Origin of the sequence: Psychrobacter aquimaris, from assembly GCF_016107525.1 — a bacterium.
Taxonomy (GTDB): Bacteria; Pseudomonadota; Gammaproteobacteria; order Pseudomonadales; family Moraxellaceae; genus Psychrobacter; species Psychrobacter aquimaris.
On record NZ_JABASR010000018.1, the window covers coordinates 1 to 47822 of the forward strand.

42 protein-coding genes and 3 pseudogenes are annotated in these 47822 nt (G+C 41.7%); 22 read left to right on the forward strand and 23 right to left on the reverse strand.

What is annotated here, in order from left to right:
• Positions 1 to 231: pseudogene (locus tag JFC10_RS13690) on the forward strand (CHAP domain-containing protein); the annotation flags it as partial.
• A gap of 148 nt (positions 232 to 379) precedes the next feature.
• On the opposite strand, the gene cadR reads toward JFC10_RS13690, so the two are convergent.
• Positions 380 to 790: a Cd(II)/Pb(II)-responsive transcriptional regulator gene (gene cadR, locus JFC10_RS13695; RefSeq protein WP_060492340.1), complete on the reverse strand. Its 411-nt coding sequence runs from the start codon at positions 788 to 790 to the stop codon at positions 380 to 382.
• A gap of 142 nt (positions 791 to 932) precedes the next feature.
• Between cadR and JFC10_RS13700 the strand changes: the two genes are divergently transcribed.
• The 10 genes and pseudogenes from JFC10_RS13700 to JFC10_RS13745 all read left to right on the forward strand — a co-directional run bounded on the left by JFC10_RS13700 (position 933) and on the right by JFC10_RS13745 (position 13628).
• Entirely contained in the window at positions 933 to 3149 is a 2217-nt protein-coding gene (locus tag JFC10_RS13700) for a heavy metal translocating P-type ATPase (RefSeq protein ID WP_198333361.1), read from the forward strand.
• Between the two features lie 121 nt (positions 3150 to 3270).
• Positions 3271 to 5319 carry a heme lyase CcmF/NrfE family subunit gene (locus tag JFC10_RS13705; protein WP_058368779.1) on the forward strand — a complete coding sequence of 683 codons (2049 nt, stop codon included), beginning with the start codon at positions 3271 to 3273 and terminating at the stop codon, positions 5317 to 5319.
• Positions 5320 to 5982, forward strand: a complete 663-nt coding sequence (locus tag JFC10_RS13710; RefSeq protein ID WP_082638013.1) for a DsbE family thiol:disulfide interchange protein — start codon at positions 5320 to 5322, stop codon at positions 5980 to 5982.
• A gap of 83 nt (positions 5983 to 6065) precedes the next feature.
• Positions 6066 to 6548, forward strand: coding sequence for a cytochrome c-type biogenesis protein (locus tag JFC10_RS13715; protein WP_020443538.1), 483 nt, complete (start codon positions 6066 to 6068; stop codon positions 6546 to 6548).
• Positions 6545 to 7825: a c-type cytochrome biogenesis protein CcmI gene (gene ccmI, locus JFC10_RS13720; protein WP_045448072.1), complete on the forward strand. Its 1281-nt coding sequence runs from the start codon at positions 6545 to 6547 to the stop codon at positions 7823 to 7825. The genes JFC10_RS13715 and ccmI overlap by 4 nt, the downstream gene beginning before the upstream one ends.
• A gap of 141 nt (positions 7826 to 7966) precedes the next feature.
• The gene (gene lspA, locus JFC10_RS13725) at positions 7967 to 8674 is read left to right on the forward strand and encodes a signal peptidase II (protein WP_045448075.1); all 708 of its coding nucleotides are present in this window, start codon (positions 7967 to 7969) and stop codon (positions 8672 to 8674) included.
• 245 nt (positions 8675 to 8919) lie between these two features.
• Complete coding sequence (locus JFC10_RS13730; RefSeq protein ID WP_087813587.1) at positions 8920 to 9282, forward strand: DUF3817 domain-containing protein; 363 nt, start codon at positions 8920 to 8922, stop codon at positions 9280 to 9282.
• Between the two features lie 566 nt (positions 9283 to 9848).
• The gene (locus JFC10_RS13735; RefSeq protein ID WP_011959997.1) at positions 9849 to 10442 is read left to right on the forward strand and encodes a recombinase family protein; all 594 of its coding nucleotides are present in this window, start codon (positions 9849 to 9851) and stop codon (positions 10440 to 10442) included.
• 306 nt (positions 10443 to 10748) lie between these two features.
• On the forward strand, positions 10749 to 12332 hold the full coding sequence (locus tag JFC10_RS13740; protein WP_087945737.1) for a Fic family protein: 1584 nt from the start codon (positions 10749 to 10751) through the stop codon (positions 12330 to 12332).
• A 414-nt stretch (positions 12333 to 12746) separates the two neighbouring features.
• A pseudogene (locus JFC10_RS13745) lies at positions 12747 to 13628 on the forward strand (IS982 family transposase).
• 116 nt (positions 13629 to 13744) lie between these two features.
• On the opposite strand, the gene JFC10_RS13750 reads toward JFC10_RS13745, so the two are convergent.
• The 12 genes from JFC10_RS13750 to JFC10_RS13805 all read right to left on the reverse strand — a co-directional run bounded on the left by JFC10_RS13750 (position 13745) and on the right by JFC10_RS13805 (position 25646).
• Complete coding sequence (locus JFC10_RS13750; RefSeq protein ID WP_036599449.1) at positions 13745 to 15034, reverse strand: ATP-grasp domain-containing protein; 1290 nt, start codon at positions 15032 to 15034, stop codon at positions 13745 to 13747.
• A gap of 104 nt (positions 15035 to 15138) precedes the next feature.
• Entirely contained in the window at positions 15139 to 16008 is an 870-nt protein-coding gene (gene tatC, locus JFC10_RS13755) for a twin-arginine translocase subunit TatC (RefSeq protein WP_011959994.1), read from the reverse strand.
• Positions 16005 to 16391, reverse strand: coding sequence for a Sec-independent protein translocase protein TatB (gene tatB, locus JFC10_RS13760; RefSeq protein WP_036599454.1), 387 nt, complete (start codon positions 16389 to 16391; stop codon positions 16005 to 16007). The genes tatC and tatB overlap by 4 nt, the downstream gene beginning before the upstream one ends.
• Before the next feature lie 55 nt (positions 16392 to 16446).
• Positions 16447 to 16731 (reverse strand): Sec-independent protein translocase subunit TatA, encoded by a 285-nt coding sequence (gene tatA, locus JFC10_RS13765; RefSeq protein WP_011959992.1) that lies wholly within the window; start codon positions 16729 to 16731, stop codon positions 16447 to 16449.
• 80 nt (positions 16732 to 16811) lie between these two features.
• The gene (locus JFC10_RS13770; RefSeq protein ID WP_087945736.1) at positions 16812 to 19430 is read right to left on the reverse strand and encodes a copper-transporting P-type ATPase; all 2619 of its coding nucleotides are present in this window, start codon (positions 19428 to 19430) and stop codon (positions 16812 to 16814) included.
• Positions 19431 to 20005: 575 nt separating this feature from the next.
• Entirely contained in the window at positions 20006 to 20500 is a 495-nt protein-coding gene (locus JFC10_RS13775; protein WP_060492335.1) for a DUF305 domain-containing protein, read from the reverse strand.
• 27 nt (positions 20501 to 20527) lie between these two features.
• The gene (locus JFC10_RS13780; RefSeq protein WP_198333362.1) at positions 20528 to 21592 is read right to left on the reverse strand and encodes a copper resistance protein B; all 1065 of its coding nucleotides are present in this window, start codon (positions 21590 to 21592) and stop codon (positions 20528 to 20530) included.
• Positions 21593 to 21623: 31 nt separating this feature from the next.
• The gene (locus JFC10_RS13785; RefSeq protein WP_045448091.1) at positions 21624 to 23330 is read right to left on the reverse strand and encodes a copper resistance system multicopper oxidase; all 1707 of its coding nucleotides are present in this window, start codon (positions 23328 to 23330) and stop codon (positions 21624 to 21626) included.
• 94 nt (positions 23331 to 23424) lie between these two features.
• Entirely contained in the window at positions 23425 to 24063 is a 639-nt protein-coding gene (locus tag JFC10_RS13790) for a DUF411 domain-containing protein (RefSeq protein WP_011959987.1), read from the reverse strand.
• Positions 24064 to 24228: 165 nt separating this feature from the next.
• Positions 24229 to 24852 (reverse strand): c-type cytochrome, encoded by a 624-nt coding sequence (locus JFC10_RS13795; RefSeq protein WP_045448094.1) that lies wholly within the window; start codon positions 24850 to 24852, stop codon positions 24229 to 24231.
• A 61-nt stretch (positions 24853 to 24913) separates the two neighbouring features.
• On the reverse strand, positions 24914 to 25186 hold the full coding sequence (locus JFC10_RS13800) for a hypothetical protein (protein ID WP_011959985.1): 273 nt from the start codon (positions 25184 to 25186) through the stop codon (positions 24914 to 24916).
• Positions 25187 to 25319: 133 nt separating this feature from the next.
• Entirely contained in the window at positions 25320 to 25646 is a 327-nt protein-coding gene (locus JFC10_RS13805; protein WP_045448097.1) for a hypothetical protein, read from the reverse strand.
• Between the two features lie 325 nt (positions 25647 to 25971).
• Here JFC10_RS13805 and JFC10_RS13810 point away from each other — a divergent pair, with 325 nt between their 5' ends.
• From JFC10_RS13810 to JFC10_RS13825, 4 genes are all read left to right on the forward strand, one after another.
• Positions 25972 to 26718: a heavy metal response regulator transcription factor gene (locus tag JFC10_RS13810; RefSeq protein WP_045448100.1), complete on the forward strand. Its 747-nt coding sequence runs from the start codon at positions 25972 to 25974 to the stop codon at positions 26716 to 26718.
• Positions 26708 to 28180 (forward strand): ATP-binding protein, encoded by a 1473-nt coding sequence (locus JFC10_RS13815; RefSeq protein ID WP_060492334.1) that lies wholly within the window; start codon positions 26708 to 26710, stop codon positions 28178 to 28180. The genes JFC10_RS13810 and JFC10_RS13815 overlap by 11 nt, the downstream gene beginning before the upstream one ends.
• Before the next feature lie 183 nt (positions 28181 to 28363).
• Positions 28364 to 29248, forward strand: a complete 885-nt coding sequence (lgt, locus tag JFC10_RS13820) for a prolipoprotein diacylglyceryl transferase (RefSeq protein ID WP_011959981.1) — start codon at positions 28364 to 28366, stop codon at positions 29246 to 29248.
• Positions 29249 to 30060: 812 nt separating this feature from the next.
• Positions 30061 to 30783: a CHAP domain-containing protein gene (locus tag JFC10_RS13825; protein ID WP_060492333.1), complete on the forward strand. Its 723-nt coding sequence runs from the start codon at positions 30061 to 30063 to the stop codon at positions 30781 to 30783.
• A 1368-nt stretch (positions 30784 to 32151) separates the two neighbouring features.
• Here JFC10_RS13825 and JFC10_RS13830 read toward each other — a convergent pair.
• From JFC10_RS13830 to JFC10_RS13860, 7 genes and pseudogenes are all read right to left on the reverse strand, one after another.
• Complete coding sequence (locus tag JFC10_RS13830; protein ID WP_060492332.1) at positions 32152 to 33120, reverse strand: DNA-binding protein; 969 nt, start codon at positions 33118 to 33120, stop codon at positions 32152 to 32154.
• Between the two features lie 141 nt (positions 33121 to 33261).
• The gene (locus JFC10_RS13835) at positions 33262 to 33558 is read right to left on the reverse strand and encodes a hypothetical protein (protein WP_045448295.1); all 297 of its coding nucleotides are present in this window, start codon (positions 33556 to 33558) and stop codon (positions 33262 to 33264) included.
• Positions 33545 to 33831, reverse strand: a pseudogene (locus tag JFC10_RS13840) (BrnT family toxin). Before JFC10_RS13840 ends, JFC10_RS13835 begins: the two are co-directional and overlap by 14 nt.
• An 8-nt stretch (positions 33832 to 33839) precedes the next feature.
• Positions 33840 to 34055, reverse strand: coding sequence for a type II toxin-antitoxin system RelB/DinJ family antitoxin (locus JFC10_RS13845; RefSeq protein ID WP_045448298.1), 216 nt, complete (start codon positions 34053 to 34055; stop codon positions 33840 to 33842).
• 84 nt (positions 34056 to 34139) lie between these two features.
• Positions 34140 to 35093 carry a replication initiation protein gene (locus JFC10_RS13850; RefSeq protein ID WP_045448300.1) on the reverse strand — a complete coding sequence of 318 codons (954 nt, stop codon included), beginning with the start codon at positions 35091 to 35093 and terminating at the stop codon, positions 34140 to 34142.
• A gap of 329 nt (positions 35094 to 35422) precedes the next feature.
• On the reverse strand, positions 35423 to 35593 hold the full coding sequence (locus JFC10_RS13855; RefSeq protein WP_157292455.1) for a hypothetical protein: 171 nt from the start codon (positions 35591 to 35593) through the stop codon (positions 35423 to 35425).
• Positions 35594 to 35791: 198 nt separating this feature from the next.
• The gene (locus tag JFC10_RS13860) at positions 35792 to 36133 is read right to left on the reverse strand and encodes a hypothetical protein (protein WP_198333363.1); all 342 of its coding nucleotides are present in this window, start codon (positions 36131 to 36133) and stop codon (positions 35792 to 35794) included.
• 262 nt (positions 36134 to 36395) lie between these two features.
• Between JFC10_RS13860 and JFC10_RS13865 the strand changes: the two genes are divergently transcribed.
• Positions 36396 to 39044 (forward strand): MobA/MobL family protein, encoded by a 2649-nt coding sequence (locus JFC10_RS13865; protein ID WP_198333364.1) that lies wholly within the window; start codon positions 36396 to 36398, stop codon positions 39042 to 39044.
• Positions 39045 to 39069: 25 nt separating this feature from the next.
• Positions 39070 to 40026 (forward strand): hypothetical protein, encoded by a 957-nt coding sequence (locus tag JFC10_RS13870; RefSeq protein ID WP_087813584.1) that lies wholly within the window; start codon positions 39070 to 39072, stop codon positions 40024 to 40026.
• Between the two features lie 188 nt (positions 40027 to 40214).
• Here JFC10_RS13870 and JFC10_RS13875 read toward each other — a convergent pair whose 3' ends face one another.
• Together JFC10_RS13875 and JFC10_RS13880 are read right to left on the reverse strand one after the other, a co-directional pair.
• Positions 40215 to 40490 carry a hypothetical protein gene (locus JFC10_RS13875; protein WP_045448311.1) on the reverse strand — a complete coding sequence of 92 codons (276 nt, stop codon included), beginning with the start codon at positions 40488 to 40490 and terminating at the stop codon, positions 40215 to 40217.
• Positions 40491 to 40646: 156 nt separating this feature from the next.
• A complete protein-coding gene (locus JFC10_RS13880; RefSeq protein ID WP_045448313.1) occupies positions 40647 to 40871 on the reverse strand; it encodes a helix-turn-helix domain-containing protein in 225 nt (74 codons plus the stop codon).
• A 372-nt stretch (positions 40872 to 41243) separates the two neighbouring features.
• On the opposite strand from JFC10_RS13880, the gene parA reads away from it, so the two are divergent.
• The 3 genes from parA (at position 41244) to JFC10_RS13895 (ending at position 43818) form a co-directional block, all read left to right on the forward strand.
• Positions 41244 to 41882 carry a ParA family partition ATPase gene (parA, locus tag JFC10_RS13885; RefSeq protein WP_198333365.1) on the forward strand — a complete coding sequence of 213 codons (639 nt, stop codon included), beginning with the start codon at positions 41244 to 41246 and terminating at the stop codon, positions 41880 to 41882.
• A gap of 3 nt (positions 41883 to 41885) precedes the next feature.
• Positions 41886 to 42095, forward strand: coding sequence for a plasmid partition protein ParG (locus JFC10_RS13890; protein WP_045448060.1), 210 nt, complete (start codon positions 41886 to 41888; stop codon positions 42093 to 42095).
• A gap of 796 nt (positions 42096 to 42891) precedes the next feature.
• The gene (locus JFC10_RS13895; RefSeq protein WP_087813585.1) at positions 42892 to 43818 is read left to right on the forward strand and encodes a cation diffusion facilitator family transporter; all 927 of its coding nucleotides are present in this window, start codon (positions 42892 to 42894) and stop codon (positions 43816 to 43818) included.
• A 186-nt stretch (positions 43819 to 44004) separates the two neighbouring features.
• On the opposite strand, the gene lnt is transcribed toward JFC10_RS13895, so the two are convergent.
• Positions 44005 to 45573, reverse strand: a complete 1569-nt coding sequence (gene lnt / locus JFC10_RS13900; RefSeq protein WP_045448063.1) for an apolipoprotein N-acyltransferase — start codon at positions 45571 to 45573, stop codon at positions 44005 to 44007.
• A 239-nt stretch (positions 45574 to 45812) separates the two neighbouring features.
• Here lnt and JFC10_RS15065 point away from each other — a divergent pair, with 239 nt between their 5' ends.
• Positions 45813 to 46463, forward strand: coding sequence for a DUF411 domain-containing protein (locus tag JFC10_RS15065; RefSeq protein WP_011513677.1), 651 nt, complete (start codon positions 45813 to 45815; stop codon positions 46461 to 46463).
• Positions 46464 to 47259: 796 nt separating this feature from the next.
• Positions 47260 to 47822 (forward strand): CHAP domain-containing protein (locus JFC10_RS13910; RefSeq protein ID WP_198333366.1); only part of this gene is annotated, 563 nt, incomplete at its 3' end.

The window sequence follows — 47822 nt, forward strand, 5'->3', positions numbered from 1 at the left end:
AATGATATGCCAACCCAAGTAGGTGATGTTATTGTCTATGATCGCTCATCAAAGCGTCCACATGGCCATATCCAAATCTTTGATGGCGAAAACTGGATTTCTGATTTCCGTCAGAACAGCATCAGCCCATACAGTGGTGTCTATGCTTATACCACATGGCGTGATTCAAAATACGTGGATGACGCATCCGCATCAGATCGAAATATCTACCTTGCTATGAATGATAAATAAGACCTGATAAGTCAGCACAACATAGTTATTATTTCCTCCAACCCCAGTAGTGATCTTAATATCATTGCTGGGTTTTTTTGTGCTTAACATCAGGGTGTATTTAACCTTTCATGATTTGATCAGTTAGAAATGAACACTACTGATATCATTACTCATGACAGGAATTATCGACCAGCGCGTTTAAGATGCCACATGATACTGCTGGTGCACTACTTGCACATTTCTGACGCAAAACAGTCAAGTGCTGCTTTAAGTGCATCAATTCTTCCATTCGTATTTCTACAGCATAAATTTGCTTATCTAGTAATGAGTTCACATCACCACAGTCTTTATCAGGTTCCTCCCAGTATTCAAGTAAGATTCTTACTTCGTCTAAAGCCATGTCAAGCGTACGGCAGTGTAGGATAAATTGTAGACGTTCAATGTGCTCTTCATTATATAAACGATAATTCCCTGCGCTGCGAGAAGGCTCAGGTAATAAGTGCTCCTTTTCGTAATAGCGAATGGTTTCCACTGTGGCACCTGTGCGTTTAGCGAGCTCACCAATTTTGATTGTCATAACAACCTCTATGATTTAAATGATTAAAGTGGCTGTAAAGACTGGCGCTAGAGAAATTAAAATTACGAAACTGTAGATGAATAACCTTGACTCTAAAGCCACTAGAGGGTTCATAATATCATTATTCAAAGGGTAAATTATTATGAAATATCATATTGAAGGTATGGACTGTGCCAGTTGCATCGGCAAGATTGAAACAGCTTTGAAACGTATGCCTGGGGTTTCTGATGTTCAGCTGAATTTCGCTACAGAAACGCTAGAGCTAAATTTAGCCCCTGGTGCGCCGACTCAGGCTAGTGATATCGAAAAAACCATCAAAAGCCTAGGGTTCGGTATATCTGCCAATACTGGTCAACAAACTGTATCGGCTATTGATATTGACAGCGACAATCAGATGGCTCCGCAGGATAAGCGGTGGTGGCAAACTCAAAAAGGCAAACAGGTTGTTGGTCTCGGTATTTTGATGGGCAGCGCTTATGCACTGTCACTACTGTTCCCCGCTTATGGGATATGGGTGTTTGCCATCGCTGTGATTGTAGGCGTTTTTCCATTTGCACGCAAAGCCTTAGCACTGGCTAAAACAGGTTCATTCTTTTCAATTGAAACGCTGATGTCCGTCGCCGTGCTTGGCGCACTTATCATTGGTGAAGCTGAAGAGGCCGCAGCGGTTGTCTTTTTGTTCTCAATCGGTGAACTGTTTGAGAGTATCGCTGCTGATCGCGCTCGCGCTGGCATCAGAGCCTTATCATCGCTGGTTCCGAAAAGTGCGATTTTACTTGATGCTCAAGGTGGGCAGCGTAACGTTCCAGCGACTTCACTACAAGTGAATGACCTTGTGCTGGTGCGTCCTGGAGATAGGGTATCTGCTGATGGTTCCATTGTTCAAGGTGCGTCCAGCCTTGATGATTCGCCCGTGACGGGAGAGTCTGTTCCTGTTGCCAAGACGATGGGTGACAATGTATTTGCAGGGTCAATTAACATCGATGGTGTGCTCCAAGTGCGCGTAGAAAAGACAGCCGCCGATAACACTATTTCGCGCATTATTGATTTGGTAGAGCAAGCGCAAGCTTCCAAAGCACCCACTGCCCGTTTTATTGAGAAATTCAGTCGTTACTATACACCGGCTGTGATGGCTATTGCCGCCCTAATTATCATCGTCCCACCGTTAACCATGGGCGGAGATTGGTCAACTTGGTTATATCGAGGTCTAGCCTTATTATTGATCGCTTGTCCTTGTGCTCTTGTGCTCTCAACACCAGCTGCTATCGCCTCTGGTCTAGCGGTCGGTGCGCGCCGCGGCTTGCTGATCAAGGGCGGTAGTGCTTTAGAAACCATCGGCCAAGTGAAGACAGTCGCTTTTGACAAGACAGGCACTTTAACTGAAGGCAAACCACGCGTGACCGATGTTGTTGACATTACACAAGAGTATTCAAGTGTTCAAGGTCAGGATTCTCAGGATCAGGGTTCTCAAGGTAAAGATAAGGTATTGGCGCTCTTTGCCAGTGTGGAGACAGGTTCTAGTCACCCGCTTGCTGAAGCCATTGTCAGTCATGCCAAAGCCGCCAAAGTTGTCATACCTGTGGCTTCTAAAGCTTCTGCTACTGCGGGTAAAGCGGTACACGCAACTATCGCTGGGCGCGCGCTAGCTATCGGTTCGCCTGTTTATGCCGCAGATGAGGCATCAATTTCAGCCGAGCAACAGGCACAAATCGAGGCGCTGCAAAATGAGGGCAAGACCGTCTCAGTTCTTTTCGATGAGCAAAGTCGAGAAGTGCTTGGATTGGTCGCACTAAGAGACGAGTTACGAGACGACGCTCATGAAGGTGTGGCTCAACTTAAAGCGATGGGTGTGCGCTCCGTCATGCTAACAGGCGACAACCGCTTAACCGCTCAAGCACTTGCCAGTAATTTAGACGTGGAATGGGAAGCTGAGCTGTTGCCTGAGGACAAACTGCGCTTGCTTAACGAGATGAAGAATAACAGCAAAATAGCGATGGTGGGTGATGGTATTAACGATGCGCCAGCACTAGCAACCGCTGATGTTGGCATCGCGATGGGTGGTGGTACCGATGTGGCCATTGAGACGGCCGATATCGCATTATTGAAAAGTCGGGTTACAGACATGGCTCATCTGATTGCACTTTCGCGTGCCACCATGCGCAACATTCATCAGAACGTCATTTTCGCTTTAGGTCTCAAAGGCGTCTTTCTGATCACGACCGTATTCGGCATTACTGGACTATGGATTGCGGTTCTAGCTGATGCTGGAGCAACAGTGCTCGTTACTCTCAATGCGTTACGTTTACTGCGCTTTAAAGGAGCGCCTCCAATGGTAACTGCGCCTAAAGTAGTTAAATAAAACCCTTCGAAATCAATTAAAAACTAGAGATAGCAGCAGATTTCGGGGGTGGGTTCTAATAATAAAAATTCCACCGCTACAGTAAACTGCAACCGCATTAGAGTAAATAAGGTTAGACCGTATGTTGATTACAGAATTGGGCTATTTTGCCTTGCTTACCGCTTTTGTATTGGCGTTATTGCAGGTAATTCTGCCAACTATTGGTGTTATTCGTAACCAAGTTGCTTGGCAACGACTAGCCCCTAGCTTAGCTTGGGCACAGTTTGCCGCCATGATAACGTCATTTGGCGCTTTGATAGCAGGTTTTTATTATAATGATTTTAGCCTCAGTTACGTCGCGCAGCATTCCAATACGCTGTTGCCTTGGTACTATAAGTTATCGGCGACATGGGGCGGACACGAGGGCTCTTTGCTGCTATGGATGACCATCATGGCCACATGGTGTGCACTGGTATCATACTTTAGTCGCGGCTTGCCGTTATCAATGCGTGCGCGGGTACTAGTTATTTTGGCCGGTGTACAGTTAATGATGCTAACAATGCTGATATTTACCTCGTCACCGTTTGAGCGTACCTTACCCAATCTAGCGGTCGATGGCGCTGATTTAAATCCCGTCCTACAAGATTTCGGTCTGATTATTCATCCGCCCATGTTATATATGGGCTATGTGGGTATGGTAGTGCCTTTTGCATTTTGTATGGCGGCATTGTGGGAAGGGCGTTTAGATGCTGCTTGGACACGCTGGTCACGTCCATGGGCGCTCGCGGCTTGGGGATTTTTGACCATTGGTATTGCACTGGGCTCGTGGTGGGCCTACTACGAGCTTGGCTGGGGCGGTTGGTGGTTTTGGGATCCGGTAGAGAACGCCTCGTTTATGCCTTGGCTTGTCGGCTTAGCATTGCTGCATTCATTAGCAGTCACTGAAAAGCGCGGGGTGTTTAAAGCATGGACCATCATGCTGGCTATTTTCGCCTTTGCCTTAAGCTTGCTTGGCACGTTCCTGGTACGCTCTGGAGTCCTTACCTCAGTGCATTCGTTTGCCGCTGATCCGACGCGTGGTTTGGTTATCTTAGCTATTCTTGGCATTATCATCGGTAGTGGTCTATTGATGTTTGCCGTTCGCGGTTGGCGTTTAACCGTTGAAAGTCAATATCAGCTGATTTCACGTGAGTCCTTTTTAGTGATCAACAACGCCATCATTTTGATTGCAACCTTAGTGGTGTTGCTCGGCACCCTCTATCCTATTATCGCTGATGCCTTTGGTTTAGGACAAGTGTCCGTCGGCCCTCCTTATTTTAATGCATTATTTGTACCTTTAACGTGGCTGTTATTAATAGCTATGGGTATGGGCTCAAATATTCGCTGGAAAAAAGACACCCGTCCACTACTGGGTATAGGCATGGTCATCGCCGTTAGTAGCTTAGTATTAGCCGCCATTATTACTTACTTTGTTAATCCATCGTCTATGCTTAATATTGGTGTGACTTTAGCCGTTAGCTTTTGGGTACTGCTATGGATGGCAGTTGATTTTAAAGATAAAACTAAGAATGCGCCTAATCTTTTTAACGGTTTGCGGCAGTTGCGTCTGAGCTATTGGGGTCAACAGACTGCTCATATTGGCGTATTGGTTGCTGTCATTGGCATAGCCTTTACTAGTAGCTTGAGTATTGAGCGTGACGTAGCAATGGGTATTGGCGATACAGTCAATGTTCAAGGTTACGATTTTGAAGTAACTGAATTTTTTGAAATAAAGGGGAGTAACTTTGATGCAACGCAAGCTGAGGTTGTAGTGACTAAGAATGGCCAAGAAGTGGCAACGCTATATCCTGAAAAACGTACGTATATTATCAGCACTATGCCAACAACTGAGGCCGCTATTGACCCCAATCTTATGCGCGATGTTTATGTCGCACTGGGCGAACCTATTGCCGATGGTAGTAACCAATGGGCATTAAGGATTTATGTAAAACCATTAATTCGCTGGATTTGGTTAGGGGCAATTATCATGGCTCTAGGTGGATTAATTAGCATGCTTGATAAACGATACCGCATCAAAAAAGTTAAAGCTCCATTGCTAGTTACTGGTGATCTGGCTACTGATGGAGTCAATGAGGTAGCTATTGAACAGGCAATCTCAGCATCGACGATGTCGACACTAAAGGAGAAATAAATGACTATGTCGAATAATACTCCTGAGCAAAAAGATAGCCAAAACAGTAAGCAGCGTAACCCAAAGACAATGAAAAAAAAGCAGACGAAGCTATGGTTCTTAATTCCGCTTATCCTCTTTTTTGGTTTGGTAGTTATATTGTACATGCGCTTAGGTAAACCAACAGACATTGTGACCAATACCGCTCTTGAGCGTCCGGTTCCTACCTTTGAGCTGCCGTTATTAGCAGATACTACCCGTACTATCACCAATGATAATTTGCCGGATAAGCCGTTTTTACTTAATGTTTGGGGCTCATGGTGCCCAACTTGCGTTATTGAGCATCCGTTTTTAATGCAACTAGAAGAGCGCGGCGTTGATATCGTTGGTGTGAATTATAAGGATGAGATTGGTAATGCGCTCAGTTACTTAAACCGAGGCGGTGATCCATTTTCTATGTCTATTCAGGATTCATTGGGTCAGTTTGCTCTAGACTTAGGCATAACTGGTGCGCCCGAAACCTTTGTTGTGGATGGAGATGGCATCATTCGTCAGCATATTGTTGGTGAGGTTAATGAAGCCAATTGGCAACAGCGTGTTAAGCCGTGCCTGACCGTACTTAATGAGGCTAATAAGAACAACGATAGTCCTGATCTCATTCAGGTTGAGGAGATGTGCAAATGAACGTTATTCGAATAAGAGCTCCTCAACTAAAACCCAATATAGTTTTAAAACTAGCAAGCTTAATACTAGCGTGTCTGCTTAACATGACGGCAAACGCAGCTATTGACGTATACGATTTTGACTCACCACAGCAAGAAGCTCAGTATCGTGGATTAATAGAAGAGTTTCGCTGCCCAAAATGCCAAAATCAAAACCTTGCAGCCTCTGATGCACCGATTGCACAGGATCTAAAGCAAAAAGTCTATGATTTAATTAAAGATAGACGTAGTGATGCTGAAATACGCGTCTATATGCAAGAGCGCTACGGTGACTTTATTAGCTACAAGCCGCCTATGCGACCATCAACATGGATCCTATGGTTTTTTCCACCACTATTATTGCTCGTCTTAATTATTGGTTGGTTTTGGCAAAGTAAGCGTCGCCAAGTTGTTGCCCGTGGTCAAAGCGGCGTCACAGTGAACAGTACTGCTGCCTTGACCTCTACGGAAAAGGCTGAGCTTGATCGTCTATTATCGCAAGCTGAGAGTGTCGACCACGACATTACTAGCCTAGAGGACAAAAAATGACTCTATTTTCTACTTTTGGCTTATTTGTAACTCTAAGCTTGCTGATTGCTCTTATATTTGCGCTGATTGCTATTATGCCATGGCTACGAGCACCGCGTTTGCAGTCCAAACCAATAGACAATCAACTGCTAGATATTAATGTTGCAGTATTTCGCGAACGTTTAGCTGAGCTACAAACAGATAAAGACAGCGGTACTATTAATAATAGCCATTATCAAAATCAAAAGCTGGAGCTTGAGCGTCAGCTATTAGATGCGCAGCGTCAGATAACACCTATGGTCACCCCTGATGTCAAAAGCCGTTTAATTGTCGCAGCTTGGATCCCAATATTGGCTGCAATGGCGTATTTACTAATAGGCAATCGTACGCCCGTGTTTGATTTGTGGACAGCTGAGGACAAAGTAGGACAAGTGGCTGACGACCTATTGACAGCTAAAATTGACAAGCCGCCATCATGGGCGTTTGAAGATGGTCGTCAACTGATTAGCGCCATGCAAACCAATGTTCATCGTAATGCTGATGATCCTAATCGCTGGATGCGCCTATCCGAGCTTTTCTTATCTATGGAGGCAACTGATTCTGCGCTGGAAGCCTTATCTCGTGCCTATCGTTTAGCTCCTGAAAATGAAGAAATCGCCACCACTTATGCTCAGACTAGCTTTTTCGTTAATGAAGGTCAGTTAGACGCCAATATTCGCCGTGTATTACAAGCTATATTAGCTAAGAATCCGCAGCATGAACGGGCTCAAATGCTCATGGCAATGGGTGAGACTCGTAGTAGTAACTTTGCCCAAGCGCAAGGTTGGATTAAACGCTTACAAGGCAGCATTGTGGCCAAACCAGGTGATCATACTAAAGCTTTAGCAAGCTTAGATGAGTTAAGCAACTACGTTAGCACGCAAGAAAAGCAAGCGCTAGAAGGTATTGACGTGACAGTGAAAATTAACGCTAATTTATTACCGTTAGTGAAAGCTGATGATGTGTTGTTTGTTGCGATACGTGACGTTAAAGGAGGTCCACCGTTTGCCGCCAAACGTTTACCCATTAGTGTTATTGAGCAAGGTGAGGCCAGTATCCGCTTAAGCAATCTTGATGCGATGATGCCAGATCGCACGTTAAATTCAGCTCGTAGTGACAAAACTCAGTTAGCAGTCGTTGCTCGTATTAGTCATAGCGGTAATGCCATAGCAGAGTCAGGCGACTTATCGGGTAATCCGATAGTGATTAGTGCTGAACAGACTCAGGTTAATATTGAAATCAATCAACAGATTCCCTAATAAAAAATTATTACCGTAAGTTTCATAATACCAGAGCGGTAAGTGGAGCCGTTTTTAAAAGTGGCGCTATTAATAGTCGTATACTAAAAACATATACGTTTAACATTGTTCATTGTATAAACACAGATAAAGAAAACAACTATGACTGAATCTACCGACAGATTAGATAGTACTAAATTGAATAGCGTTGAATCGGCTAGTACTAATATTGCTGACAATAAAGTACCTATAGCTGTGAGTAGTACTCATCAATCAATTGACTCTAAAACCATGAATCATACGCCTAAAGCTATGTACGTAACCTCAGGCAACTCGATAACACCTAAAGGTAAGTTGAATAAAATGCCAAAAATGGTTGCCAATGGCAGTCGCGCTTTTATCTGGTATTTGTTGGCGATAATGGTATTAATACTTGATCAATGGACTAAGTGGTTGGCCCAAACCAAATTAGCGTTCAATGACCCCGTACCGGTCATTGAACCATTTCTCAACTGGACACTCGCTTATAACTATGGGGCAGCATTTAGCTTTTTAGCCGACGCTGGCGGTTGGCAGAAATGGTTTTTCTCAGGCTTAGCTTTTGTAATGGCTATCTTTTTAACGGTTTATTTAATCAAAGCGCCACGTGCAGCCAAGCTATTGTCCATGGGGTTAGCCTTAATGCTCGGTGGTGCGATTGGCAACTTAATCGATCGTTTAAGAATTGGTAAAGTGGTTGACTTTATCCATGTGCATTATGCTGATGTCTGGAATTATCCTATTTTCAATGTTGCAGATATAGGTGTCTGTGTCGGTGTCGCATTGATTATAATTGACATGATATTTTTAGAAAGTAAGCGTAATAAATAAGCACATTGATGCCGATTATCACAAACAAAATGAACTAGCGTCGTAGTCACTCTATACGGAAAAATACTTTTTATACTTGAGTATGTTTATAAAATGTGAACTGGAAGGTAATGTATGACTGGTATAGGTACTCACTCATTTTAGGTCTTAAAACCCAATACTTAAAAGCTCTGCGTAGAGCCATTATTATAGAGACATTGAATAATCCATAAATTCTTTATTGATAATAACAAAAGGAAAATATAGTGTCACAGGCTCAGCCAACTATTGAAAAAATTCACAGCCTTAGAAAAAAACAAGAGACCGCGTTAAAAAGTCTTACCCTTATAGGCTACCTAGAAGGCACCTCTTTCTTATTATTGCTCTTCATCGCCATGCCACTAAAATATATGCTGGATATTCCAGAAGGTGTGAAATACATCGGTATGGCACACGGTATTTTGTTTATTACCTATATCATAATACTTATAGGCTCAGCTATCAAAATGAAAATGCCTCTTTGGGCAATACCTGCGGGCGTACTCGGCTCACTCTTACCTTTTGGCCCATTTATATTCGATCATTTACTAAAAAATAACTTACAGAAAAGTGTAAGTAAAGAAGCCTAGAACAAGCTCTGCTACAAATGATACAAATGATACAAATGATACAAATGATACAAACGTATATTATTACTCAAGATTATTTTTCCTAACTAAATTACAAGCCGCCATCACTCATCATGGCGACAAATGAATAATATTGAGCAGAAATTAATCACAATAAAACTTTGATTCAGACCCAGTATGAATAGTCTTACACTCTAGTTACTTTTCCAACTTATCTTACATACTATCGACAAACCCGTCTTGTTTAAAAGCTAAACAGGTTTTGTCATCCGCGATGGATTTCCTGTTATCGTAGGGTATACCCCAAGGAAACCAGTTATTTTACCTTTCAAACCTATTAACAGACTACTTAAAGCAGACTGTTAGCATGGAACCATCTATAACAGACTTTTGAATTATAAGACTGGCTGCTGTGCTTTTTTCCTATCATTAGCCTATACCCAAAACATAAAACCTTTAAATGATAATCTATCTATCATTAGACTTTTTTATATTATTAAATGATAGTAATATCTTGTTATTATCAATGAGCACTAATTATTAAGTCTAAATAATAGAGGTGGGTTATGACTGTTCGTATTTATGTGAGAGCCAGCACTAAGGATCAAGACGCTACCAGAGCATTGGCTGATTTGGTGGCTTTCAGTACAAGTTATGATGATAACCATGTTGAGTACGTCGAGCATTTCAGTGGTACAAAGCTCGATAGACCATTATTAGCCAAGCTGCTAAAGGACGCTGAGCAAGGCGATATTCTACTGGTTGAAAGCGTGGATAGATTAAGCCGATTATCTCAAGATGATTTTGCAATTCTAAAGCAGCGTATCAAAGACAAAGGCTTGCGATTGGTGGTGGCTGATCTACCAACGACGCATACAGTTAATAATGGCATGACAGGTGAGATCCTAACAGTGATTAACCATATGCTGATCGACTTATTAGCAACGATGGCAAAGCTTGATAACGACAAGCGTAGAGAGCGTATCAAGCAGGGATTGGCTAACAGTGGCTATAAGCCCTCCGGTAAGAAGCCTAATACAACGAAACACAATCGTATTAGAGAATTAGACAGTCAAGGCAATATGACAAAAGAGGAAATCGCTAAGGCAGTTGGTGTTGGCGTAGCTACTGTTTACCGGGTGTTAAAGCCAGGCTCATAGCTGAGGTATTTTATTTTATTTTTGTTCATAAACAGCTGATATATAAGGCTTTACACGCGAGGCAAGAAGGCTTTATTTGCAGAAATAGGTACTCTATTACTACGTAGCTGTGTTAAGAACGGTGTATTTTCATCATTCAATTTCGTTCAATTATGCCCACTTAAAACGCCCTTCGATCTTTATCTAAAGACATCACAGCGTCATATAAAAATCGATTTAATGCAATGAGGCTTCATTATAATCATTATATTGCATTCATAATCGCTTTTCTGCAAAATGGCTTATCTATAATCGCTTGAGCCCCTCATGATGAATACCCCTACTTCAGACCCTATTGGCGCAGCATGGCTTATCCGTTATGCCAGCATCGAGCTGGTTTCGCCTTTATATGTCAGCAGTAGTATCGGTGGGCGCAGGCAAACCTATAAAGACGGTGATGTCATCCATAACGCTTATCAGGAAACTGCGCGGCCACTGGACACTATCATTGCGCACTTACAGTTTCACATGCGTCATGAAGTACTGAATTTGGAGTTACTGGCTCGTCTGTTTGAGCAGATAGGGGCTAATGACGTACAAGCATGGGTAAACGCTGAGCCCACAGGCAGCTATGCCCGTAGAATGGCTTTCTTGTATGAATGGCTCATGGGTCAGCAGTTAGCAGTACCGAGTAATTTAGGCGGTAACTATGTGGATGCTCTAGATGCTAAGAAGCAGGTTACTTCAAGCCCTGCGCATGTCATAAAGAATGCTCGTTGGCGTATCAATGACAATCTTGCAGGAACCCGTCATTTCTGTCCTCAATTGGTGAAAACAGAGTTGTTTACGCAAGCCGCTGCACTCGATATTGCCACAATGGTTGACAAGCTGAACGATGAATTTGGGCAAGACTTACTGATGCGTGCCTCCGTATGGATGACATTACGAGAGAGTAAAGCCAGTTTTACTATAGAAGGTGAAGGGAAAGAGTTAAAACGTATTGAACGTTTCGCCGATGTGATGGCACGGCGTACCGGCAAGGGCGATATTCCGCTTGATCCTGAGTCGCTAGCAGAGTTGCAACAAGAGATACTTGGTAGCAAAACGGTCATCCAGCAGTATGGCGTCCGTCAATCTCCAGTTTTTGTGTCGCATACCCAGGTGAATGGCTTTAAAGAAATTGTGCATTATATCGCGCCACCTGCTGATGACATTGCTAATAAGCTAGCAGGATTACAGGTATTTATGGAGAAGACTGAGGGACAATCAGCACTGATGCGTAGTGCTGTTGTCTCCTTTGCCTTTGTGTATATTCATCCGCTAGCGGATGGCAATGGCCGCGTACATCGCTTTTTAATTAATGATGTCCTTAGACGAGACCAAGTCATTCATGAGCCGATTATCCTACCTATATCACAAGCCATTGCTGAGCATCCCTCAGACCGTCATGCCTATGATAAAATCTTAGACCGTGTCTCTGTGCCCCTTATGAAGCAAATCCGTGATCATTACAGCTTTGATAAACAAGCGATTACTTACCCTGATGGTATTCGCTCAAACTTAAATTTTGAAGACAGTCACCTTATTCAACCGGCATGGCGCTTTATGGACCTGACGCCTCATGTTCAGTACTTATCAGGACTGATTGCGCATGTTATTGAAAAAGAGATGCATAACGAGTCACAGTACCTAAGACAACATGACCATGCACGACTGGCGATAAAAGAGATTATTGAGATGCCCAACAGCTATGCCGATAGAATCATTCGCAGCATGCTACAAAATAAAGGTGCTAAAAGTAATAAGCTACTTAAGGATTATCCGTTTTTGGCAAATGAGGCAGTTTGGGATGACATTTTTGCTGTCGTTGTAGAAACCTTTAAAGATGAGACAGATGATTTGAATAGGTAGGGGAAACCCTGCTATACGCAGGGAAGCCTACTTTGATAATCAATCTGGTATAAATATCATCGTTGCGATGATGATTCGGCTATAAGAGATTCGGCTGAAATACCATAGCCTAAAACGTAATCAATATTTTTCTTGACCCTATTTACGCTAATAAACTACTTAAAACAGACTGTATAAAAGGAACTGCTGATAACAGACCATTGTAATTTGACAAGCCTTGATACAGATAGTCAAAATGATTTTGAGTATTTGAGTATTTGAGTATTTGAGTATTTGAGTATTTGAGTATTACTTCGCTTCTTTAGTTATGATAACCCCAGTTCGGGATAAGCGCTCAAAAAAAAGATAAAAAAAGAAGTCCAAAGTTGCTAAAGTAAGTTTACCAAGACAAACTTCACAACAAGGACTTCTTACATGGACAACCTAACCGAACTATACTGCCATATTGACGACTTTTATTAGCAATTCAAACCTGAGTTTGACGCTCACTTAATCGCAACGGGACACCAAAGGTTAAGAGCATGCCAGATAAGTGTAGCAGAGATTATGACCATCTTGGTACTGTTTCATCAACGGCGGTATCGACAGTTTAAGTCTTTTTACTACCACCATATGCATGGCATGATGAAACAGGAGTTTCCAAACCTGCCGAGCTACTCACGATTTATAAAGCTTATGCCGCGCAGTATCATGCCACTGTGTGCCTACTTGCAAAGCATGATGGGCGACTGTACAGGTATCAGCTATATTGATTCAACCAAGATAGCAGTTTGTCATAACAAACGTATCTACCGTCATAAAGTCTTTAAGGGACTTGCAACCCGAGGCAAAAGCAGCATGGGCTGGTTTTACGGCTTTAAGCTGCACGCCATTATCAATCACAAGGGCGAGCTTGTATCTGTTAAAGTCACTGCGGGTAATACGGATGACAGAGTGCCTGTTAAGGATATGGCAACGCCTGTGTTTGGCAAGGTGTTTGGGGATAGAGGCTATATCAGTAAAGCACTGAACGAGTGGCTCACAAAACACAGTGATACTAGGCTGATAACGAAACTTCGGCGTAATATGAAACCGCAAGTACTCAAGCCGATAGATGAGGCGCTACTCAATCATCGCTCTTTGGTTGAGACGGTGTTTGGGGAGCTGAAAAACTTGTGTCAGATTGAGCATTCACGCCATCGTAGTGTCACGGGTTTTATTACAAACTTGCTGTCAGGTTTGATTGCTTATCGCTGGTTTCCCTATAAACCCACCATCAAAAACATGCCTCAGCAAGGGCAGGTGGCTACATTGTAAATAGTATCAATGAGTTACAATGTGGCTTATCCCGAACTGGGGTTAGGTAAGAAGAATATTGAATTAGTTAACCGGACTTATAACAGCCTAATGCCATCTAAATAAGACCTAGACGATCACACCTGAAAGACAGGCGCGAATCCACCGCCTGGCGTACGGAAGTTAGTCACCTGACCTTGATACACACGCGCAGCAGGTAGTAACAGTTTTCCGCCATACGTATAAAGACGTATATCTACCTTTCTTGTTGTTACGATGTCATCAATTTTGAGTGATCTCTCTCCTGCAGGGACAAAGGTCTGTGCGATATAATCTTCATCCAGAATGTTTTCGAAGACGCGTCGAGTCAGTTTGCTACCGCGATAAACGCCTTTGCTTCCATGACCAGCAACTGGCTTAAAAAACAGTTGCCGCCGAGTAAGCCACAACTCTGCTGCATCGTCTCTTGATACAATCTTAGTCCTCGGTACAGACCTTTCGAGGCACTCCACTGCAGCCTCATCCAGACCCCAAGAGCGCAATATTTGGGAGTCTGATAGCAATGTCAGGTTTTGCTTATTGGCCAACATAGCATGTACGCGGGGATTGGGTGTCACTACCACAGCACCCTCTAAATAAGCCTGCTTAAGCAATACATGGTCAGGGTCCTCAAATGCAAAGTCGACAAGCCGATTGTAAATCATATCGATTTTCTGGCCATGGGCTGTTAACGTACCGTCGATATACTCGAGTTCAGAGGGATCAAGTATCACAGTATCAATACCTCTAGCTTGGAGCAGTTGACAGGCTAACTCAAACTCTAAGAACATGAACTGACTCTCGGGGTCATTGTCCACAATGGCTATCCGATTGGGCATAGCAACAGCGGACTGTCGCTGCCATTCCTGTTTGAACATGTCAAACACTGCTTCCTCGAACCTATCTAGCATTTGATTGGTTGCAGCGCTTTGCTCTGAGGGGTTGCAACAGCGTTTTTGTGCGCGAGCGAGCAACACATTCAGAAATGCGCCACCGGCATTAGTATTGACCTCGATGAGCTGAGGTCCATCGCTACCCAAGTGAAAGTCATAACCCATGAGGGCCCCTATTGGGCCTGGGTCGAAAGCAGCTATTTCTGGTGCCCACGACAGCACTTGCTCTTGATACAATGGCAGTTCGGCAGCTGACTCGATAGCCCTGACGATTCGCTCCATCGCCTCTATCTCTGTTTTGGGAACGAACACGGGTGTTGCTGAAAAAAGCTTATTAAGCTCGTTCGCTCCTATTGGATTGTTTCTAGTTTCTACCAATTGATCTTGAAGGCTTGTATTAAGCGCTTTACGATCAAGGGTAATGCAGTAGCACTCTTGGTTAAGTCGATTTGCAAGACCGTCATTTTTTTCGTTGTTATTAGTTGGGTGTTCCATTTAGAGTCCGTCGCTAAGTAGAGTACTCACGCTGACATACTCTAGTAAAAAGTAAAAAGTAAAAAGTAAAAAGTAAAAAAGGTTCTTGGCGTATTTAAGTAGTGCTAGCTACTTTCTAATGTTTCATTCCCTGAGACTAAATCATTATTTCGTTCATTTTTAATTAATATCTTTGCTAAGAGTAAACCCAGCTCAAATAATAGCCACATAGGAATCGCCAACAACAGCATTGATACACCATCAGGCGGTGTCACTACCGCGGCGATCCCAAAACAGCCGACTATGATATAACGACGCTTATCTTCTAAAATTTGAGTAGAAACGATTCCGGCCATTATCAGCAATAAGGTAACCACTGGAATCTCAAAAGTCAGTCCAAACACCATAAATAGCTTGAGGGCAAAGCTCAGATAACTGTCAATATCGGTCATTGGTATAACGTTCTGCGGAGCGAACATAATAAAAAATTTCAATACCCCTTTGAGTACGACAAAGTAGGAAAAAGCAACACCAGCATAAAATAGAAATATCGAAGATAGCAGTACAGGAATGGCAATTTTCTTCTCTTTTTTATATAAGCCGGAAGCTACAAATGACCAAATTTGATACAGGATATAAGGCATTGCTAAAAATGCGGCGACGAATATCGTTAAGCGAATGGGTGCCATAAAGTTTGACGTTATATCAGTGGCAATCATGGTCGAATTGATGGGTAACTGCGCCACTAATGGGTCTGATAAAAGATTATAAAGCTCGCGTGAAAATCCCACCAATACTAAGAATATAATTAAGACGACCACGCATATTCTTATTAAGTGCGTACGCAGCTCGATTAAATGTCCGGTAATAGGCATATCGCCAAGCGTACCTAACGTATCTCCAGACTCACTATTCTGTGTTGTATCTGTTGGCGCCTCAAACTCTATATCTGTTATTTTTTCTTGTCGACTTTTTTGCCGTTTAAATAGGCTCACTGATCCGCCTCCTGTTTAATGAACGAGGAGGTAGTATTCTGTTGATGGTCTTTATCATAAGGGGTGATTGACTGATGTGAAGCGTCTAGGCTTTGGTTCTGTGACTGCTCAAACTTTTGCATACTGCCACGCATTTCTGCTAATTCGCGCTTCATATCCGACTCGGTCTGACGGATTTTCGCAAGTTCATTTTGCATTTGTTGACGTGTTTCAGCTAGATCAAGCTCAGCTTCTATTTCAGATTGTAGAGTGGATACTGTACGGCGCAGTTTGGCATACCATTGCCCAGCGGTACGTGCGGCTTGCGGCAGTTTTTCTGGGCCCAATACGATTAAAGCAATGACGCCAAACAAGAGTAATTCGGAAAACCCAATATCAAACATAACAGTCACATATATTAATAGACTACTTAGTGCCGCTATTTATAAGCGGCGCGCTTCATACTTTAGGCTGGTCATCAGTGGAAATAGGGCTGATTTCCATATCATCAGCCTGATTACCTACACGCGTATTTAAATCATTACTTGCAGCTGGCGTACTATTTTCATGGCTAAGCACATGATTTTTGCGAGCATTCTCGGGTTCTTCATCTTTGACCGCTTCTTTAAAACCCTTCACCGCACCGCCTAAATCTTTACCTGCATTTTTAAGCTTGGCAGTACCAAATACGACCACCACTACGACCAATAAAATCAGCCAATGTGTAATAGAAAAGCTGCCCATAACGGTATCCTTATATTTTGTGATCTTGTTTAGACCAGTATGTGTCAGTGTGCTTTAGAACACTTTTTACCGTACCAGAATTATAGTTTCAAACGGCGCAATCGCAGCGCGTTAGCAATCACCGAGAATGACGACAAGCTCATCGCTGCCGCTGCTATCATCGGACTGAGCAGAAGCCCAAATGTGGGATAGAGCACACCTGCGGCAATAGGAACACCAAGTGCATTGTAGATAAAGGCAAAAAACAGATTCTGTCTGATATTGCGCATGGTGGCGTGGCTAAGCTTATAAGCTTTGGCAATGCCCATTAAATCACCTTTTAGCAGGGTAATGCCCGCACTCTCCATCGCCACATCGGTACCGGTTCCCATAGCGATACCAACATTAGCTTGCGCTAGCGCTGGTGCGTCGTTGATACCATCACCCGCCATAGCGACCAATTTACCGCTGTCTTGCATTTCTTTGACGATACGGTTTTTATCCTCTGGTGAGACATCCGCATGAACTTCATCAATACCTAGTTTATTGGCGACTGCCTGCGCGGTTTTTTCGTTGTCACCGGTTAGCATCACAACTTTTAAACCTGCGTCATGAAGCAGTGAAATAGCCTCTTTAGTGCTTGGTTTAATAGGGTCAGCAACTGAAATAATACCAGCAGCTTTACCGTCTATAGCCACAAACATTACCGTTTCACCGTCTTTTCTACGGACATCAGCTTTAGTGGACAGCTCATTATCAAAACTATTTAGGCTTTCCATAAGCTTAGAGTTACCAATAGCGACTTTCTTACCATCGACCACGGCTTGTACGCCTTCGCCAGTAGTCGAATTAAAGTCAGTAGCTTTAGGAATAATGAGTGATCTTTCTTGAGCTGCTCTAACGATAGCTTCTGCTAAAGGATGCTCGCTAGCGCTTTCTACTGAGGCTACCAATGCGAGGAACTCGTCTTCATCTTGACCTACCTGCGCATCAATTGCGGTAAGCTCGGGCTTACCAGCGGTCAGTGTTCCGGTCTTGTCGACGACAATGGTATCGACTTTTTCCATACTCTCTAACGCTTCAGCATTTTTGATGAGGACGCCGTTTTGCGCGCCTTTGCCGGTACCAACCATAATGGACATCGGCGTCGCTAGACCAAGGGCACAAGGACAAGCAATAATCAGTACCGCAATCGCGTTAACCAAGGCATAGGCCATAGCGGGCTCAGGGCCGAATATCGCCCAGACAATAAAGGTAATGACGGAGCAAATAAGCACGATCGGTACGAACCACCCAGCTACCTTATCTACCAATTTCTGTATAGGTGCGCGGCTACGCTGGGCTTCAGCAACCATTTGTACAATTTTAGATAATACTGAATCTGCTCCAACATTGACCGCTTCGACTAATAGCGTTCCGGTGCCATTTACCGTACCACCAGTCACTGTATCTCCTGCTACTTTTGATACAGGGATTGGCTCACCCGTCACCATTGATTCATCAACATTACTATTACCATCGATCACTGTACCATCTACGGGTAGTTTCTCACCTGGTTTAACCCGTAGCTTATCGCCAGTGACGACCTCATCAAGCGAGACTTCGACTTCTTCACCGTTTTCATCGACACGTCTTGCGGTTGGTGGTGCGAGCTCAAGCAAAGCTCTAATCGCACCTGAAGTTTGACTTCTAGCTTTGAGCTCTAATACTTGACCCAGTAGCACCAAGGTCACAATGACCGCTGCCGCTTCATAGTAGACTCCGACTTGACCAGAGGCATCTCTGAAACTGTCTGGGAAAATATCGGGAAAAAAGGTCGCGACAATACTAAAAATATAAGCAGCGCCTACGCCTATCGCAATCAAGGTAAACATATTTAGATTGCGGCTTTTTATAGACTGCCAGCCACGGACGAAAAACGGGGCGGCGCCCCAAAGCACTACAGGGGTCGCGAGCACTAACTCAGCCCATTGTAAGATCTTTGAGGAGATACCATACTGACTAAAATTAACTACGTTTAAGTCAAACATACCGCTCATCACATATATTAATAGCGGTACAGTCAACACGGTACATATCCAAAAACGACGAGTCATGTCGTCAAGCTCTGAGGTGTCCTCTTCACCGATAGTAAGCGTTTCGGGCTCAAGCGCCATACCACATATCGGACAACCGCTATTTCTAACGTCTCTCACTTCAGGATGCATAGGACAGGTATATACCGTGCCATCGTAATCAGCAGGTACTTTATCGTATTTACCGCCTTTAACAGATTTTACTCCGCTACTATCAGTATCCTTTCCATGACAGCTAGCGTGACTATCATCTTTAGCAACTTCGTCTTCAGGTTTAAGAAACATGCCACATATTGGGCAGTCACTTTTTTCAACATCTCTTACTTCTGGATGCATAGGACAAATATAGACCGTACCGCTATAATTTTCCGGTATCTTGTCGTACTTATCGTCTTCGACAGAATTTACCTCATTACTATTATTAGCATCCGCTCCATGACAATGCGCATGACTATCTTCATGGTTGTTGGATTCAGCAACCTCGTCTTCAGGTTTAAGAAACATGCCGCATATCGGACAATCGCTCTTTTCAGTATCTCTAACCTCAGGATGCATCGGGCAGATATAAACCGTACCACTATAATTTTCTGGTACTTTATCGTACTGACCACCTTTGATAGATTTTTCATCGGCAATATGTTTCATAAAACCACTCCTTGAAGACAATAAATATTTATAATAAGTACAACTCTTAAAGCACTATCATCAATCCTCGATTGCTATTCATCTAATCATTAATCTAAAAACCTCTAAAAAATAATTTCTATACTTTTCAATTGGAATTTAGTTTTTATCACGCAAATACTTGAGCAGTGCCATGATTGTTAGTACTAGTACTGCGAAAAATAGTAGCGCAAACAACAAGCAGAGAGCCATCCAACCCCAACCCATGCCTTCCATCATAGTATTTCTCCAAGACTCATAGCACTCATATTGACAGTGGTGGGCGAGCGTATACTTTTAGATGCTTACTATCACTCAAGAATAGCAATCGACAGATATTGAACATTTCGATATAGGAATAAGAGGTTTTGAAATAAGAACAGTAAAACAAAGAGCAGTTACTGCAGTTGAAGGGGTAGGTAAAAAATCACATTAATTATCTGTGCAATCTGTCCTTTTAAGGTAAAGGTACCAGCGAAGACTATAGCGCTGATACCAGGTATCACCATTTTTTCATAATCAATTTCTTAGCTTGCCATACCTCTATATATAGCCGTCTATTCGAGCTCTTCAATAAGCGCTTGCATCTCAGCGATTTCACGCTTTTGCGCTTTAATAATATCGTCAGCGAGCTGTTGTACTCTAGGGTCTTCAATATCTGCTCTTGAGCTCGTCAAAATGGCAATCGAGTGATGAGGTATCATGGCTTGCATCCAATCGACTTGATCAACCGTTGCTTGGGAACGCACACCCCAAATACCTACAGCAAACATTACTACACTTATTCCATAAACCAGTAGATTTACCTTGGTCTTCTTATACATATTACCCATAAAGGCCAGCATAATGACGGCCATACCGGCACCCATGTAGAGCGCCATATAAGCTCGGGTCTCACTAAAATAAACATGATCCAATTGATAGGTATTAAAATACATCATGATAAACATTACAATCGTAGACGTCAGAATCATCAAAGTGAACTTCACATAAGGATTCATGCCCTGTTGATGGCTTTGATGATTCATGCTGTTTTGATCAGAAGTATTCATAATATATCTCCTATAATTTTGACAATGTTAGAACCAGAATTTAACACCGGCAGTCAAACTACTGCTATCAACCGATTCATTTTCTTGACGCCGCTGGTCACGCGCACTGCCAAGAGCCGTCTCATAGCTCACACCGACGTAAGGTGCCAGTTGACGACCTAAGGTTTCATAAGTCAGTCTAACTTCAGTCTCTAATTCATTGAATCCCTTGGTGATATGATTGTCAATATCGTCTTTACTAAAAGCTGACAGACCAACTTCCGGTATCACAACCCAGTGCTGACTCAAACGCCATTCATATTCTGCACCAAGATCAAGCCTAACTTGACCATCGGTGTAGAGATATGCTCTAGCATCTGTTTCAATAAAGTAAGGCATTGTGCCGACAATACCGGCCATAATGGCAGGCTTATCATTCTTGGTATCATAGGCGACCCCTGCTTCGCCATTCCAAAAAATACTTAGCGGCTTCCAGTAAGACAATGAGGTCAGACTATCAATGTCTTTCTCATCTTTGGTCTGAACACTACCTTCACTACGTAAAGATAGACGGCGCTCATCTAGGCCATACCAAGCACTAACCTCATAATTAATCTGATCGTCATCAAACTGATAGCCTAAATCGTCTACAGAAACGCCCCATAATGGCATATCACCCATCATCATAGGCTGACCATAGCGTCCATAGGGAACACCGTTTGAATAGTCAGGACTGCGAGCATCAGCTGGAGCTTTACCACCTTGCATACCTGACATATCCATACTGCCATGGTCCATGCCTGACATATCCATGCCACTGTGATCCATATCCGACATGCCCATACCAGACATATCCATTTTGCTATGATCCATATCCGACATGCCTATACCAGACATATCCATTTTGCTGTGATCCATATCCGACATGTCCATACCAGACATATCCATTTTGCTGTGATCCATATCCGACATGTCCATACTACTATGGTCCATATCTGACATAGTCATGTCTTTTTTAGCAGTGGCAGGGTCAGCAGCATTAGCAAATGATGATGCTAGTAATACCAATGATGATACCCCAGCGAACCGTAAACCCACTTTATGTATTTTCATCTCATCTCTCACCTATCAACCAAAGATTTGCTTAAACGACCGCCACTTCTCTGAACATACCGGCTTCCATATGATAGAGCAGATGACAATGCCATGCCCATCGACCAGCTTCTCCTGTGACATCAAAGCTAATTTTTTGAGCTGGTTGCACCATCATAGTATGCTTGCGCACCTGAAACTCACCGTTAGGCATGCGCAAATCGCTCCACATCCCATGTAAATGCATCGGATGATTCATCATCGTGTCATTGACTAAGGTAATACGCACGCGCTCACCCGGCTTGATATTGACCGGCGTGGCCTCACTGAACTTAACCCCATCAAACGCCCAAATATAGCGCTCCATGTTACCGGTTAAATGTAGCTCGATCTCTCGGGTAGGCTTGCGCTGCTCCGCAAATATTGCCTCATCGACAGAGCGTAGCTGACTATAATTCAATACCTCTCTATTAATATTGCGCAGGTTGATACCTGGATCGTCAAGGTTCATACGTGGACTGTCCACACGCATATCAGACTTAAAGTCATATTCTGTTTTAGCGTGCTTAGCTTTATAACCATTAGCACCCATAGCACCCATCATATCTGCCATGGTGAGCCATTCAATTTTGTCCATAGCAGGCGTTGCCGCACGAGCACCTTCTTTGGTGGCAAGCGTTGCTGCGACATAGCCCGAACGGTCTATGTTTTGGGCAAATATGGTATGCGCATCTTTGGTCGGGGTGACAATGACATCATAGGTCTCAGCCACGCCAATACGAAAATCATCAATAGCGACTGGTGCGACATCATTACCATCCGTTGAGACGACTGTCATTTTAAGACCGGGTATGCGTACATCAAAGATGGTTTGCGCTGAGGCATTGATAAAGCGTAATTTAACGCGCTGTCCTGCTTTGACGATTTGCGCCCAATTAGCTGCGGTCGTTTTGCCATTGATAAGGTAGGTAAATGTGTTTTCACCCGACAAGTCCGTAAAATCAGTGGGCATCATGCGCATCTGATTCCACATTTTGCGCTTATCAAACGCGGTTTTCATATCCGTTTCGGCAATATCAGCAAGCAGTTTTTTGAAGTCTGGTAGATGGTAGTTGTCAAAGTCGGCGCGCTGTTTGAGCAGCTTCAAGAGATTATGCGGGTTGCGGCTGGTCCAATCACTAAGCACGATCACATGGTCTTCGTCGATAGGATGACGCTCACGCCCTTTAGGTTCAATCACAATGGCACCCAGCATACCGGTTTGTTCTTGGAACCCACTGTGTGAGTGATACCAATAAGTGCCTGATTGTTTTAATTTGAATTTATAAGTAAAGGTGCTGTTCGCAGGAATGCCATCAAAGCTAATGCCCGGCACCCCATCCATCTCAAACGGTACTAGTAGTCCATGCCAATGGATAGAGGTTGATTCATCCATCTGATTATGAACACGTATCACCACCGTATCGCCTTCACGCATTTTTAGCGTCGGTGCTGGTAGTGAATCATTGATGAGCGTCGCCATGCTCTTTTTGCCGTTCACAATAGCGGACTGTTTACTGACGTATAAATCAAACTCTTTCCCTGTCAATACAGGTACTTTATGAACGTTTTGATCACTATTAATAGTAGCGCCCTGACTGCCTGAGCGACTCGATTGTCCCAATGCGCTACTAGCAATAGTCGGCATCAAGGAGGCACCAAGGACAGCAGAGGATCCGGTTAAAAAACGTCGGCGGTTCAGTATGTTCTTTTTATTCATAATGATAACCTGATTTAATTTGAGAGATGGTGGTTAAGCTTATAGTTATAATATTTTCGATATTTAACAGAATCTATTCACATCTAAGCCAACACTACAGCTGCTGCTGAGGAGACTCAATAGCAGCATAGACTTCTGTGGTGCCGTCTTTATTAAGCTGCATTACCTTATAAGGCATGAATTTACCTTCATACTCCATACCGGGGCTACCAACCGGCATACTCGGTACGGCAAGTCCAATAGCTTGTGCAGGAGGATTTGCTAAGAATTCAGCCATGTGTTTAGCAGGGACATGCCCTTCAAAGACAAAACCGTCGGTGGTAACGGTGGTATGACAAGAGCGCATTTGCTGTGGTACGCCATAACGCTCCTTAAATAAGGATAGATCTTCCACATCGTGCGTGGTTGCACTTAATCCATTGTTTTTTGCATAGCCTACCCATTCTTTACAGCAGCCGCAGTTGGCATCTTTATAAACCGTGGCTGAGACGTTTTTGAGTAATGATGACGAGCTGTTAACGGGAGCATTTGTAGGAGCAGAACTTTCATTTTGTACTTGTGCATTCTGGGTAGCAGACTGTTCAACCTTTACTGGTTGAGAATCAGAGCCACTGGTATTAGATTGGCTGCAAGCGGCTAGCGTTAACGAGAGTGACGATGTCACCACCAATAAAAGGACACGACCGGATAACCAGCTATGTCCATTAGAAAGCACATGTGTGTAATGTCTCATTAAATTACTCCTAAACGTCTATTGTTATGCTCGATATTCTAAAAACTTACACCCTATATTTGAATTCTTATGTACTTAACTAAAAACATTAAATGCAGCACTGTTCAGTACTGCATTATTAATAGCGACAACCGTGAGTTAGGAGGCTTTCATATCTAGAAAGTATTAATGCTGCATTCCAGATCCATCATCCGACATATTCATACCCATATCACCACCATCTGACATATTCATATCACCGTCAAATGACATGTCCATCATATCGCCATCTATCCTAGTGGTTAGCATCGTGTATTGGCTTTCATCTAATTCAGGTAACGATCTAATGAAGGCTACCATTGCCCACATTCTACCGTCATCATGGGACGCGCCCCACGCAGGCATTCCAGATGCCATAATACCGTGCTTGATTGCCCAAAAGCTTTGCTTTGCACCGTCTTCTGTTTGATAACGTTTGACAATATCAGCCTTGGTAAAGTTGGGCGGCTTTGGATATAAGCTCTCACTAAAGTCAGTTTGTGCCACTCCCGGAGACAAGTGACAGCCTGCACACATATCCTTATAGTCCGCGCCACCAGAACTGATTAGCTCAACCTTCTCTAAATCTGGTACCACAATATCTTTACTGGCATTTTCTATGGAACGATTGCGAGCAGTTTCTAAAAAGCTAAACATCATTGGGCTATGCTCTTGGTCAGCTCCCACATTGACAACGCCACTAGTAACAACCGCAAACACGCTAACGATTGCCACAAATACGGTAAAGAGCGCACCCAATAAAAATTTCATATGTTTTCCTAAAAATTTATTTCCGTTAAGTGTTGACTGCTATTTAACAGAGCTAAAATTTTTAAGATTTACTGTCGTTAGTAACGCAGTGTTTTTGGTACATTTGCTTCATTTTACCCATGTTAGCCATCATCGCTTTCATGGCAGGATCGCTCATGTCCATCTTGCTATGATCCATTTTTCCCATCATATCCATATGCTTTTGCATTTTTTCACAGTTCATTTGATCTTTTTCAGCATGCATTTTAGGGTCATGCGCCATAGCTGAGGTCGATACGACAAGAGCGATGGCCGTCATTGCGATTGATTTAGACAGTAATTTAAATTGTGACATGATTAATTCCTATTGTTTGGATTAAAGGCTATTGAGTTCAATAGCTGTTAAACCAGCCTAAATGATACATTAATCATTCTGACTGGTAGATGACGTTAAGATTACAATGCTGTCATTCTCACCGCTTTAGATTTTAATGCGCGATATATTCATTTAATATGGCTTCAGCATTTCTATCACGATCGCTACCATATTTTTTCACAAAATACTTTTCAGACTGCAAGTGTTGATCTTGATGCTGTACCTGACACGCGACTCTCGCATCAACATAGCCTTTCATTTGCGCGCTAGAAATCTGTGCATCGTTATGATCTGCGTTCTTTGCAAAACTAGTGAGCGCATCACAATTACCGAGAACAGAAGCATCTAAGTTTGTGGTATGCGCATTGGCCGCTGACATGCCCACTAACATCGATACTGAAAGCAAAGCTGCTTTTTTTAATGAACTATAATTTTTCATATAAGACCCTTTAAAGATAAATAACAAACTGTTTAAGTAGGATAATTGCTTTACTCGTAGAGGCAGTCTGTATCAGAGACAAGCCAATATGCGGCGTTGATTTAGAATACTAAATGGTGGCTGACAGCTAGATGACACGGATATTACATGTTCGTTAGGAACAGCATAATATTGTCATCTTCTTGTCATTAAAACCAAATACCAGCATCTGTCTCTATCCAAAGAACACTGTTATAACAAGGGTTCCTGATAAATATATGGCTGATAAGCTAACAATGTTAGTGATACGCTGTTGACAACTATAATGATATAAAGGTAAGCAACGATGAAAGTACTGTTAGTAGAAGATGAGAAAAACCTTGGAGAATATATTAAGAAAGGCTTAACTGAGGCCGGTTTCATCGTGGATCATCACATGACAGGTTTAGATGGCTATCATGCGTTAATGACTGAAGATTTTAGTGTGGTTTTGATGGATGTCATGCTACCTGACGTCAGTGGCTTTGAGTTGGTACAGCGCTACCGAGCTGCTGGAAAGCATACGCCAGTTTTATTTTTAACGGCTAAAGATGATTTAAGCGATCGGATCAAAGGTATTGAAATTGGTGGCGATGATTATCTGACCAAGCCTTTTGCTTTTGCTGAACTGATTGTTAGAATAAAAAGCCTATTGCGCCGTGCCAATCAATCTGATTATAAAAGCTCGGTCATACACATAGCTGATCTGAAAATGGATATTGCCAAACGCACCGTTCATAGAGGCAACACTAATATAAAATTGACTGCTAAAGAGTTTGCTTTATTACAACTTTTCTTAGAACGTCAAGGTGAGGTACTGCCGCGCACTGTGATCGCCTCGCAAGTATGGGATATAAACTTTGAGAGTGATACGAATGTCATTGACGTGGCTATAAGGCGCTTGCGGATAAAAATTGATGATGGATTTGATATAAAGCTGATTCATACGGTACGCGGAATGGGCTACAAGTTAGAGCCACTGGCTGTCGACGTGGATAGTGGCATGGGCGACGATAGTATTAATAAAGACAGTCTGACATCAAATGAGACATAAATCTAAGAATCGGCGTTGGTCACTGTTATGGCGAACTATTTTTTTACTGACATTGTTCGTTATTATCTCTCAGGTTATTATCTACGCATGGGTTCAGCGCTCTGTGAGTGGACACTTTGAGCAAATGGACTCAGAAATCCTTACTCATGCAGCTTTTAACCTGCGCAAACGTATGGTTAGTTTGGAAGATCACATAGAACCATTCACAGTATCAAAGTCGCAAGCGCTAATTGATGCCAATCATCTACATTCTTCTTGGCTGGATTATGATTTAAAAACCTTAGTATCAGATAAAAATGGCAAATTATTATCCAGCGATCCCAGTAATTTCATCAATGATCTACCGGCAGATTTTAGCTTGTTACAACTATTGCAGGACTATCGCGATCAGCAGTTTATGATCAAGATAAATAATAGGCATTACCGAGCCATTATCATTACACATCAAGAGGTTTTGGCATTTATTGCTCTACCTATCGATGTGCATAATCAATATCTTATCCAGTTTAATCGCCAGCTGAGCTTGATACTTATCGCCATTACCTTATTATTGGTTTCAGTAGCAGCACTAAGTGTACACTGGGGTTTTGCTCCCCTAGCTACTATCGTACAAAAGATGAAAGGCATTAATCTTCAAAGGTTAGATGAAAGAATTGTGGTTGGCGATATGCCGTTAGAATTACGTCCACTAACGGAGTCTTATAATTCTATGATGGTCAAGCTTGAAAGTAACTTTGAATCATTATCACGGTTTTCAGACAATATCGCCCATGAGCTACGTACGCCAATAGCGACGCTGAGTACGCAAACGCAAGTCATGTTAACTAAGCCAAGAGAAAGCGACGAATACATTGAGCAATTGCATCATCAGCATGATACGTTAAAGCAGTTATCCGCCATGATTAACGATATGTTATTACTGGCAAAAACTCAAAAAGAGCTGAGTGATTCGCAAATCAGTCATGTCGATATAGAGAGCTTGATCACAAAGCTTATAGATTATTATGAGATGATTGCTGAGGATCGTGAGATAATCTTTGAAAAATCGGGTGATTTTAAAACAGTACTAGGTGATAAAGGCTTATTGCAACGGCTGTTTGCCAACCTGATGTCAAATGCGATTTATTATGCGGCTAGTAATAGCACTATTATGATATCCGCTACTGTCCTCACTTCAAGCACCTCGCTTAATGCGCCAAAAGACGATATTCAATCCCCAGAGCAGCTCTGGTTAAGAATAACTATGACCAACCGTCTAGACAAACCATTAAATCAGATTGAAGCCGATAAACTGTTTGAGCGATTCTATCGTCATGATAAAACGAATACGATGCATTCAGGAACAGGCTTAGGCTTATCTATTGTGCAAGCTATCGCCAATGCTCATAATGGCAAAGTTAGTATTACTATCAAAGATGAGTGTCTTTTTGAGGTTGCTGTAAAGTTGTTGATTGCCAGGTAGTAAATACCTTCATACTGTCTATGAACCGCTCAGATTAGATCGAAGGCGAGTTTACTTGGAAGGTCTCTCTATCCATAAGATGAGATTCTGACTTGCGATAGTTGTACTTTTCAATTGTTGGACAAAAAATTTCTTATATAAGCCTATTTCATACATTCTATTACCAATAATTATGATGCCTTTATGATGATTCATCCTCAGTATGATCCCGTAGCGCTTTCCTTGGGTCCATTGGAAGTGCACTGGTATGGGCTAATGTATTTGCTAGCCTTTGCTGCCGCTTACGGTTTGGCTTGGTATCGCAGTACCAAACGCGACAATTGGACCACCGACATGGTCTCTGACTTAGTCTTTTATGGCGCGCTTGGTGTCATCTTAGGCGGTCGTATTGGCTATGTGCTGTTTTATCAGTTCGGTGAATTACTCCAAAACCCTGCCTATATATTAAAAGTCTGGGAAGGCGGTATGTCTTTCCACGGCGGCTTTATCGGCGTCATGCTAGGTATGTGGTTCTTTGCCCGTAAATATAAAAAGACTACCTTTCAAGTATTCGATTTTATCGTTCCTTGTGTACCAACCGGCTTACTGTTTGGGCGTATCGGCAACTATATCAATGGCGAATTATGGGGTCGCGTCTCAGACGGTGGCTATAACTGGCTGACCTACTTTCCGCAAGCCGCGGCGTTTGATATGGAGCAATTACAGAGCAATCCACAATTGCAAGAATTGATGATTGAAGTCAATGGTCAATACATATTGCCTCGTCATCCATCACAGCTATATGAAGCCTTTGCCGAAGGTCTGCTGCTATTTATATTCTTATGGTGGTATTCATCAAAACCACGTCCACGTATGGCCGCCTCCGCTGTATTCTTACTAGGCTATGGCATCAGCCGCTTTATCATTGAATTCTTCCGCCAGCCAGATGCTGACCAAGGATTCATATTATTAGGTTGGATGACCAAAGGGCAAATCTTAAGCGCGCCGATGATTATCGCCGGCTTAATCATGCTGATTTATGCTTACAAACGCGGTATTTATGATTGGGGTAAGCAGTCTGCATATTAGAAATAAGTGTCGAGGTGCATGAACAAATAAATATAAATGCAGTTCTAACAAGATACATTCCATTTGCAGAATTAATACCTATGTTAGTACAAGGATTTTTATTCCTAAACCTAATTTTTTCATCAGATAGTGGAACTTCAAAAGCTAAAAACAAATTTGGATATGTAACTTTTTATGTCAATGTAACCTATTTTAGATGTTATCTGTCTTTAAAATAACCAATTTCTTAGAAATTAATACAAGGAACTACATGATGTATCGCAACAATTACGTAAGATTACATAGTTCCTTAGCGAATTAAAATTCATATTGACACTATAAATTAGTATATTATTTTAATAATTGGTTAAACCCTATATAGCATAATTACTTCACCCACTAAAAAAACGTTTGAGGATTAAATCTAAATTAAGGATTTAATCCTCAAACGTTTTTTTCTGCTTATCAAACAGGAGATATTGTTGTCAGGTTGGTCAGCTATATTCTATAAATGTTACACGAAATTACATTATAAAATAGGTATTTTTTATCATTTTATAAGCTTAAAAAGAGCTTTTATCAGATTTTTATTAGTGATGACATGCTTTACAGCCTATGCTAAAGTCCGATTTGTGTTTTGGCTAACAGTTTGACTTCCAATAAATTTATAAGGTTTTAGCGAAATCGTTGATAATGCCGGCCGCCTATGGAATAAGGGTTTGCAGCATAATTATTAGTCACCACAATGTGTATATTCTTGAGTTGTTGAGATTTAATTGACTGCTCTGTTATGGACAACAGACCATTTTGAATTAACCGTAGGTATTAGATTTATGAAACAGGCCTTATTGATTTTGTCAGTACTGGGTATGGGCATAGCACAAACGAGTACTGCTGCTGTAACGACCTTTCAAACAAGTAATAATATAACCAATATTTCTGCGGCATCAAACTACAGTTCGTCAAAAAATATTTATAGCACCAAAAGTGGTGCTTATGTTTCTAGCAATGATGAAATCAGTCAAGCAATTAGCAACTTAAGTGCGCAGGCTCAACAAAAAGAGAAACAGCTTTCGTTATCAAGTAGCCGCTTATATGCTGAAAGACAACAGCAGCAAGTCAATACTATCCCTGATAGCAATTCAGCACCCGCTATCGCTGCTGCTCGCGCTTCACGAGTGGCTCTATCTAGCAGCTCTGGATACTGTGCCCGTTACGTACGTAAAGCACTACAATCAGCTGGTTATGAGTTCACTCCAAATCCTTCAGCCTATCAGTACGCTACTCGTGGCACACTTGATAAAGCAGGTTTCAGCAAAATCAGCAATGATATGCCAACCCAAGTAGGTGATGTTATTGTCTATGATCGCTCATCAAAGCGTCCACATGGCCATATTCAAATTTTCGATGGTACAGATTGGATTTCTGACTTCCGTCAGAACAGTATCAGCCCATACAGTGGTGTCTATGCTTATACGACATGGCGTGATTCAAAATATGTGGATGACGCATCCGCATCAGATCGTAATATCTACCTTGCTATGAATGATAAATAAGACCTGAGAAGTCAGCACAACATATTTATTGCTTTTCTCCAACCCAGTAGTGATCTTACTATCATTGCTGGGTTTTTTTGTGCTTAACATCAGGGTGTATTTAACCTTTCATGATTTGATCAGTCAGAAATAGACACTACTGATATCATTACTCATTACAAGAATTATCGGCAAGCGCGTTTAAGATGCCACATGATACCGCTTGTGCACTACCTGCACATTTCTGGCGCAAAACTGAGAAATTTTTGGATTGCTAGCATTACAAGACAAATTACGAAACGACGCTCATGAAGATGTGGCTTAGCTCAAAGCGTATGGGTAAACCACCCCGAGTTCGTCGTACTCTCTAAGACTGTTTAGTCTCCGAAAACCTGAGGCGGTTCAGATGGTTTTTTGAGAGATTATGACACTCTCAAAGCGATTTGAAGTACTTGAGAAAGTTGATTATGATAGCACCTAAAGATTTACCAGAGTCATATCGAAAGACTAAACAAAAAAATGCCTCTGGGAGTTGACTCCTAGAGGCATTTAGTTTTTAATGTAGCTAACGGTTACAGAGTGCGTCAACACCCTGTAACGAACAAATAAGCATACGCAGTGCGTTATTTGAACAGCATTAAATGCCCGTGTAGGTGCATTTTATCCAAAAACTGCTTTCATATCAACCTTATTCACTATACATTTTAAAAACTGCTTGTTCGCTCGTTACATCCTTGTGCTGCTCTCTTTGTACCCGTTACCCGTCAAATGGGTGGCAGGCCTCGGCGACGACTGCGTTTGACACAGGGGTAAGCTCTCGACAGGGGGTTCTAGACATATTGAGCAACGCAATGAGTGGTTACTCGTGCATATCGTAGCGGTATATTGGGTTTATGCCCTTGCTAGCGTATGACAGCACAGTAGCGGTTAAGAGCGTGTCTAGGCGGTGCTATCAGCCGTAATCTTAACAACCGTAGCTTGATACAGTGATACGGTCTTGATGACGCGATGGGCGATGAAGTCGGCATGACTAATCACATCAAATCCAAGGAATGCACTAAAGCGATTGTGAGTATTTTATCTACTCATAATCGCTTTAGGGTGAGTGTTCCTTGAAATCTGCTCAAGGCTCCAAAATCAGCATAAATTCACTTAGGCTAATTTAAGTAGTATATAGCCCACTCGGCTATATACTATAAGAGTCCAGAGAAAAATTTAGAATAGTTATTATACAGCAGTCACTTATTCAGTGAGTCGATATTGTCATGGTTGATTCATAAGCTTAGTGTGAATAGAACGAGATCTATGCCTTGGGTAAACTACCTCCCAAACTTATAAATGTTCTTTATCTTGAAATCCTAATTAAACTGAAACCTCGAATACTTTTATTTAGTCAGCATCCAAAGTATTATCTTTGTTTTGAATAAGTATTAGAGCATCTTGTGCTTTCTTAAGTTGATCTTGTAACAGAGTCACTTGTTCCTGCTTTGATAAATGACGGCTTGATAGCTCGCTATATTGTTTATTCAATACGCTATGCTCAGCTTCAAGCTTAGCCTGTGTTTGAGTCAACTGATCGTTGAGTCCTGATAGTTTGTTACGCTCAGCGATTATGGCCTTTAACTCCCCTTTAACCTCTGCTGTGTCAGTCGCTATCTCATTGCGTTCAGTAGTGACTTTCTTTAGCTCATCCTTAGTCGCGGTCAGTTCTATTTGCAGACGTGAAATTTCTGCTTTATCGCTATGAGCAGTGGCTTCAAGCGTGGCCACTTTTGATAAGTTGACGTTAAGCTCTTTTGCTTGCTGGTCAAAGCTGCTGTGTAGCTCTGCAAGTTGCACTTGGGCTGCATCTGTTTTAGCTTGCTCAAGCTCAAGCGCGTGCTGAGTATCACTGAGCGTCTGTAACAGCGTATCACGCTCAGCAGTCATTTGAGCTGTACTGATTGCTGCTGCCTCTGCCGTTGCTGTGACTTCATCGAGCTGTACCAACAAATCGGCTTGTTCACTCTCTAGCGTTTTAACCGCCTCTTGCGCCTCATCTGTTTCAGCTTGTGCCTTGGCCTTAATACTCTCTAGTGCCTCACGCTCTTTCACCAAGCGATCATTAGCGATATCAATGGCCGTCTGCCACATATCCGCACCAAGCGCTTGTAAGCGCTCAGTGATACCACTTGGTAGCTCAACCTGTCTGAGCTGCTCTTCTTCTTGGTTATCCTGACGCCAAGACTTCATCGCCTCACTGATGGTTGTGAATGAACCACCGCCCAAAGCCTTACGCACCTCAGCTAATGTTGGCTTAATTCCTTGTTCTTGCAATTGGTCGGCAGTAGCATGAATTTGCTGAATAGTGATGGCCATCATCATCGTCCTTAATTTTGTATGAATAAATATGTAATTGTTGTATATTATGTATGTAGTATAATACAATTTACAATATACTACAATACAAAATATAAAAAAACCTCAAGTGATCTTGAGGTCACGGTCATTAAATTATAGTTAGTGATCCGCTAAGTATTCTTCTAGCGCATTATTGATCATTTCTTGATAGTCACCACCTGTTTGCTTGGCTCTATCCTTAAACTTGGCAATGATACTTGGGTTGATGACGCTCGCTTCAGCAGAGAACGCTTGCGGCTTAATACTGCCACGGATAGCGTTTGACCAATCCGTAACTTCTGGAATATCTGATAAATCAATATTGTCATCACTAAGCGTTGCTAAATATTCTAAGTCCGCTTGTTGCTTTGCCGTTAGTGGTGGTAAATCGTCTATTTGATAGCTAACCTTGTTCATATTGCCTCCTCTCACTCTTTGTGGCACGCCTAGCCGAGATAATGCGTATAACCTCGCCACCATCTATGTCTGTCTGCGTATGGGCTACTAATAAGACTGCTGTGCCGTCTATTGTACCCAGCGCCTGCCACCGCTCCTCACCATTTTCATACCTGTCTTGCTGACGCAGGCATAAAGGATCTAAAAAACCCGGGTAGCTGCCTCAAATGATAAACGGTGTTTGCACTGATTGGTGATGTTTTTTTGTTCATCCCATTCAAATCTAATACTCATCTTTTCTCTCAATCAGTATGCTCTTTATAGATTGGCAATTCATCTTGACTGACAGCTGCTACTTTCTGATACTCAAAAGATAGTGGCACTTTATTGGTTTGCGCCACTTGGGTCAAAAATAATTTGATCGCTTGAGACGGTGTTAATCCATAGCTTTCAAATACCGAAAAAGCATTTTCTTTTAGCTCTTGATCGAGCCTAATATTATAATTAGTTGTCGTCATAACATCACTTTTAGCTTATTTATGTACATATAATATAAGCCATTTGTATAGGCTACGCTAGCTCAATTACTCTTTTTTTCTTTGCTATGATTTCTGCTTAGGGAACGTATAGCCTATCGCCAGTAAGTGCTTTTTGTGGGTCTTTAAAAAAGCCTCATCTCTTAATTGAGTGTGTAACCAACTAATAACTTCTTGAGTGCTTTTACCTGATGGTGCGTAACTACCAAACGGTGAGTAGTTAGCCAACAAAGGGGCAAAACGATCAATTTGCTTAACGGTTAGAGGTGGGATATCTCTATCCTCATTATTCTGATTTAGGCCCTCCTGTCCTTTTTTCTTAGTTGGCTTGGCCTTGACGGTGAATGTCAAACCTGTAACTGTGCGTCCACGTTTGATGTTTTCATAGGTGATTTTGATGTCGGTTTTCTGATTAATTTCTTTTATGGGCCCATCAACTGCATTCTCTTTCAAATTGTTGATGCGCTCATACGACTTAGGCGTGCCAAGTTCTTGCCTATATTGATCTAAAGTCATAGAAAAACCACCCTTCCCCTCAGACTTTTTTGCTAGATGGTAAAGGTCTAACGAGTAAGTCAATTTGAGGTTTAAGATATCTTCTTTTAAATATTTAGTGTAAGGGTTGAGCTTATCAAAAACCTGAAGTAAGTATATTACCTCATCTGTAAAATGCATCGATATATAGCCATCTGCATATTTCGACCTGATTAGCCATTGAACCTCTGTATCATCACCATCCTTATCCTCATAAATGAATGTACGCTTCATTAATTTTTTGCTAGCTGATTTCATTTGCTTATAAGCCGAGTTTCTATCTATTCCGCTAAGCTTAGCAAATTCAGAAGACGCAACCTCTATCGGTGTTTTTTCAGTAGCATTATTAACCCTAACCAATGGGCTCGCTAGAATAATGATGCGCTTCTCATCAATAGACATCTCTCTAAAAGCTTGAGTAATTTTATTCTGCATAACAATCCATTTTTCAGGATATTTTTTTTCGTATAGCTCGACATCATTCATTATGACAACCTCATTATGCTAGTTACTTTAAGATACTAGCATAATGCGGGATAAAAGTAGCATTTAAACGGGATAAAAGTAGCATAATGCGGGATAAAAGTAGCATAATGCGGGATAAAAGTAGCATAATAGAGTGCGTAACCCTTTAATAGCAAAGCTTACAGACTGTCTAAAAGTCTTTAAAAGTTTTTAAAAGTAAAAAATATATTTTTATTTTAAATAATAAGGAAAAAACCAAAAAACCGACGGATTTAAGATGATAATTTGATCGACCAATCACTTGTAAAACTGATCAGTAGCTCAGAATGCAATTGTCCATTTACTTAATGTTATTCCACGTTCGCATGGTTCGGATCAAGCTTAGATCTTTGAAGATCTTCAAAAGCATGGTCAAAGATATTTTGAATATCTTCGTCTGTCATTCTGGACAACCCTGTTTTCACATTCTCAATATCAGTCTCATTTTTTGTAGATAGTTTGTCTTCATTTTCAGTAGCCATTATCGACACATCTGTAAACACTTATCAAACCGTTGCTAAAAAGCCTAGAAACCACTCTTATATACGTTTTACGCTCTGTCCGATACGATGGTAGCTAAAGCTATTCTAAAACGCTTAAAACAGCCGATAACCGTCTCCTAACCTTTCGCTAATTAGTAGACGATCCAGCTGTACCTTCAATTAGGCGATTTCGAGTAGCTACTGTGATGATGAATAAATATCAAGCAATGAACCGTGGTCACTGTCCTGACTGTTTTTAGGTGGTGTAAAGCTGCTTGGTACCACCTCAGCTTTACTTTGTATTTTATTGGCAATTGCTTTCAAAAATTCACGGTGCTTTTTCAAACGGACATATTTTTCATTATCGTGTGCGTCTAAAAAAATAGCTTGCAGTTCATGATTATCATCATCGTCTAATGCGTTGGCCAACCACTCCCCCAATATTTTATGTGCTTCAAGCCTGTCCTGATCAATCTCTTTTTTAAGAGCCTGTAATTGCTTAATCTTATTTGCGAATAAATCATCTGATATTACTGACATTACCTCATCCTTTTTTTAGCCAACTATGATAGAGTTGATCCTAGCAGTGTACACATAGGGATGCAAGGTAGTAAAATACACAAGACCACATCGTTTCGTGGGCGCAGTAGTATTTTAACCCTCTGTTAAGAGTGAACTTAGGAGTTTATGTAAAAAAGACCCACAAGGGGCGCTATTTTTTTACATAAACTCCGTCGTTCGGCAGGGGGCGAACCCCCTACAACCCCCAAAAAATCATCTCTCAATGTTCGGTTTTTTTGCTATGAATAATAAAGGGTTTCATTTGTCGGTTAGCGCCGTTAGTAAGGCGAAAAATCATAGCGTGGTGGCAAAGTCGGCTTATAATTCTGGCTCAAAACTGGTTGATGAACAGTCAGGAGTCGTCCACGATTACACCAGTAAAGCTAAAGACAAAATCTTAAATTTAGTGGACAGTGATGGTACTAAATACACGCAAGTTGTTGAGAAAAATGTGGTGCATACGGCGTTGATAACGCCAACTCTTGCTGGGGATCTAGCAGTGACACGTGAGGGTTTTTGGAATGATATCGAACGCATTGAGACTCGTAAAAACGCGCAATTGGGTACTGAGATTGATGTGATGTTTCCTGATGGGATCACCGCGGATCAGCGTATAGTTCTGGTCGAGCGCTACGCTCAAACCTTATCTGATCGCTATAACGTGCTTGTCGATGTGGCCATTCATCGGCCCCACAGTCACGAGAAACATGTGGGGGAGGTTGAAGTGGTTGAGCTGACCAGTCGTAACTTTCATGCCCATATTTTACTCTCAAGCCGTGAGATAGTAGCGGATGTTGAGGGTTATGCTTTATCAGCACGCAAGAATTGGTTGCAGTGGTCAACGGAGGAGCGGTTATCTAAGGGGTTAAACGGACGCGGCGATGAGCTTAAATATCAACGCACCCTTTGGGCGGATATGGCCAATGAGCTACTGCCTAAGAATAAAACCATTAGTGAGAAATCCTACCGTGAGCTGGGCATCAATCGTTTGCCAAAAATGAAACTGGGTAAATCACTATATAAGGATATTCTCAAAGGCAATCGTTCAGTGATTCACGAATACAACGAGACGATTGATGAGATCAATGCTTACATTGAAAAAAATGGTTTAGTAATTGAGTACGACGACAAGGGACGTATTGACCTAGAAAGCAATGAACAAGAGGTTAACGGCGTCACAATACATTATAAAAAGCGTAAACCCTTTGCGCGAATTGAGCTCAGTAATATCCGATTTGTAGATCCTGCCGTTGAACTTGAACCCGCTATCCCTAAAAGTAACAGTCAGACGCATAGTGATGCGGCCAATGATCACGCACTTGATGAGCTTTTAGCAATCTCAGCCGACTTTGTGAGTCAAAAAAAGATGGTACGCAGCGCCTTATTTTCAACCATTGATGCGCTGCATGAAGAGTTAGCGCACCAGTCTAAACAGATTATTACTATTGATAAAAACATTAAGAGTACCCAGCGGTTCACCGAGGAGGTGGGACAGGATTACAGCACGTCCCGCCAAAAAATGATTGAGCTTGCCAGGCAGATAAGCACAAAAGAGCAAAGTGAGGCACTAAAGACGGCTTTAGTGTTGGTTGAGGAGTTTAGACAAGATGATACCCTACAAACAGGCCGCGCCGTTACAAGTCTTGAGAAGCAACTGTCACAGATTGATAAAATAGTGCTGAATAATAAAGCGATGCTAGAAAAGCTGATCCCGCTTAATAATGAAGTCATTGCTGACTACAAAGGGTTGAAGGCCACGCTAAAACCCTTTGCCGCAAAGCTGAATAAACTGGCGACTGGCTTTAAAGCTCTTGATGAGATTGATATTGAAAAATCCGACTTATCCTTACAGTGGGATCAAGCGTTTGCGGATCTACAAGAGATAGATATCACCAATAACATGGATACTTATCATAAGTTTGCTGCATTTGCAGATCTGGACGTTGAGCGCTTTAAGTACCTTGAAAAAGAACGTGAGGCGCTCAGTACGTTAAAAGCAGTAGAGGTAGACGCGGATGCTTACACTCGTTTAACGGCATTGACCGCTGATGTTAAAGCGTTTAAGACCACAAATAATGAAGACATCAAACAGTTAAAGCAGCAAATTAATACCAGTCAAAAAACCTATCAGCGCCTGTCGCCGTTTTATGAGCAGCGTATCGCCTTACTGGATCAAAGTGAAGCTGTGATTGTGCAAGATGATGACCTATACGATGAGATTACCCGTACCAAGACCACTCAATTGAACGCAGATCGGCTTGATGACTGGCGCAACCGTACGATGGTGCTTCACCACCAGCTCAATAAAGCACATGAGCAAGCAAAGCTTAAGGAAGAGGCTGAGCGCGCACGAGAGGAGGCTTTAATCAGGCGGCGAGTAGCTTTACAACAGAGACGGCAGCAGGCATCTCTTAAGCGTCAGCGAATCAATGAGACCAAAGCATATCGAGATCGATTTGACAATTTAGTGGTACGGGTGCGTGACCGCGTTGATACCCTTGATTTTAAGGCCGTTGATGCACCGATCGAAGTGATCAACGCGGCTGAGGCGGTTGCCGCACAAGCATTTATATTCACCACTCTAAAACGCGCTGACAGCTTTACGACACTACAAAAGAGTTTACGAGACACCGATGCCAAAAAAATTGCAACGCAGGTGCAGAAGGCAGCAACATCGCTGTGGCAACAGCTTGAGCGCTTGCCTGACAATCAAGATAAGGTCGAGGTATTAACCCAGATCAATGAGCGCTTTGAGCACGTTCCTGCTATCACCATAGATGCGGCAACGCTCACGCAAACCGTGACAGATCATTTGCAAAAAACGAAGAGCGCTATCCAAGCGCATGAACAAGCACAAACACGCCGCTACCCATCACCACGTCCATTTTAGGCGGCATTATGATAATGAGCATCCCATGAATAAAGACAATAGCAATGAGCAAGACATACACGATCAACTTGTTAACCTAGTGACTTCATTGACTCCGGTCATTGGGGCCTTGCGTGAGCTGATTAAGCGAGCCGATGATGCGGTAGCGAGGCGGCTTGAGCGTTCGCTTAGCGGTATTGATAGCAAGGTGAATGAGGTGTCTTCTGCCATTGAAGAATTAGGTAGTAGCGCAAGCACGACTTCGCAGGCATTGAGCCAGTATCAAGAACTCGTGTTAAAGCAGCTACAAGCGGCAGTGACTGCTTTTACTGACAATGAGATGCCGCGTCGTTATGATGACAAAATAGCGGGCATCATCACCGATATGAAACAGCAGATTGATACGGCTGTAGAGTCGGTCGTCACTGCTAAAAACGATAGCATAGAGGTACAAATCAGTACCATGCAAGGAGTTGCTGATAAACTTAGCGCAAGCGCGGACAATCTAGCCCTATTCACCAATCAGTACCAAGCTGGTCATAAGCAGATTATTGAAGATATTGAGACCTTTGAGACCACCACCAAAACGCGGATTGAGCAGGTCGAGGCTAGAGCTAGTAAAGACTTGGACAAAATTCATAAGTCCATTGAGACTATGAGTATTAAAAGGATTGCAGCCGCTGTCGCAGCGGGTACGATGGCTGTGATAATAAGTTTGGTGGCTCTGGTATTTTGGTATGTGCCAAGCTTTGATGAGATTGCAGAGATGAAATACCAGCAAGCAGAGCTACAGCGCGGCATCGATGAGCTTGAAACGGGTTGGAAACAGGCCTTTAATAATGCTCAAAGTGCGCAGTTTATTTTGGCTTGTGATGTTAATAAAGAGCAGCCTGATGCAATCAGCTGGTGCGTTAGAGCAGACAGTAAGAGTGTTTTGAGAGATGAGAGAGGCTTTGTTTATTATAAAATAGCTGGGGTGCCGCGTGCAAAGCCGACTGAGTAAAGACGTATGGTAATAGCGAGCTATATTGCCCAAAAGTGCGTCTTCTGAAACATATAAGACTGAAAAAAGGCTTGTTTGATTGTCGTTATCTTTGTCTATATTAAAAAGCCAGATAATGACACTTTATCTGGCTTTAAGGGTTATTGTTTCTTGTTAAACAAGAAGTCTGTAAATATAAGCTAAAGTGACTAGGCTGCTTGGTCAGTATGAGCTGTGACCAACTCTATAAAAGCAGTTTCAAGGGTACTTAACGCATAATCATCAATCATAAGACCGTCATCTATCTGTCGTTGCACCCAGACATAAATCGCTTCATCATTATAAAGAATAGCGTCAACACCAAGTAATGATGCCAGTTGTACGCCTTGCTGTACTTGTAAGCTGAATAACAGCTGAGAGGCTAAAGCTTTAGTCTGTTCACTAAACCAAGCGCAGCTGTTGAGCCGAGATAGATTGTTATTCATTGGTATTCTCCTGTAGATTATTGTGTATAAATAATGGATAAAATGACTTACTACAGGTCAAATTATACCTATATTTTAATCTATTGCAAGAGAAAATGACCTTCTATAGGTCTTTTTATACTTTTAAAGGTGATAATGTCTTATGAGCGAAGGTGTTCACTCAGGTGATTCACTGCTGTCCTCATTTATGATTTCATATAAATCACCAACATTGATTCTAAGATACGTGCATAAAGACTCGATGATATCTAGATCAACTCGGGTGGCTTCTTCATGATACATGCGAGTAATGGTGCCACGATTGATACCAGTATCTCTTGCGACATCGGCAATTTTAAGGCGTCTTTCGCCCATGATGGTCGATAAGTGACACTTCACCATAGTGGTTTCCTCATTAACGATTAGTAGTTTTTGATTGGTGAACGGATTATAACGAATATGAGCGGCTAAAGTATTCCTTTTAGTAGCTCAAATTGGTATCCAATAGCGCAATTTGCCTAGTAATAGGCAGTTTATTATGCTGTCTTTGATACAGGACGTCTATCATGATGGATATACGCTAGTTAGAAAAGGCGATGCTATTTTTACTATGAAGTATTGCTATTAATAGTGATGTGACGTACATTTTTAGTTATACTTATATACTTATATACTTATATACTTATATACTTATATACTTATATACTTATATACTTATATACTTATATACTTATATACTTATATACTCAATACATACTACAGGGATCTGTATTTATGAAGGTAATCGCGGTATTAAATCAAAAGGGTGGTAGCGGTAAGACTACCATCGCAACGCATTTGGCTCGTGGCTTACAACTAAAAGGTCATAGTGTTTTGTTGGTGGATAGCGACCAGCAGGGCAGTGCGCGTGACTGGAGAGCGGTTGATGAAGACAATCCGGTACCAGTGATCGGGCTTGATAGACCAACACTTGATAAAGATTTAAAAAGCGTTTCTGATAAAGATTACGTGGTGATCGATGGATCGCCGCAAGCTACTAGTCTGGCTATTTCTGCTATAAAGGCGGCTGATTTTATATTGATTCCGGTGCAGCCGAGTCCTTATGATATCTGGGCAACCAGTGATTTGGTTGATTTAGTACAGCAACGTATTGAGATGATGGATGGCCAACTAAAGGCGGCCTTTGTCGTATCACGCGCCATTCAAAATACCAATATTGGTAAAGAGGTGGCAACCGCGCTGCTTGATTATAATCTTCCGGTATTAGAGACCAGAGTGATGCAGCGAGTTGCTTATCCTAATAGTGCTGCCCTTGGTAAGACAGTATTTGATACCGAATCGCCTAATAGCAATGCGATACAAGAGATAACCGCATTGGTCAGTGAGATTCAAATATTTTTTGGTGAGGAGTAGGTCATGAGTTTATCAGCAGGTCGCCCTAGTAAGAACGTTAAGGATCAGTTAGCTCTATCGGATGTGACGGACAGTCCCAAAAAGACGGTACGCGTGAATTTTAATCTAGATGAAGATAAACACATTGCGCTCAAACGGTACGCGCTTGAAAGCCGAAAAACGGTTACTGAGCTGTTGACTGAAATGATTGATGAAAAGTTGGTTGAACGATAGATATAAAAAATCGGATTTTTTATACCTAAAAAAAGGATATGTATAAAAAACTCAAAAAACTATATATATCATCGAACGCTGTGTACCTTTCTAGTATCATCAGATGCTTGTTTTCTTAAGCCAGACGTAGAAGCAAGCTGCAAAAAAAATGCCCATGGCAAAACAAGCACTGTTTCCTATATCAGTACCATATAATAGAACCAAAAACGGTTAGCAGTGCTAAGGTATATTGCCCTTAATCAAAGCGTACTCAATAACGATTTAAGTTACACAAAATATAAGGGGCTTCTAGCCCCATCATTATTCTGAACCGCCCCGAGATTGTCGGAGACTCAACTTTCTGAGAGAATACGACAATGAAAAGACAAACCTACACTCCTGAGATTAAAAAACGCGCCGTTCGCATGCTGATTGAAGCATTAAACGATTACACCTCTATGTGGTCAACCATTCAAGTTATAGTACTGAAAATAGAATCTACTTTTGGAACATTGTGGTCATGTCATAAAAAGCGCACTAATGAAACCATACTAACCAACATTCAAGACTAAGCTACACATACTAAAGAGCTTGAACGTGAAAATAAGAAGCTTACGTAAGCCAGTTAGATTACAGTAAAAGCCGCTTTTTTCGCCCAAGGAGAGATAGGACATACAATCCAGTTGTGGCTCAGTTTATTGATAACAATAAGTGTGTCTACGGTATTAGAGCAATATTGACTGTGCAATATAGAAGATATGCAATAAAATTATTTTCTACCTTTAATAAAATGCAGCAACCTAAACAAGGGTAAATTATGAGTAATTCAGATAACCACAGTCACCAAGCTCCAAACCCTAAAAATATGAATAAGGCTTTCTATATTGGAATTGGTCTAAATTCTGCATTTACGCTCATCGAGTTCATAGTGGGCTACTCAACTAATTCATTAGCTTTAATCGCAGACGCTAGCCACAACTTAAGTGATGTTGCCAGTTTAATAATCTCGTTAATTGGAATGAAATTAGCACAGAAAGCATCTACTACGCTTTATACCTATGGCTACAAAAAAGCTTCTATAATGGCTTCTCTTATTAACGCCATATTGTTAGTTACAATCGTTATAGGTATTGCGTATGAGGCCTTGGGTCGATTTGATACCATACCGGAAGTTGCAGGAAAAGTTATTATTATTACAGCTCTAATAGGTGTATTTATAAATACTGTTTCTGCTTTTGCATTCTACAAAGGTCAAAAAGACGATATTAATGTTAAAGGTGCTTTCTTGCATCTAATGGTAGATGCATTGGTCTCTGTAGGTGTCGTTATCTCGGGCATTATTATTTACTATACAAGTTGGAATATCGTTGATCCTCTAGTTAGCTTGATTATTTCAGTCGTGATACTGTTATCGACTTGGGGTCTACTAAAAGAGAGTATCAAGCTTGCTATTGACGGAGTACCTCAAAATGTTGATCTCAGTAAAATCACTGCTATCTTAGAGAGCTATAAATTTATTCAAAACTTTCATCATCTGCACATCTGGGCCTTGAGTACCACTGAGAATGCTCTGACAGTTCATATCGTACCGAAGAGCGATGTGACATTAGAAGAGACTCTTATTATGAAAGAAAATATTAAGGAAGATTTGGCGCATCAGAATATACAACATGCAACTATTGAATTTGGTATTAAGGCAGATGACAATCAAAAATCGCGTGCATTAAATGAAAGTATCAACTAAAAGATGATAGACCGTATATAGCTATCTCTTTTTAAGTATGAGGCGCGTGCTTTATGTCGACATAATTTTTTCAATCAGTTCTTATGTGATCAATAGTTTAAAACTTTTATATTTACGTGCGTTAGGACGTTACCTAGAAAAAATAAAAAACTTACGCTGATTAAATTATTATAATTAAGTTTACTATTACCCTCGTCCTCTAAGTGTGGTTAGACCTTTGCCAAAATAGCTTAGTAGTAATAACAGAGTTATTATTATCAAGATAGGATAATTTCCCATAAGCATAAAGGGAGTGTTACCAACCCGTGCCTGTATCTCACCACGTAGTACAGTACGCTCAAACTGCGGTGCGCGTTCTACAATACGACCTTTATGGTTAATGATAGCGGTAACACCAGTATTGGTCGCTCGAATAAACCAGCGCCCGTTCTCAAGCGCGCGCATTTGTACCATTTGCAAATGTTGCAATGGTCCTGCTGAAGTGCCAAACCAGGCATCGTTAGAGACCGTCAACAAAAAGTCAGTATCGATGGCATTTTTACGCGTGGTATCTGGATAAGCTACCTCATAACAGATAGCCGTCCCTATATTGTGTCCACGCACCTGTAGCGGTGACTGCTGATCACTACCGCGACTATAGCTCTTAATATCCTGACTACCGGCCAAACTTGGGAAAATATCGAGCACGCCTTCAAATGGAATATACTCTCCAAAAGGCACCAGACGCTGCTTCTTGTATAGGCCTTCCGCTTCTACACCTCGAGCAATCACGCTATTGTAAAATGGGGGATACTTATCCGTACTGGCATTGAATGCCGCTTTATCCTTATAAGGGATACCAGTTATCCATGTCGTATTGGTCGCATTAGCCATTTCTATCATTTCACTAATAAAGCCCGCAGCCTCATCCTGAAACATCGGAATAGATGATTCAGGCCACACCACAACATCACGTCCCCACTCAGTGCGCGTTAACTTCGCATAAATCTTTAGCGTTTCTACTTGATATTGAGTCAGCCACTTTATATCTTGTGAAATATTACCTTGAATCAATGACACTGACAGATCAGGTGTGCCCTTAGGTTTTGTCCATTGCGGATTGACCAGCCATAATGATGTGCTAATGGCCAATAACAGTACAGAAACGACGGCATAACTACTGCGCCGAAGCAGTAGCTCTACTAAACTTGCAGCCAATAGTATGGCAACAAAAGAGACGGCAAAAACACCAGCAACGGGTGCTAAGGACGATAACCAATACTCTTCAGTAAACGCATAACCAACAAACAGCCACGGAAAGCCTGTGAATAACCAAGTTTTTAACCATTCTTGTAGCACCCAAAGAGCAGCAAATGAAAAGGGTTGTTTGCCTACCATACGGTTAAAGGCTAGTGCTAAAAATCCATGAAACAGTCCCATACCGAGACCCATCAATCCAATCATAATCAATGCGAGCCACGTTGGAGTATCGCTATAATCATGGATAGCTGTATAGAGCCAAAAGCCGCCGACGCACCATAGCCCCATACCGTAAGCTTCACCGATAATAAAAGCGCGACGACCACTCATATTTGGCACCAACAGCGCATATAAAATCGCTGGTGACACTATTGCTAGCGGCCAGAACCCATAAGGCGATAATGCAAATAAAAAAATAGCCCCTGCAAGCCATGCTGCTACTAGCGTAAGCCATAGCGGTAATTGATTTAAGTGAGTACTCAAACGCTTTTGTAGACTAATAGTAGACAGGTGCATCGCAAATTATCCAAAATTATGAGCCTTGAATTTTTAATCAAAATCCAAAACTCAGATAGACCCGTTAATACTACAGGCAGCATTTCAAAATAAAAACTGCTTATGATACCAGTCCGCACTGCTCAATGTATAAATTTACGTACCCCGTTTGATGGGTTATTATGCTACATTACCAAACGATATGAAGTGTTACTTGACCTTCTATAGCTCACAATATCTACAGTACATGAGAGAGCACTATGACCCCCTTAAAAATAAAATCCAGTCTTATATTCAATCGTCATCTGTCTAAGGGGTTGCGTGGTACGCTGGTGTTACTTGCCGCCTCATCACTATTTGCTTGTAGCCAACCGAGTAGTGGCGTATCTGATGCAAACACAACATCAGTAACAACCGAAAATGCAACAGCTATCACTTTAAAGGAAGATGAACCAAACGCTAAAAGTGCTCACATGATGACAAGGTCAGTAAGTAAACCAGACCTACTAAAAAACGTCTCAGCTACGGTCTATAAAGATGCCAATTGCGGCTGCTGTAAAGAATGGATAAGTCATGCAGAAGATAATGGTCTAAGTGCAACCGCGCAAGATGTTGCGGACTTAGCCGTATTTAAAGAGCGCTACAGCGTTCCAACTGAGATGCGTTCTTGCCATACTGTAGTCACTACTGATGATTACGTCTTTGAAGGTCATGTACCTGCTAAGTATATGGCGCAGTTCTTAGAAAATCCGCCAGTACAAGCTATGGGTCTTGCCGTACCTGGCATGCCTGTTGGTAGCCCAGGTATGGAGTATCAAAATAAATTCATGCCCTATCAGGTTATGCAGCTCAATAAAGACGGGACGACCCAAGTTTATGCTGATATTGAATCGGTAGAGCAGCAATTATAGTGTGTTAGCAGTTAAGAATACTTTGATTATAGTGTTAGCGTTAAAAGTAAATGAGGCAGGTATAAGACTGTTCTATTGCTTATAAAATGATTCTTCATCAAAAAAATCATTAGCTATTGCGACTTTAAAAGCAAAAATAACTTTGAATTTGTAACTTTTGATGACAATGTAAGCGGATTTATCGGTTATTAACCCTTAAAATAGATAAATAACTAAGGGTTAATACAAGAATATACAGGATGTATCGAAACAATTACGTAATATTACATAAGCCAGTAGGGAATTAGCATCTATATTAATATTATAAATTATTATATTATCTTAATAATTAGTTAGACCCTATATAGGGTAATTACTTCATCCAATAAAAAAACGTCTGAGGGTTAAATCTATAATTTAGATTTAACCCTCAGACGTTTTTTTGCTTATAAAACAGTAGAAATTGTGGTCAATCTAGTCAGCTATATTCTGTACATGTTACACAAACTTACATTGTAAAATGTGGGATATTAGCAATTTTTTCGACATCAAAAAAGTATTTTTGGGGTTTTTAAGGGTGATGACAGGCTAAACAGCCTATGCTAAAGTCGGCTTTGTGTTTTGGTCAGCAGCTTGATTTGTAACAGCTTCGTAAGACTTCAATGAGCTGTGATCGCCAATAATCATTTTTTATATGAATAATATGCAGCAGAAGTATCAGTCACTATGACGTATATATACTTGAGTTGTTGAGATTTAATTGACTGCGCTGTTGTTGATAACAGACGATTTTGAATTAACCGTAGGTATTAGATTTATGAAACAGGCTTTATTGATTTTGTCAGTACTGGGTATGGGCATAGCACAAACGAGTGGTGCTGCTATCACAATCTCTCAAACAAATAATACCATCACCAATACTTCTGTGGCATCAAACTACGGTTCATCAAAAAACATCTATAGCACCAAAAGTGGTGCTTATGTTTCTAATAATGATGAAATTAGTCAAGCTATTAGCAACCTAAGTGCGCAGGCTAAGCAAAAAGAGAATCAGCTTTCATCGCTGAACAGCCGCTTATACGCTGAAAAACAACAGCAGCAAGTCAATACAGTTCCTGATAGCAATTCAGCCCCCGCTATCGCTGCTGCTCGTGCTTCACGAGTGGCTCTATCTGGTAGCTCTGGATACTGTGCCCGTTACGTACGTAAAGCACTACAATCAGCAGGTTATGAGTTCACTCCAAATCCTTCAGCCTATCAGTACGCCACTCGTGGCACGCTTGATAAAGCAGGTTTCAGCAAAATCAGTAATGATATGCCAACCCAAGTAGGTGATGTTATTGTCTATGATCGCTCATCAAAGCGTCCACATGGCCATAT

Bases quoted from the DNA above. Each gene is read 5' to 3' on its own strand.
- JFC10_RS13795 (WP_045448094.1), bottom strand. From the start codon at position 24,852: ATGAAATTTTTATTGGGTGCGCTCTTTACCGTATTTGTGGCAATCGTT.
- JFC10_RS13770 (WP_087945736.1), bottom strand. From the start codon at position 19,430: ATGAAACATATTGCCGATGAAAAATCTATCAAAGGTGGTCAGTACGAT.
- JFC10_RS13715 (WP_020443538.1), top strand. From the start codon at position 6,066: ATGACGGCAAACGCAGCTATTGACGTATACGATTTTGACTCACCACAG.
- JFC10_RS13860 (WP_198333363.1), bottom strand. From the start codon at position 36,133: ATGTCAGTAATATCAGATGATTTATTCGCAAATAAGATTAAGCAATTA.
- lnt (WP_045448063.1), bottom strand. From the start codon at position 45,573: ATGCACCTGTCTACTATTAGTCTACAAAAGCGTTTGAGTACTCACTTA.
- JFC10_RS13850 (WP_045448300.1), bottom strand. From the start codon at position 35,093: ATGAATGATGTCGAGCTATACGAAAAAAAATATCCTGAAAAATGGATT.
- JFC10_RS13750 (WP_036599449.1), bottom strand. From the start codon at position 15,034: ATGGAACACCCAACTAATAACAACGAAAAAAATGACGGTCTTGCAAAT.
- JFC10_RS13775 (WP_060492335.1), bottom strand. From the start codon at position 20,500: ATGAATACTTCTGATCAAAACAGCATGAATCATCAAAGCCATCAACAG.
- tatA (WP_011959992.1), bottom strand. From the start codon at position 16,731: ATGGGCAGCTTTTCTATTACACATTGGCTGATTTTATTGGTCGTAGTG.
- JFC10_RS13700 (WP_198333361.1), top strand. From the start codon at position 933: ATGAAATATCATATTGAAGGTATGGACTGTGCCAGTTGCATCGGCAAG.
- JFC10_RS15065 (WP_011513677.1), top strand. From the start codon at position 45,813: ATGACCCCCTTAAAAATAAAATCCAGTCTTATATTCAATCGTCATCTG.
- JFC10_RS13805 (WP_045448097.1), bottom strand. From the start codon at position 25,646: ATGAAAAATTATAGTTCATTAAAAAAAGCAGCTTTGCTTTCAGTATCG.
- parA (WP_198333365.1), top strand. From the start codon at position 41,244: ATGAAGGTAATCGCGGTATTAAATCAAAAGGGTGGTAGCGGTAAGACT.
- JFC10_RS13825 (WP_060492333.1), top strand. From the start codon at position 30,061: ATGAAACAGGCCTTATTGATTTTGTCAGTACTGGGTATGGGCATAGCA.
- JFC10_RS13865 (WP_198333364.1), top strand. From the start codon at position 36,396: ATGAATAATAAAGGGTTTCATTTGTCGGTTAGCGCCGTTAGTAAGGCG.
- JFC10_RS13855 (WP_157292455.1), bottom strand. From the start codon at position 35,593: ATGGCTACTGAAAATGAAGACAAACTATCTACAAAAAATGAGACTGAT.
- ccmI (WP_045448072.1), top strand. From the start codon at position 6,545: ATGACTCTATTTTCTACTTTTGGCTTATTTGTAACTCTAAGCTTGCTG.
- JFC10_RS13830 (WP_060492332.1), bottom strand. From the start codon at position 33,120: ATGGCCATCACTATTCAGCAAATTCATGCTACTGCCGACCAATTGCAA.
- JFC10_RS13790 (WP_011959987.1), bottom strand. From the start codon at position 24,063: ATGAGACATTACACACATGTGCTTTCTAATGGACATAGCTGGTTATCC.
- JFC10_RS13710 (WP_082638013.1), top strand. From the start codon at position 5,320: ATGACTATGTCGAATAATACTCCTGAGCAAAAAGATAGCCAAAACAGT.
- JFC10_RS13735 (WP_011959997.1), top strand. From the start codon at position 9,849: ATGACTGTTCGTATTTATGTGAGAGCCAGCACTAAGGATCAAGACGCT.
- JFC10_RS13895 (WP_087813585.1), top strand. From the start codon at position 42,892: ATGAGTAATTCAGATAACCACAGTCACCAAGCTCCAAACCCTAAAAAT.
- JFC10_RS13815 (WP_060492334.1), top strand. From the start codon at position 26,708: ATGAGACATAAATCTAAGAATCGGCGTTGGTCACTGTTATGGCGAACT.
- cadR (WP_060492340.1), bottom strand. From the start codon at position 790: ATGACAATCAAAATTGGTGAGCTCGCTAAACGCACAGGTGCCACAGTG.
- JFC10_RS13705 (WP_058368779.1), top strand. From the start codon at position 3,271: ATGTTGATTACAGAATTGGGCTATTTTGCCTTGCTTACCGCTTTTGTA.
- JFC10_RS13810 (WP_045448100.1), top strand. From the start codon at position 25,972: ATGAAAGTACTGTTAGTAGAAGATGAGAAAAACCTTGGAGAATATATT.
- tatB (WP_036599454.1), bottom strand. From the start codon at position 16,391: ATGTTTGATATTGGGTTTTCCGAATTACTCTTGTTTGGCGTCATTGCT.
- JFC10_RS13740 (WP_087945737.1), top strand. From the start codon at position 10,749: ATGATGAATACCCCTACTTCAGACCCTATTGGCGCAGCATGGCTTATC.
- JFC10_RS13890 (WP_045448060.1), top strand. From the start codon at position 41,886: ATGAGTTTATCAGCAGGTCGCCCTAGTAAGAACGTTAAGGATCAGTTA.
- lspA (WP_045448075.1), top strand. From the start codon at position 7,967: ATGACTGAATCTACCGACAGATTAGATAGTACTAAATTGAATAGCGTT.
- JFC10_RS13780 (WP_198333362.1), bottom strand. From the start codon at position 21,592: ATGAAAATACATAAAGTGGGTTTACGGTTCGCTGGGGTATCATCATTG.
- JFC10_RS13870 (WP_087813584.1), top strand. From the start codon at position 39,070: ATGAATAAAGACAATAGCAATGAGCAAGACATACACGATCAACTTGTT.
- JFC10_RS13835 (WP_045448295.1), bottom strand. From the start codon at position 33,558: ATGAACAAGGTTAGCTATCAAATAGACGATTTACCACCACTAACGGCA.
- JFC10_RS13880 (WP_045448313.1), bottom strand. From the start codon at position 40,871: ATGGTGAAGTGTCACTTATCGACCATCATGGGCGAAAGACGCCTTAAA.
- JFC10_RS13845 (WP_045448298.1), bottom strand. From the start codon at position 34,055: ATGACGACAACTAATTATAATATTAGGCTCGATCAAGAGCTAAAAGAA.
- JFC10_RS13785 (WP_045448091.1), bottom strand. From the start codon at position 23,330: ATGAATAAAAAGAACATACTGAACCGCCGACGTTTTTTAACCGGATCC.
- JFC10_RS13800 (WP_011959985.1), bottom strand. From the start codon at position 25,186: ATGTCACAATTTAAATTACTGTCTAAATCAATCGCAATGACGGCCATC.
- lgt (WP_011959981.1), top strand. From the start codon at position 28,364: ATGATGATTCATCCTCAGTATGATCCCGTAGCGCTTTCCTTGGGTCCA.
- JFC10_RS13875 (WP_045448311.1), bottom strand. From the start codon at position 40,490: ATGAATAACAATCTATCTCGGCTCAACAGCTGCGCTTGGTTTAGTGAA.